Annotated in this window: 50 protein-coding genes and 3 pseudogenes (1 of these 53 cut by a window edge); 21 read left to right on the top strand and 32 right to left on the bottom strand. The window is 70.3% G+C overall.

Annotation, left to right across the window (positions count from 1 at the left end; genetic code table 11):
* Positions 1–88: 88 nt before the first annotated feature.
* Positions 89–484, bottom strand: coding sequence for a hypothetical protein (locus tag OV079_RS30770; protein ID WP_267772595.1), 396 nt, complete (start codon positions 482–484; stop codon positions 89–91).
* Positions 485–730: 246 nt separating this feature from the next.
* A complete protein-coding gene (locus tag OV079_RS30765) occupies positions 731–2,167 on the bottom strand; it encodes an IgGFc-binding protein (RefSeq protein ID WP_267772594.1) in 1,437 nt (478 codons plus the stop codon).
* A gap of 28 nt (positions 2,168–2,195) precedes the next feature.
* Between OV079_RS30765 and OV079_RS30760 the strand changes: the two genes are divergently transcribed.
* On the top strand, positions 2,196–2,465 hold the full coding sequence (locus OV079_RS30760) for a hypothetical protein (protein WP_267772592.1): 270 nt from the start codon (positions 2,196–2,198) through the stop codon (positions 2,463–2,465).
* An 822-nt stretch (positions 2,466–3,287) separates the two neighbouring features.
* Here the strand turns inward: OV079_RS30760 and OV079_RS30755 are convergent.
* The gene (locus OV079_RS30755; protein ID WP_267772591.1) at positions 3,288–4,055 is read right to left on the bottom strand and encodes a hypothetical protein; all 768 of its coding nucleotides are present in this window, start codon (positions 4,053–4,055) and stop codon (positions 3,288–3,290) included.
* Positions 4,056–4,336: 281 nt separating this feature from the next.
* On the opposite strand from OV079_RS30755, the gene OV079_RS30750 reads away from it, so the two are divergent.
* Together OV079_RS30750 and OV079_RS30745 are read left to right on the top strand one after the other, a co-directional pair.
* Positions 4,337–5,122: a DUF4331 family protein gene (locus tag OV079_RS30750; RefSeq protein ID WP_267778685.1), complete on the top strand. Its 786-nt coding sequence runs from the start codon at positions 4,337–4,339 to the stop codon at positions 5,120–5,122.
* A gap of 9 nt (positions 5,123–5,131) precedes the next feature.
* Positions 5,132–7,306, top strand: a complete 2,175-nt coding sequence (locus OV079_RS30745) for a tetratricopeptide repeat protein (protein ID WP_267772590.1) — start codon at positions 5,132–5,134, stop codon at positions 7,304–7,306.
* Positions 7,307–7,642: 336 nt separating this feature from the next.
* Here OV079_RS30745 and OV079_RS30740 read toward each other — a convergent pair whose 3' ends face one another.
* The 5 genes and pseudogenes from OV079_RS30740 to OV079_RS30725 all read right to left on the bottom strand — a co-directional run bounded on the left by OV079_RS30740 (position 7,643) and on the right by OV079_RS30725 (position 14,875).
* Positions 7,643–8,674, bottom strand: coding sequence for an SRPBCC family protein (locus tag OV079_RS30740; RefSeq protein WP_267772589.1), 1,032 nt, complete (start codon positions 8,672–8,674; stop codon positions 7,643–7,645).
* A 187-nt stretch (positions 8,675–8,861) separates the two neighbouring features.
* Positions 8,862–9,002, bottom strand: a pseudogene (locus OV079_RS58900) (ArsR/SmtB family transcription factor); the annotation flags it as partial.
* 160 nt (positions 9,003–9,162) lie between these two features.
* Positions 9,163–10,155: a M1 family aminopeptidase gene (locus OV079_RS30735; protein WP_267772588.1), complete on the bottom strand. Its 993-nt coding sequence runs from the start codon at positions 10,153–10,155 to the stop codon at positions 9,163–9,165.
* A gap of 2,587 nt (positions 10,156–12,742) precedes the next feature.
* Positions 12,743–13,627 carry an ABC transporter ATP-binding protein gene (locus tag OV079_RS30730; RefSeq protein WP_267772587.1) on the bottom strand — a complete coding sequence of 295 codons (885 nt, stop codon included), beginning with the start codon at positions 13,625–13,627 and terminating at the stop codon, positions 12,743–12,745.
* 216 nt (positions 13,628–13,843) lie between these two features.
* A complete protein-coding gene (locus OV079_RS30725) occupies positions 13,844–14,875 on the bottom strand; it encodes an AraC family transcriptional regulator (protein WP_267772585.1) in 1,032 nt (343 codons plus the stop codon).
* 52 nt (positions 14,876–14,927) lie between these two features.
* On the opposite strand from OV079_RS30725, the gene OV079_RS30720 reads away from it, so the two are divergent.
* The 5 genes from OV079_RS30720 (at position 14,928) to OV079_RS30700 (ending at position 18,043) form a co-directional block, all read left to right on the top strand.
* The gene (locus tag OV079_RS30720; RefSeq protein WP_267772584.1) at positions 14,928–15,347 is read left to right on the top strand and encodes a DUF6640 family protein; all 420 of its coding nucleotides are present in this window, start codon (positions 14,928–14,930) and stop codon (positions 15,345–15,347) included.
* Between the two features lie 167 nt (positions 15,348–15,514).
* The gene (locus OV079_RS30715) at positions 15,515–15,919 is read left to right on the top strand and encodes an ester cyclase (RefSeq protein WP_267772583.1); all 405 of its coding nucleotides are present in this window, start codon (positions 15,515–15,517) and stop codon (positions 15,917–15,919) included.
* A complete protein-coding gene (locus OV079_RS30710; protein ID WP_267772582.1) occupies positions 15,919–16,554 on the top strand; it encodes an NAD(P)-dependent oxidoreductase in 636 nt (211 codons plus the stop codon). The genes OV079_RS30715 and OV079_RS30710 overlap by 1 nt, the downstream gene beginning before the upstream one ends.
* A 40-nt stretch (positions 16,555–16,594) precedes the next feature.
* Positions 16,595–17,260, top strand: a complete 666-nt coding sequence (locus tag OV079_RS30705; RefSeq protein ID WP_267772581.1) for a TetR/AcrR family transcriptional regulator — start codon at positions 16,595–16,597, stop codon at positions 17,258–17,260.
* A 162-nt stretch (positions 17,261–17,422) separates the two neighbouring features.
* Complete coding sequence (locus OV079_RS30700; RefSeq protein WP_267772580.1) at positions 17,423–18,043, top strand: putative Ig domain-containing protein; 621 nt, start codon at positions 17,423–17,425, stop codon at positions 18,041–18,043.
* A gap of 74 nt (positions 18,044–18,117) precedes the next feature.
* Here the strand turns inward: OV079_RS30700 and OV079_RS30695 are convergent, their stop codons facing one another.
* The 17 genes and pseudogenes from OV079_RS30695 to OV079_RS30625 form a co-directional block, all read right to left on the bottom strand.
* Entirely contained in the window at positions 18,118–19,323 is a 1,206-nt protein-coding gene (locus OV079_RS30695) for a cytochrome P450 (RefSeq protein ID WP_267772578.1), read from the bottom strand.
* On the bottom strand, positions 19,320–20,012 hold the full coding sequence (locus OV079_RS30690) for a TetR/AcrR family transcriptional regulator (RefSeq protein WP_267772577.1): 693 nt from the start codon (positions 20,010–20,012) through the stop codon (positions 19,320–19,322). Before OV079_RS30690 ends, OV079_RS30695 begins: the two co-directional genes overlap by 4 nt.
* A 310-nt stretch (positions 20,013–20,322) precedes the next feature.
* Entirely contained in the window at positions 20,323–21,450 is a 1,128-nt protein-coding gene (locus tag OV079_RS30685; RefSeq protein ID WP_420829550.1) for a ribosomal protein L7/L12, read from the bottom strand.
* Between the two features lie 294 nt (positions 21,451–21,744).
* On the bottom strand, positions 21,745–22,575 hold the full coding sequence (locus OV079_RS30680) for a hypothetical protein (RefSeq protein ID WP_267772574.1): 831 nt from the start codon (positions 22,573–22,575) through the stop codon (positions 21,745–21,747).
* Entirely contained in the window at positions 22,533–23,054 is a 522-nt protein-coding gene (locus OV079_RS58895) for an SIR2 family NAD-dependent protein deacylase (protein WP_420829436.1), read from the bottom strand. Before OV079_RS58895 ends, OV079_RS30680 begins: the two co-directional genes overlap by 43 nt.
* 438 nt (positions 23,055–23,492) lie before the next feature.
* Positions 23,493–23,795 carry a cytochrome C oxidase subunit IV family protein gene (locus OV079_RS30675; RefSeq protein ID WP_267772572.1) on the bottom strand — a complete coding sequence of 101 codons (303 nt, stop codon included), beginning with the start codon at positions 23,793–23,795 and terminating at the stop codon, positions 23,493–23,495.
* Positions 23,792–24,430, bottom strand: a complete 639-nt coding sequence (locus tag OV079_RS58890; RefSeq protein ID WP_420829435.1) for a cytochrome c oxidase subunit 3 — start codon at positions 24,428–24,430, stop codon at positions 23,792–23,794. Before OV079_RS58890 ends, OV079_RS30675 begins: the two co-directional genes overlap by 4 nt.
* Positions 24,423–26,002, bottom strand: a pseudogene (locus OV079_RS30670) (cytochrome c oxidase subunit I). Before OV079_RS30670 ends, OV079_RS58890 begins: the two are co-directional and overlap by 8 nt.
* A gap of 4 nt (positions 26,003–26,006) precedes the next feature.
* A complete protein-coding gene (gene coxB, locus OV079_RS30665; protein WP_267772569.1) occupies positions 26,007–26,957 on the bottom strand; it encodes a cytochrome c oxidase subunit II in 951 nt (316 codons plus the stop codon).
* 11 nt (positions 26,958–26,968) lie between these two features.
* Complete coding sequence (locus OV079_RS30660) at positions 26,969–27,334, bottom strand: hypothetical protein (RefSeq protein ID WP_267772568.1); 366 nt, start codon at positions 27,332–27,334, stop codon at positions 26,969–26,971.
* Positions 27,327–28,394 carry a hypothetical protein gene (locus OV079_RS30655; protein ID WP_267772566.1) on the bottom strand — a complete coding sequence of 356 codons (1,068 nt, stop codon included), beginning with the start codon at positions 28,392–28,394 and terminating at the stop codon, positions 27,327–27,329. Before OV079_RS30655 ends, OV079_RS30660 begins: the two co-directional genes overlap by 8 nt.
* Positions 28,391–28,957 carry a c-type cytochrome gene (locus OV079_RS30650; RefSeq protein WP_267772565.1) on the bottom strand — a complete coding sequence of 189 codons (567 nt, stop codon included), beginning with the start codon at positions 28,955–28,957 and terminating at the stop codon, positions 28,391–28,393. Before OV079_RS30650 ends, OV079_RS30655 begins: the two co-directional genes overlap by 4 nt.
* Positions 28,944–29,471 (bottom strand): DUF3341 domain-containing protein, encoded by a 528-nt coding sequence (locus tag OV079_RS30645; protein WP_267772564.1) that lies wholly within the window; start codon positions 29,469–29,471, stop codon positions 28,944–28,946. Before OV079_RS30645 ends, OV079_RS30650 begins: the two co-directional genes overlap by 14 nt.
* Positions 29,468–30,823, bottom strand: a complete 1,356-nt coding sequence (nrfD, locus tag OV079_RS30640) for an NrfD/PsrC family molybdoenzyme membrane anchor subunit (RefSeq protein WP_267772563.1) — start codon at positions 30,821–30,823, stop codon at positions 29,468–29,470. The genes OV079_RS30645 and nrfD overlap by 4 nt, the downstream gene beginning before the upstream one ends.
* A 1-nt stretch (position 30,824) precedes the next feature.
* Complete coding sequence (locus tag OV079_RS30635) at positions 30,825–33,614, bottom strand: 4Fe-4S dicluster domain-containing protein (protein WP_267772562.1); 2,790 nt, start codon at positions 33,612–33,614, stop codon at positions 30,825–30,827.
* The gene (locus tag OV079_RS56350) at positions 33,611–34,243 is read right to left on the bottom strand and encodes a cytochrome c3 family protein (RefSeq protein WP_267772561.1); all 633 of its coding nucleotides are present in this window, start codon (positions 34,241–34,243) and stop codon (positions 33,611–33,613) included. The genes OV079_RS30635 and OV079_RS56350 overlap by 4 nt, the downstream gene beginning before the upstream one ends.
* Positions 34,244–34,690: 447 nt before the next feature.
* Positions 34,691–34,894 (bottom strand): hypothetical protein, encoded by a 204-nt coding sequence (locus OV079_RS30625; protein ID WP_267772560.1) that lies wholly within the window; start codon positions 34,892–34,894, stop codon positions 34,691–34,693.
* Between OV079_RS30625 and OV079_RS30620 the strand changes: the two genes are divergently transcribed.
* Complete coding sequence (locus OV079_RS30620; RefSeq protein ID WP_267772558.1) at positions 34,894–35,289, top strand: hypothetical protein; 396 nt, start codon at positions 34,894–34,896, stop codon at positions 35,287–35,289. The two genes, OV079_RS30625 and OV079_RS30620, sit on opposite strands and share 1 nt — an antisense overlap.
* A 5-nt stretch (positions 35,290–35,294) precedes the next feature.
* Here OV079_RS30620 and OV079_RS30615 read toward each other — a convergent pair whose 3' ends face one another.
* Positions 35,295–35,786, bottom strand: a complete 492-nt coding sequence (locus OV079_RS30615; RefSeq protein WP_267772556.1) for a hypothetical protein — start codon at positions 35,784–35,786, stop codon at positions 35,295–35,297.
* A gap of 179 nt (positions 35,787–35,965) precedes the next feature.
* Complete coding sequence (locus OV079_RS30610) at positions 35,966–36,958, bottom strand: hypothetical protein (RefSeq protein ID WP_267772554.1); 993 nt, start codon at positions 36,956–36,958, stop codon at positions 35,966–35,968.
* 75 nt (positions 36,959–37,033) lie between these two features.
* Between OV079_RS30610 and OV079_RS30605 the strand changes: the two genes are divergently transcribed.
* Entirely contained in the window at positions 37,034–37,600 is a 567-nt protein-coding gene (locus tag OV079_RS30605; RefSeq protein WP_267772552.1) for a prolyl hydroxylase family protein, read from the top strand.
* A 209-nt stretch (positions 37,601–37,809) separates the two neighbouring features.
* Positions 37,810–39,360: an FUSC family protein gene (locus OV079_RS30600; RefSeq protein WP_267772551.1), complete on the top strand. Its 1,551-nt coding sequence runs from the start codon at positions 37,810–37,812 to the stop codon at positions 39,358–39,360.
* 543 nt (positions 39,361–39,903) lie between these two features.
* Here the strand turns inward: OV079_RS30600 and OV079_RS30595 are convergent.
* From OV079_RS30595 to OV079_RS30580, 4 genes and pseudogenes are all read right to left on the bottom strand, one after another.
* Positions 39,904–40,479: a Rieske 2Fe-2S domain-containing protein gene (locus OV079_RS30595; RefSeq protein ID WP_267772550.1), complete on the bottom strand. Its 576-nt coding sequence runs from the start codon at positions 40,477–40,479 to the stop codon at positions 39,904–39,906.
* An 84-nt stretch (positions 40,480–40,563) separates the two neighbouring features.
* Entirely contained in the window at positions 40,564–41,439 is an 876-nt protein-coding gene (locus tag OV079_RS30590) for an NAD(P)/FAD-dependent oxidoreductase (RefSeq protein ID WP_267772548.1), read from the bottom strand.
* Positions 41,440–41,505: 66 nt separating this feature from the next.
* Entirely contained in the window at positions 41,506–41,976 is a 471-nt protein-coding gene (locus OV079_RS30585; protein ID WP_267772547.1) for a hemerythrin domain-containing protein, read from the bottom strand.
* 20 nt (positions 41,977–41,996) lie between these two features.
* Positions 41,997–42,895 (bottom strand): annotated as a pseudogene (locus OV079_RS30580) (superoxide dismutase family protein).
* 316 nt (positions 42,896–43,211) lie between these two features.
* On the opposite strand from OV079_RS30580, the gene OV079_RS30575 reads away from it, so the two are divergent.
* From OV079_RS30575 to OV079_RS30565, 3 genes are all read left to right on the top strand, one after another.
* Positions 43,212–43,790, top strand: coding sequence for a TetR/AcrR family transcriptional regulator (locus tag OV079_RS30575; protein WP_267772545.1), 579 nt, complete (start codon positions 43,212–43,214; stop codon positions 43,788–43,790).
* A gap of 347 nt (positions 43,791–44,137) precedes the next feature.
* Complete coding sequence (locus OV079_RS30570; RefSeq protein ID WP_267772542.1) at positions 44,138–45,694, top strand: c-type cytochrome; 1,557 nt, start codon at positions 44,138–44,140, stop codon at positions 45,692–45,694.
* A 311-nt stretch (positions 45,695–46,005) separates the two neighbouring features.
* A complete protein-coding gene (locus OV079_RS30565) occupies positions 46,006–47,097 on the top strand; it encodes an STAS domain-containing protein (RefSeq protein WP_267778684.1) in 1,092 nt (363 codons plus the stop codon).
* Here the strand turns inward: OV079_RS30565 and OV079_RS30560 are convergent.
* Entirely contained in the window at positions 47,094–48,776 is a 1,683-nt protein-coding gene (locus tag OV079_RS30560; RefSeq protein ID WP_267772541.1) for a DUF3556 domain-containing protein, read from the bottom strand. The genes OV079_RS30565 and OV079_RS30560 overlap by 4 nt on opposite strands.
* Positions 48,777–49,233: 457 nt before the next feature.
* On the opposite strand from OV079_RS30560, the gene OV079_RS30555 reads away from it, so the two are divergent.
* The 7 genes in view from OV079_RS30555 to OV079_RS30525 are tightly spaced (at most 11 nt apart) and all read left to right on the top strand, a layout consistent with a single transcriptional unit that may run on beyond the window.
* A complete protein-coding gene (locus tag OV079_RS30555) occupies positions 49,234–50,109 on the top strand; it encodes a hypothetical protein (protein WP_267772540.1) in 876 nt (291 codons plus the stop codon).
* Between the two features lie 11 nt (positions 50,110–50,120).
* Positions 50,121–51,179 carry a c-type cytochrome gene (locus tag OV079_RS30550; RefSeq protein WP_267772539.1) on the top strand — a complete coding sequence of 353 codons (1,059 nt, stop codon included), beginning with the start codon at positions 50,121–50,123 and terminating at the stop codon, positions 51,177–51,179.
* Positions 51,180–51,189: 10 nt separating this feature from the next.
* Complete coding sequence (locus OV079_RS30545) at positions 51,190–52,353, top strand: acyl-CoA dehydrogenase family protein (protein WP_267772538.1); 1,164 nt, start codon at positions 51,190–51,192, stop codon at positions 52,351–52,353.
* Positions 52,350–53,588, top strand: coding sequence for an acyl-CoA dehydrogenase family protein (locus OV079_RS30540; protein WP_267772537.1), 1,239 nt, complete (start codon positions 52,350–52,352; stop codon positions 53,586–53,588). Before OV079_RS30545 ends, OV079_RS30540 begins: the two co-directional genes overlap by 4 nt.
* A gap of 11 nt (positions 53,589–53,599) precedes the next feature.
* The gene (locus OV079_RS30535; protein WP_267772536.1) at positions 53,600–54,751 is read left to right on the top strand and encodes an acyl-CoA dehydrogenase family protein; all 1,152 of its coding nucleotides are present in this window, start codon (positions 53,600–53,602) and stop codon (positions 54,749–54,751) included.
* Entirely contained in the window at positions 54,748–55,842 is a 1,095-nt protein-coding gene (locus OV079_RS30530) for an NAD(P)-dependent alcohol dehydrogenase (RefSeq protein WP_267772535.1), read from the top strand. Before OV079_RS30535 ends, OV079_RS30530 begins: the two co-directional genes overlap by 4 nt.
* On the top strand, positions 55,839–56,081 hold the 5' portion of the coding sequence (locus OV079_RS30525; RefSeq protein WP_267772534.1) for a DUF4334 domain-containing protein. Its footprint extends 228 nt past the window's final position; only the first 243 of its 471 coding nucleotides appear in the window; its start codon is at positions 55,839–55,841; its stop codon lies off the right edge, out of view. The genes OV079_RS30530 and OV079_RS30525 overlap by 4 nt, the downstream gene beginning before the upstream one ends.

Raw genomic sequence — 56,081 nt, 5'->3', positions numbered from 1 at the left:
TTGCTTCGGTCGGGTGAGCACGCCACGACGGCCGCCAGGATCGAGCTTCGGAGCGTCGGTCGATCTCTGTTGCTCACGGATCTCACTCTCAGCCGGCCGACCGGCGCTTGCCGACGAACCAGCGAATGATGTCGATCAGCGTCCCCACGCCGAGGCCGATCGCGCCGAGCATCAGGAAGGTGGCGACGGCCGCCAGGTCTTCGAAGCCGCCGGTGTTGGGCCCGGCGAAGGCGCGGAGCAGCAACAAGTAGCCGATGATCAGCCCGACCTGCGCCAGCAGGAAGCCGAGGCGGGCGCCGAGGAAGCCGAACACGACCGGCACCGCGGCGATCAAGGACAGCGACAGCGCCGCCCCGCGCAGGGTCTCGAGCGTGGGGCCCTGGCCGGTGTTGAGATAGGCGGCGAGCATCGCCAGGCCGGTCCACAGCGCCGCGGTGACGAGGAGGACGACGAGCCAGCGCGGACTGAGGGCGGGCGGGACCATGATTCGCAGTGTAGCGCCGGCGCATCGGCGCGCGAGCGGAACCTCGTGGCCGCGGCGCGGGCGGAGCGTGGCGCCCACGAGCGGGCCCCGCGATTGCGAGCAAGCCGATGCGCCGGCGAGCGGACCCGGGCTGTTACGCACGTCGGCGTCGGGTCGCGCGGCGCAGGAGCGGCGCTCGTCGACGGCGTGACGAACGTCGTCGAGCGCCCCTCGACGTCGAGCGGGCCGGGTCGGCGCGCTCCGTCGTCAACCCGGTGGTTGGTTGATCTCGCCGAGGCTGAGGCCGCCGGGGTAGGCGTAGCTGATCCGGCAATCGTAACCGTAGACCTCGATGCCGAACTTGACCGACTGACTGCGGATGTCGTGCGGGCCGTCGGGGATCAGGAAGCGCGCGTAGGCGAGGTCGCCGACGCCGAGCGGGGTGGGCGAGGGCAACGCCGCGCCGTCGAGCTCGATCGTGTTCCAGCCGGACTCGGGGGCGACCACGGTGAGCATGTCCCAGCCGTAGGTCTCGGGGGTCAGGAAGGTGTAGTTGTTGCGGTGCTGGGCGGTCGGCGGGATGAAGGTGATCGCGGGGTCGCCGAGCTCGGTGGTGTCTCCCGAGGGGATGTCGCTAGTCTTGGAGATGAAGGCGCCGGGGTACTCGGCGTCGTCCTTGGGCCCGTGCGACTGGTCCTGGCTCAGCATGTAGTGGGCGACCATGAAGGCCTCGGTGCCCTCGACGCGGAACGATGCGGCGGTGAGGAGCTCGTGGAACTGGCCCTCGTCGAGCGTGACCTCGCCCTGATGCTCGCCGGTGAAGGTGAGGACGGTGCCGTCCTTGTCGGCGATGAAGCGGTAGAGGTCGGGCTCGTCGCTGCGCGGGCGGAACTTGACGACCGCGTAGTCCTTGCCCCACGCGGTGCGCGGCGGGACCTGCTCCTCGAGGTAGTCTTTATAATAGTTCATGCCGGGGCCGGGCAGGCTCATCGCCGGCGAGCCGGTCATGACGGCGACCGGGGCGGTGCTGCTGACGCGCATGCCGGTGAAGTCGGCGACGCTGCCGCTCGGCGAGACGATCCGCAGCGCCTGCTGGGCGTCGACGGTGTGCGTGGTGGTGCTGCCGCCTCCGAGGCCCGGGACGCCGCCGCCGGCCTCCGTACCACCCTGCATCCCGGCGGGCATGTCCACGGTCACCTCGTTTCCGTCGACCATGCTGATGATGCTGACCCAGCTGGCCGAGAAGTCGCTGTTGTGATAGCTCGGCACCAGGTAATCCTGGCCCCACGCGTGCGCGGGGAGCAGCAGCGAGGCGTCGGCGGTCGCCACCTGCGACGACGAGTACGGGCTGAACTGATAGGCCACCACCGGCACGTCGCTCTCGAGCCGCAGGACCTGCTTGAGGACGCCGGTCTGCACCGGCATGGCGTGCTGCGTCAGGGCGGCCGAGAGGGCCGGGAGGATGAAGGTGTGAAGCTGCTTGGGCGCGACCACGGCGGCCTCGATCACCTCGCCGGCCGCGCCGTAGAGGGTGACGTTGGCGTCGACGTTGCCGCTGGTGTTGGCGGCGACGACGGCCCACGGCAGGTCGGTGCCGCTGTCGCCGACGGTCGGCGCGAATACACAGCCGGCGCTGGTCAGGTTCATCGCCGCGAGCTCGCAGGTGCTCTCGTCGACCGGGCCGGTGTCGTTGATGTCGGGCATCGCCCCCAGGTCGAACTTGGCGCCCCCGGTGGTGCTCGTGCCGGTCGGGCTCGCGGTGGTCGAGGTGGTGGGCAGGGCCGAGGTCGAGGTCGAGGTCGACGACTCGGTGGTGCCGGGGCCGGTGGTCGTCTCGGTGGCGGCGGGGAGCGAGGTCGTGCCGGTCGTCGCGCCGCCCTCGGTGGTGGCGGCGGGCCCAGCGGCGCAGGCGCAGACGAGGATAGGGAGGCCAAGGGGTAGCTGCGGCGCATGTGCAGATGGTAGGCCGAACGCCGTCTCGAGGCGATCGCCCCGCGGGTGATTTCGTACCTGACCGAAAGTTCATGCGCGCAGTCGAGCGCGGGCCTGGCCGCTGCGAGTGGACGAGTTCATGCGGCGCCCTGCGAGCCGGCGATGAACGGGAGCGTCCCCACGCGGGCGACGGAGGCTGCGCCCGGCTCGGCGGCTGCGATGGCGCGAGGGGCCGGGGGCGGCTGCGCCGAGGACAATTCGAGCGGGAGCGCCGCGCGGCTCGTCGACGCGTGCTTCGTGCGAGGCGGCGCGCGCAAGGCGTGCTGCGTGCCGCCGCGATCACGCGGGAGTTCGAGCGGGAGGGAGGCGAGACGACGCGCGTGGGAGTGCGCGCCGGCCGACGCCGAAGCGGCGACGGCTCTGCCGGGCGATCCGCGCCGACCCGCGTCACGATCGCCGGCGGCCAGGCGGTCGCCCTCGCTGCTGTGCTCGCTGTCGCTGGCGTCGAGCTGCTCGGGGGCGACGGGCGAGTACTATTATAGGGATGGGGCGGCGGCCGTCGGCCGCTGCAGACGCTACCGACATTCCTCGCCGTGGGCGCGGAAAGAACGTGATCCGCGCCGCAGTGCCCGATCTACCGCGGCCCCGAGCACGCGCCGGCAGACCGAAGCTGGTGCTGTGGTCGGCCGCAACGCTGCGGTCGCGCGGGCGTCGTCCTCGTCGCGGGGGCGTGGACCCGCGGCGGGGCGCGGCGGGCGTCGCAGTCGATTGCCCACATCCGTCATTGTCGTGAGGCCGGGCGGCCCCGCAAAAAGCACACGAGCGCGACGACATCGTCGTCGCGCTCGCGTCATTCGTCAGCTTCGCGCGGACGGGTCCGCGCGGGTGAGGATCACTGGATGACGCACACGCCGGCGCCGCCGGGGCCGGCGTGCGGGCAGTGCGTCTCGTCGTCGGTCGCCGCGACGCCCGCGTGGTACAGGCGGCAGCCGACGGTGTCGCCGGCGGTGTCGGCGGAGGTGCCGGGGTACCAGTGGCTGCACTGATCGAGGCAGTCGGCCTCGTCGTTGTAGAGGTTGAGGTCGGCGGTGCAGTTGGCGAAGTAGTCGGTGCAGTAGTCGTCGCAGGTCGGCGCGCCCGCGTCGACGCACACGCCGGCGCCGTTCGGGCTGGCGTGCGGGCAGTGCTCGTTGGCGTCGACGGTGCTGGCGACCGTCACGTGGTAGAGGCGGCAGCCGAGCGTGTCGCCGGCGGTGTCGGCGGGCGTGCCGACGGGCCACTGGCCGCACTGGTCGAGGCAGGCCTGCATGTTGTCGTACTCGGCGAAGTCGGTGCACGCGTCGAGGTAGATCCCGCAGTACGCCTCGCAGGTGAGCTCACCGCCGTTGGTGGTCGTGTCGGTCGTCGTGTCGTCGGTCGTCGAGGTCGTCGTCGTCGGCGACGTCGTCGTCGTCGTGCCCGGGCCGGTCGTCGGATTCTCGGTATCCGTCCCGGTGGTGGTCGTCGTGGTCCCGTCCGTCGTCGTGTCCGTCGTCGCGTCGGTGGTGGCCGGCTGCGTCGTACCGTCGGTGGTGGACTCGGTGGTCGTGTTCCCGCTGTCGCCGCAGGCGACGAGGCCGAGAATCAGCGGGGAGATGAAAATCCAAGCTGCCTTTCGCATCAGGAGCATCCTTCGCAGGTGTGGTCCGCGAGGATATCGTAACGGCGCCGCGGAAGTTACACGCTCCGAACCGGCCCGTCGGCCGCGCGCTTGCGCTTCGCAAGGTTTATGAATGTGCGATCGAATGCTCGTATTCGGCCGGTGAGTCCCGGCAAAAAATTTGTCGCGCCTGCTGCCGATCCGTTCGGCCATCTCGTTCGTACGGACCTGTTGGCCCTCATCGGCCGAAGTGCGGCGTGCCCGGCGCGAGCGCGGCCGATTTCGCCGCCCGCGTCGCGCGAATGAGCGGAGGCGCGTCGTCGCCCGAGAGAATTTCGTGTTCGTCGTGTCGGCCGCAGATCCAAAGCACCCGCGGAGGAGTAGGATGCTTTCGACTTGACGACGGTCGCGGCTCTGGCGGGCTCGACCGGACGAGGAGGCTCGATGTACAAGAACTTGAGAGCGAAAACTGGGCTGGTGATCGTGGCGGCTGCCGCGATCTGCGGGGGAACTGGTGGACATCGAACGTCCGCGCGTCCGACCACGACGAGTCTCCGCTCGTGAAGATGGACGCCGCGCAGGACATCACCGATGTCTACGTCTTCAACAGCGGCGACAACAAGACCACGATCATCGTCTGTTGGGCCGGCTTCAACGACAGCCGCCCGCAGCCGGACGACTCGGCGCTGTACGACGGCAACGCCCTGTACGCCATCAAGGTCGACAACGACGGCGACAACACGGCGGACCTGACGTTCTACTGGCGCTACGGGACCAACGCGAAGGACGAGATCGGCGTCCAGTGGACGGGCATCCCCGGCACGGACCAGCCGGCGGTCGGGGCGGTGGAGACGGTCTTCGACGCCGGGCAGTTCGCGCGCGTGTGGACGGGCCACGCCGACGACCCGTTCTTCTTCGACGCGCAGGGCTACCTCGAGGGGCTCGACACCGAGACGGTGAGCTTCATGAACAACCGCGACTTCCTGGCCGGGTTCAACGTGACCGCGGCGGCGATCGAGATCGACACGGACGTGCTCACCGGCGGGAACCCGATCCAGGTGTGGGCGACCTCCGCGAGGAAGGAGTAGGAGGCCACCATGAAGACTTACGTGACCATCCACGCAGTTCTCGCGGCGGCGCTGCTGTTCGCGCCGGCGTGCGGCGACGACAAGGGCACCAGCGACACCGACGCGACGACGACCACCGCGTCGACGACCGACACCACCGCGTCGACGACCGACACGACGGGGCCGACGACGGGCACCGTGACGACGGAGGACGAGACGGCGACGACGACGACGTCGCCGACGACGACGACGTCGCCGACGACCACCAACGGCACGACCGACACCGGCGGCGAAGAGGGCTTCGTGTTCCCGACCGAGCCGTTCGACGCGTACGTGCAGATCGACCGCCACGGCGCGGTCGAGGCGGGGACGGCCGGCATCGCCGCGGCGCTGGGCCTCGGCCTCGGCGGCCAGGATCTCTCGATCCGCGACGACTACAACGCCAGCAACCCGGCCGAGGACGCCGCGGGCATGTGGCTGCCCGAGATCGGCGCGAGCATTACGTTCTTCCACGACGCGTTCGACGACGACCTGATGATGCTGAACCTCGTGCCCGCGACCATCGACGAGACGGTCGCACAGGCGGGGCCGGTCATCATCCCGGACACGATCAAGTACGATCCGAGCAAGCCGACCGGCTACCCGAACGGCCGCGCCCTCACCGACCCGGTCGTCGACATCACGCTCGCGGCCGTGCTGCTCAAGCTCGGCCCCGATCAGCCGCTGACGCTGTTCGCCGACCTGCCGCTGAACCCGCCGGAGAACGACGTGCCGTTCAAGGCGGAGTTCCCGTTCCTGGCGCCGCCGCACCCGCGCCGTAGGCCGCGTTTGCCGACGGCTCCCCGGTCGTGCCAACCTCCGGGGAGCCGAACTCGAGGCCTCGCAGCGACAGTCATGGACCGCAAAACGATCCTCGTCTCGGCCGTCCTGGCGTTCGGTGCGTCGGCCCTCCTGTCGCGATTCTTCTTTCGTGGCGAGACGTCTGCGCCGTCGATCGTCGCGCCCGAGGCGCGGGCCGCGAGCGCAGGTCCGAGCTATGCGGCGCTGCTCGACGAGCTCGATCGCCGTATCGACAGCCTGCAGAAGCGCGCGGACGGTCGCCCCGGCGACTGGCTGACGCGGATGCACCTCGCCTCGGCGCTGCTCGAGCGCGCGGGGCTGACGAATCAGATCCACGACTTCGCCCGCGTCGAGGCTGTCTTGGACGACGCGTTCTCGATGGCGCCCGCGGGCAGCGGCCCGCTGCTGGTGGCCGCGCGCTTCAACTACTCGATTCACCGGCTCGCCGAGGCCGAGAAGCACCTCGACATGATGGACCGCCGCGCGGTGCCCCGGCGCGACGAGCAGACCATCGCGCGAGTGCTGCGCGCGGAGATCGCGGTGCAGCGCGGGCAGTACGAGGCCGCGTTCGCGGAGCTCACGGCGGTCGCCGCGGCCGCGCCGGTGGCAGCGACCGCCGAGCTCGCGCTGTATCACGCGAAGACCGGCGACCCGGCCCAGGCCGAGGCGCTGCTGGATGCCGCGTTTCAGGCCACCGGTCCCAAAGATCCGCGCCGCAGGGCGTGGATGAAGCTGCAGCTCGGCGTGGTGGCGATGGAGCGCGGCGATCTGCGGCTCGCGCTGAAGCACCTGCAGGAGGCCGACGGCGAGCTGTCCGGCTGGTGGCTGGTGCAGGAGCACATCGCGGAGATCCACAACCGTCGCGACGACCACGCGCGGGCGATCGAGATCTACGAGGCGCTGGTCCGCACCGCCGATCTGCCGCAGCACATGGACGCGCTCGCGGGCCTGTATCGCCACACGGGCGAATCACAGCGGGCCGAGGAGCTGATCGCGCGAGCGGCCGCGCGCTGGGAGGAGCAGCTGGCGCGCTTCCCCGAGTCGGCCATGGGCCACGCGCTGCAGCACTACCTGCAATTCGGACCGCCGGCGCGGGCGCTCGAGCTGGCGCAGGCCAACCACGCGGTGCGCCCGGGCGGCGACGCGCAGGTGGCCCTGGCGCAGGCGTATCTGCAGACGGGTCAGCCGGCCGAGGCGCTGGCGGTCGCGGAGCAGGCGCTCGGCTCGCCGTATCGCACGCCCCGGCTGCACGACGTGGCCGCGAAGGCCCACGCCGCGCTGGGTCACACGCAGGGGGCCGAGGAGCAGACGGCGCTGCTGCTGGCGATGAACCCGCGGTATTCGAGCGACGACCACGCTCACTGACCGCGGTTCTTTCCTCTTTCAGAAAAAAGAAATCTGGAGATCTCCCGCACCACTCGCCCGACGCCGGGGGGCGCTGGCGAGGGCGGAGGTTGATCCGCATCACGCGCGTGCACCTCGAGGTCGCGCTTCGAGCGGAGGATCGCTGTCCGATCGGACATGTCCTGAGGTTGTCCGCCGCGTGCGCCGCCGAAGCGGACGCGCCCTCGGGACGTCGCTGCGGCGGCGGCACTCGACCTGCGCTCGTCGACTCGCTGTCCGGTGTCGGCGATCGCATGTCCTATGAGACATGTCATGGCATTGCTCAGGGCGAGGCCGCTGCTCGCCGTAACATGTCCTTCAGGACATCACGCCGGACCACGCGTGATCCATCGCCGGGAAGGTGATGTCGCTGGGCGGGGGCAGGCCGCGGAGGAAATTGTCGAGGCTGAGGATGGCGACCTCCCAGCCGCCGCCGGTGCCGCGGGCCTCGTCGGCGGTGCGGCAGGCGAAGTGCTCGAGCTCGAGCGCGGTGCCGTCGCCGTCGCGGGCGAGGCGGAGCTCGACCTCGCTCTCGCCGAAGTCGCCGTAGCGCCAGGTGGTGCGCAGGAGGGTGGGCGCCTCGCACGCGACGATCTTGCACGTCGTGAGGTGCGGCTGCGACAGATCGAGGACGATGGTGCCGCCGACCGCGAAGGTGCCGGTCGGCTTGCCGAGCCAATTCGGGAGCACCTCGGGGTCGGTCCACGCCGCCCACACGCGCTCGATCGGCGCGTCCATGCGGCGGCGCAGCAGCGACGACCACGCGCTGCCGTGATCGCGGAGCTCGCGGCCGGTGCTCTTCGACCACCGGAAGGATTCGTCCATGACTTCCATGCGCTGCGCGTAGCCCCGCGCTGCGGCCTCGTGCGTCGACCAGAAGCCGCGCGGCGGCTGCTCGGCCAGCACGTCGCCGAGGATCGCCAGGTGCGCGTGCCAGCCCGAGGCGGTGCCGACGAGGTCGTCGCGGGTGGCCAGGCGCCGGCTCGTCACGACGAGGCGCACCTTGTCATCGACAGGCGTGAGCTCGAAGGACACCTCGGCGGGCTGACCGGCGCCGCCCCAGGTGATCTTGAGCAGCCGCGGCGCCTCGCAGGCGAGCACCGTCTCGACGCCGCGGGCCCCCTCGGCGCTCTTGTATTTCTCGGGGTAGGTCTTCTCCGCCGAGAGCGAGGCGTGGTCGAAGCGGAGCTCGGCGCGACCGCCGGGCCGCAGCTCGAACTCGCCGGCCGCGAGCCAGCGGGCGCGCAGCTCGGACTCGGTGATGTAGCGCCAGACCCGCTCGATGGGGCCGGGGAGCACCCGCTCGATGCGTACGGTGCCGGGGTCGAGGATCTGTCCGTGGTCGTTCATCGTCGCTCCTTGCGTTCGGGGTCGTCTTCGGCGAGCAGGGCCTCGAGCGCGTCCAGCTTTCTGGTCCAGAACGCGCGCGTCTGTTCGACCCATGCCGCCAGCTCGTCGAGGGCCTGCGGTCGGCGGTGAGGAGGTGCTCGCGGCCCGCGACGCGCCGACGCACGAGGCCGGCGCGCTCGAGCACGCGGATGTGTTTTGAAATGCTGTTGAGCGAGATCGGGAACCGCTCCGCGACGTCGGTCACCCGCGCCTCGCCGCCGCTCAGCCGCTGAAAGATGGCCCGGCGCGTCGGGTCGGCCAGGGCCGAGAGGGTGTGGTCGAGGCTCATGCGCGAAGATGTTCACCCAAGTGGGTGAATGTTGCAAGCGCGGGAATGTACGGGCGCCAGGGGTGGCCAGGGGCCCGTATGGTCGAGAATGAGCGGAAACGAGCGAGGTCCGGCGAGCCCGAGGATGTCCTTTAAGACATGGCCTTCGGGACCTCCGGTCTCACAGGGCCGCGGTGTTGTCCTTCGGGTTGCGGTCGATCAGGAGGTTGCGCGCGTCGATGCCGACGCGGTGCGGCGGCCCGTCGACGACGACGTCGAGCTCCATCTCGCCGGCGGTGAACTTCCGGCGCTCTTGCCACAACGTCGCGCCGACCTCGTAGTCGCCCGGACCGGGGGCCGCGAACACGCCGACGTCGATATAGTCGGCCAGCGGGGCCTCGGTCTCGACGCCGAGGCCGTCGGCCTTCAGCTTGCGGGCGGCGACCTTGAAGCGGACGCGGTGCTTGCCGTCGGCGAGCGGCTCGCTGGTGGCCTCGAGGACCTTGTTGTCGTACAGCGTGATCGTCTCGAACATGTCCTCGATCAGGTACGCATATTCGGGCGGCGTCACTTCGCGGAGGCGGGCGACCAGGTCGCGCGAGGTCGGGAGCGGCGGCGGCTTGTAGGCGAACTCGTCGCGGAAGGCGGCCAGGGCGGCGTTGACCCGGTCCTCGCCGATGTACTCGCGCAGCGCGTAGAACACCAGCGAGCCCTTGTGGTAATGGATGTACATCTGGAGCTCGTTGAGGGCGAGCGGCAGCTCGGCCTTGGGCTCGGCGGCGCGGCCCGTGAGGTAGTCGCGCAGCTCGTGGGCGAGGAACCGCTTCATCGCCTGCGGGCCGTAGCGCTTCTCCATGACCATCAGGGCGGTGTACTCGGCCAGCGACTCGGTCAGCATCGTCATGCCCTGGGCGTGGCCGCCGGCGACCTGGTAGGCCCACCACTGGTGAGCGACCTCGTGGGCGGTGACGAAGTACGGATAGTCGAGGTCCTCGGGGTCGTCGGGGCGGACGCGGGCGATGAAGCCGATGTTCTCGGAGTACGGGATGGTGCCCGGGGTGGCCAGGGCGAATTTCTCGTAGCGCGGGAACTCGAGGATCCGGAAGTGGCGGTGCGGGTAGGGGCCGAAGTTCTGCTTGCAATAGTCGAGCGAGCGCTTGGCCGACTCGACCATGGCGGCGAGGTTGAACTCGTGGCCTTTTTGATAGTAGACCTCGATCGCCACGCCGTCGTGGGCGTCGCGCAGGACCTCGTAGCGGGCCGAGAGGAACGGCAGGGAGGCGCGGATCTTGCCCACCGGGGCGTAGGTGAAGCAGCGCCGATCGCCCTCGGTCCACTCGCGCTGCAGCTCGCCCGCGGTGACAGCGATCTGGTCGCCGGCGGTACACACGGTCCCGGTGTACTCGATCCAGTCGGTGGCAGGCTCGCCGGGGAAGCGGTCGCGCGCGCGGGGTCGTCGATCGACGGCAGCCGCGGGCGCTCGGGCAGGCCCTGCTCCTTGCGCCGGTCGTCGTCGACGAGCTCCAGCGATCTCTGGTAGCCGAGGCTCGGCATCATGGAGAATTGGGACAGGAAGCTGCCGTTGGCGACGAGGCCGGCGTTGCGGCCGAGGTTGCCGAAGCCCTCGCGCACGTCGGCCAGGTCGAAGCGCAGGGTCATCTCGCCGCCCGGCGCCAGCGGCTCGGCGAGGCGGTAGATGCGGTAGCGGATGCGCTCGTCCGCCTCCACGAGGGTCGCGGGGCGGTCGAACTCGATCGTCCGGATCTCGATCTCGTGGGGGAGCAACATGTGAATGCTCTCGATCGGGGCGGTGTGGCGGTTGACGAGATCGAAGCGGCCGACGGTGATCGCATGACCGCGCTCGGGGAAGATGTCGACGCGGACGTCGACGGCCTCGACGTGCGGCTGGGGCAGGTCCTGGTACTGGCCGTACTTGCGCTCGTAATCGGCCGACAGGGCGTCCTCGTCCTCGCTGCTGCGATAGATGTTGCGGACGTTGGTGTTCCAATAGACGTAGCCGCCGACGCCGAGCCAGGCGGCGAGGGCGAGGGCGAGGGCGGCGGTCCAGCGGCGAGTCATCCGGGCGCGCGCCAGGCGGAGGCGGTCGCGCAGGCCGGTCGGGGTGCCGTGCATGAGCCACGGGCGCGCCAGGACCAGCAGCAGCACGGCGGTGGCGAAGTGATAGAGGTTGAACCACATCGCCGCGGCGACGTGCGGGCCGTAGCCGTTCATCGCCGAGTACTCGACCTGCGGGCTGAAGGCGAAGCGCAGGAGGTTGTGGTCGAGGCCCCAGGTGCCGAAGGCCTGGACCAGGACCCAGTAGACGAACGCCAGCAGCACGCCGAGGTACTTGTGGTCGGCGACGATCTGGAAGAACACCCCGATCATGCTGAGCAGCACCAGCTCGGGCCAGTAGAAGCCGTAGAGGACGCCGAGGTAGACGTCCAGCTCGTAATGATGATAGCCCTTGATCGTCTGGACCAGGACGCCGCCGGCGATCATCGCCGCGATCAGGGTGGCGTACACGAGGGCGAGGCAGACGAGCCTTGCGATCATGACCGCCACCGGCGAGGTCGGGGTGACGTCGAGCAATTGGTCGCCGCGCAGCGCTCGCTCGCGCCACATCAGCTCGCCGGCGTAGAGCGGGACGAGGATGATGAAGAACAGGCGGGCGTGGTTGCGGATCACGTCGGTCATCGCGTACGTGACCGGCCAGGTGGGGGTGCCCCACAGGACGTCGGAGTAGCTCGAGCCGTGGACGGTGAACAGCAAGCCGACCGCGACGAAGGCGAGGAAGGTTCGGTCGCGCACGAGGCCGAGGTAGTAGAAGTGGACCTGCGCGAGCAGGCGCGTGAGGTCGACCGCGAGGCCCCGGCGCGGCGTGACGACCGGCAGCGGCGCGGGCGGGCGCGCGGCGCCTTCGAGCTCCAGCCAGCGCCGCGGCTTGCGGCCGCGGATGCCGCGAGCGGCGTCCATGCGGAACAGGGCGTGGGCCGCGAACAGCACCAGCAGGGCGAGGCCGATCCACAGCAGGCGGTTGTAGAGGAGGAGGCCCTCGAGCGCGGTGACGAGGGTGTTCTTCTCGACGATGGTCCAGTAGCGCTCGGCGAGGTCGGTGGGGACGAGGCCGAAGGGGTCGAGCAGGCCGGCGAAGCGCTCGTTGTCGAGCTTGCTCAGCGACTCGCCGGCGATCGAGTAGCCGAGGAAGAACACCACGCCTTGCACGTACACGGCCATGTAGCTGCGGGTCAGCACGCCGACGGCGAAGAACAGCGCGGACAGCACGAAGGTGTTGGGCACGACGTAGAAGACGAGCGGGACGAGGTAGGCGCCCGGGACGTACGGGCCGAGCTTGTCGGGGTCGAGCCACGGCATGTGCGCGCCGAGCCACAGGCCGATCACGCTGCAGGCGAACACCAGGAGGGTGACGGCGTAGGCGCCGAGGAAGCGGCCGAACACGAAGCTCGACTTGCGCAGTCGCGTGGTGAAGAGCAGCTCGTGGGTCTTGAACTCGAAGTCGCGGAGGACGGCGGTGCCGGCGATCGCGGACACGAGGACCGAGCCGATCAGGGTGACGTGCGCGACGCTGCGGTTCAGCAGCCACGGCGCGTCGAGGTTCACGGCGCCGCCGAACACCATGTTGGCGAAGCCGGTGGCCGTGTACAGGAACGACAGCAGCAGCAGGGCGAACATGTAGAGGTAGGTGACCGGCCGCTGCAGGTGATACGCCAGCTCGTGGCGGGCGAAGCTCAGGAGCTGGGTCACGGGGTCCTCCGCGTCCGGCCGGTGATGTGGAAGAAGTACACGTCCTCGAGGTCGGGCTCGACCGGCTCGAAGCCGGGCCCGGGCGACTCGGGGTGGTGCACGTGGACGAGCGGGCGACCGGCGACGAAGCGGGTGGCGATCACGTGCAGCGCGCGCTGCAGCTCGGGCAGCTCCGCCCGCGTCACCATGCGGCGCCAGATCTGCCCGCGCAGCCCGGCCACCGCCGCGGTCGGCGAGCCGCTGTACAGCACCTCGCCGTGGCTGATGATCGCGAAGTTCTCGCACAGCTCGTGCACGTCCTCGACGATGTGCGTGCTGAGGATGACGACGATGTCCTGGCCGATCTCGGCGAGCAGGTCGAGGAAGCGGTGGCGCTCGGTCGGGTCGAGGCCGGCGGTCGGCTCGTCGACGATCACGAGGCGCGGGCGGCCGAGCAGGGCGATGGCGATGCCCAGGCGCTGCTTCATGCCGCCGGAGTAGCCGCCCACGGCCTGCCTGGCGGCCGGGGCGAGGTTGGTCTGCTCGAGCAGGGCGCGGACCTGGGCGGCGCGCTCGCGGCGGTCGGTCACGCCCTTCAGCACCGCGAAGTGGTCGAGGATCGTCTCGGCCGAGAGGTTCGGATAGAGCCCGAACTCCTGCGGCAGGTAGCCGAGGACTTCGCGCAGGCGCTCCTTGTGGGCCAGGACGTCGAAGGCGTCGAACTCGACGGAGCCGCTGTCGGGATCCTGGAGCGTGGCGAGCGTGCGCATCAGGGTCGACTTGCCGGCGCCGTTGGGCCCGAGCAGGCCGAACATGCCGGTCGAGATCTGCAGGCTCACGCGCTTCAGCGCGCGGACGCCGTTGGGATAGGTTTTACAGAGGTCGCGGACTGTCAATTGCATGGGAACCACCGGAGAGTCATCGCGGTCCGGACAGCGCGCATTGGCGGTGGTTCCCGGGCGCGACGAAATGTGCCCTGAGTCGCGTCTTGGCGGCGGGGATCCCGAAAACGGACGGTCTGGTCCCATTTGCGAACGCCGGGCTTCATGACCGGACGGTCCGGAACATCGCCGCGGTGGCGACATTCGGAATGGCGACACTGCGGCGGCGAGAATGTCTTATGAATGTCCCGAGGGACAGGTAGGTATCAACGGTGCGGTTCGTCGGGGCCGAGGCCGCGGTGGTGCGGGCGGGCCTCGGTCCTGGCCTCGCGCGCGGTGCGGCGGTACTGGCCCGGGGGCGCGCCGGCCCAATCTAAAGGCGCGGCTGAAGGCTTCGTCGGAGCCGTAGCCGACGCGGGCGGCCAGCTCCTTGAGGCTGACCGCGGCGTCCTGCTCGAGCGCACGGGCGGCGGTGCGCATGCGCCAGGTGGTGACGTAGGCCAGCGGAGGTTCGCCGACGAGGCGGTGGAACGCGGGGGCGAAGGCCGAGCGCGACATGCCGGCGCGGGCGGCCAGGGCGGCGACGGTCCAGTCGGCGCCGGGGTCGGCGTGGACTGCCGCGAGCGCGCGGGCGATGGCCGGATCGGCGAGGGCGCGCAGCCAGCCGTGCTCGGCGGTGCCGGCGGCGATGCAGGTGCGCAGCGCCTGGATGAACAGCAGCTCGGCGAGGCGCGTGAGCACCGGCTCGGCGCCGAGGCCCGGGCGAGCGACCTCGCCGGCGAGCGCGTGCACGAGGCCGAGCTGACCGGCGCTCGCGGCCTCGGCGGGCAGGTGGACCACGGGCGGCAGCGCGGCGGTGAGGAGGTCACGGCCGGCGGCGTCGAGCTCGAGGCAGCCGACGACCAGAGTGGTGCGCGGGCCGTCGCCGCCCCAGCGCACGGTGCGGCTGTCGACCCGCGGCGCGCGGCGGAGGCGGCGGAACGAGACCACGCCGCTGCGCGGGGCGTCGCGGATCGCGTGGACCTGGCCGGCGGCGACGAGGGCGACGTCGCCGGCGCGCAGGGCCAGGCTCTGGCGGCGCCGGGCGAGCTCGAGGTGAGCGCTGCCCCGCACGACGATGTGGACGGCGAGGTCCTCGAAGCCGGGCGATCGCAGGCCCCACGGCGCGCCGAGCTCGGCGACCCCGAGCACGGTGCCGCGCAGGCGCACGAGGTCGAGCACGCCGGCGAGCGGATCGGCGGGCGGATGGCTGGACGCTGCATCAACCATGGCGCACAGAGTATCATGGAGCGTCCAGGCGGGCCGCGCTAAGGCTCAACGCATGGAAGACTCGACGAGGCGAGCGAGGGGGCCGCGCGTGCTGGCCAGCGTGGTCGCGCTGCTGACGAGCGTGCTGCCGTTCGCGGCCGACTGGAACGCGACCCATCTCTACAACCCTCAGTGGAGCGGCCACGCGAAGTTCCACAGCGCGCACACGATGGCGCTCGGCGGGGCGCTCGGGCTGCTCGGGCTGGTGTGGTTGTGGCGACCCGGAAGGTTTGTCTCGGGGCTCTGGGTGCTGGCGATCTACTGGCTCACGCAGGCGTCGGCGCTGTTGTTTCCCGGGACTGCGGTGATCGATCCGGAGTTTGCGGGGAGGTTGCCGCGGGTCGGCGGGGTGACGCTGAATCAGGCGTGGGGCGACGCGGTGTTCGTCGGGCTGCTGGTGGTGAGCTGGGTGTGGAGTCGGCGCTCGCGCTGAGGGGCGCGGGATGTCTGTGGGGACATGTTCGTAAAGACAGAGAATGTGCCGCGAACGTAGGCACGGTATCGCGCATGAAACGGGCGGAATCGAACATTTGACTTTATGAAACAATATTGAATAGTGTTCGACATGCTCATCTTCAACACGTCCGGCAGGAGGTTGCGATGACCGGGACCGAGGTGGCGGCCGCCAACAAGGCGGCGGTGTTGCGCTTGTTCGACGAGGTCTTGAACGGCGGGCGGGATCAAGTCTTGCCCGAGCTGATCGCGGCGGAGTTCGTCAACACGAACAACGGGATCGGCGGGCCCGCGGGGATGGCCGCGGGGGCGGCATTTCTGCGAAAGACCTTTGAAAAGCCGCGGTTCGTGGTCGAGGACGCGATGGCCGAGGGCGACCGCGTGGCGGTGCGGTGGAAGCTGTTCGGGCGCCACGTCGAGCCGTTCCGCGGCACGCCGCCGAGCGGCGCGGCGGTGGTGGTGCCGGCGATGTCGATGTACCGCATGGCGGGCGGCAAGATCGCCGAGTCGTGGGTGCAGAGCGGGCCGCCGCAGCCGCACGGAGGGTCGTGATGCGACTCGTGGTATTCGGCGCGACGGGCGGGACCGGCGAGCGGCTGGTCGAGCAGGCGCTGCAGGCCGGGCACACCGTGACGGCGGTGGCGCGCCGGCCCGAGGCGATCGCGCTGCGGCACGCGCGGCTCACGGTGCGTCGCGGCGACGTGGCCAACGCGGATGATGTCGCGGCGGCGATCGCGGGGCACGACGCGGTGGTGTCGGCGCTCGGCGCCGGCAGCTCGCGCGCGCCGACGACGATCTGCCGCGACGGCGTCGGTCACATGCTGGCGGCGATGGAGCGCTGCGGGGTGCGGCGGATCAGCTGCGTCTCGGCGCTCGGGCTCGGCGACGGCGCGCTGCAGTCGTGGCCGCTGCGGCTGTTCATGCGCCACGTGCTGCAGCCGCTGCTGCGCCACCCGTTCGACGATCTGCGGGCGATGGAGGCGAGGCTGCGCTCCAGCTCGCTCGAGTGGACGATCGTGCGGCCGCCGCGGCTGACGAACGGACGGCGGCTCGGCCGCTACCGTTACGCGATCGACACGCCGCTCGCGCGAGCGACGACGATCTCTCGCGCGGACCTCGCGGACTACATGCTGGCGCACCTCGACGACCGGGCGACCGTCGGCGCGCTGGTCGAGGTCGCATACTGACGCCGCGGCTGCGGTATGGTGGCCGCGCCGAGACGACGCGATGGCGAAGCCCGAAGCCCGTCCGTATCACTCGCCCGCGCGCCGCCGCCAGGCCGACGCGACGCGGCAGCAGATCCTCGCGGCCGCGCGCACGCTGCTGGCGGCGCACGGCTACGAGGACACGACGATCGACGCGATCGCCCGCGCCGCCGGCGTGGCCGCGCCGACGGTGTACGCGGCGTTCGGCTCGAAGCGCGGGATCGTGGCGGAGCTCATCAATCAGGGGCGGTTCGGGCCGGCGTACGAGACGGCGGTGACGGCCGCGCTGACGACCGAGGAGCCGGCAGAGCGGCTGGCGTTCGCGGCGAAGATCGCCCGCACCGTCTACGAGGGCGAGCGCGCGGAGCTCGAGCTGCTGCGCGGGGTCGGCGTGGTGGCGCCCGAGCTGGCGGCGCTCGAGCGCGAGGGCGAGCTCGATCGTCGCGAGGCCCAGCGCGGGGTCATCGAGGCGCTGGCAGAGGCGGGACAGCTGCGCGAGGACCTCGACGTCGAGGCGGCGCGCGACGTGTTCTGGGCGCTGACGAACCGCGAGCTGTTCCGGCTGTTGGTGCTCGAGCGCGGCTGGTCGGCCGATCGCTGGCAGGAGTGGCTGGCCGGGATGCTGACGTCGGCGCTGCTGCAGGGCGGCGGCGCCGGGCGCAAGGCTTCGAAGAAGAAGCGCGGTTGACCGCGGCGAAAAGGGCGGTGAGGCGCTCACCGAGGTGGGCGAGGCGAGTCCGCGGATCACGGAAAACGTCGCCCGGACGCGGCGCCGAAGTGGAGATTGCTCGCAGGCCGCCAGCGGGCGCGCGCCTCGACGCTCCGTGGCGCGCGTGCTAGACGCCCTCGCATGAATCGCTTTTTCTTACTCGAGAACATCACGACGACTTCGCGCAAGTGCGCATGGATGCTGGGCCTGGCGCTCGTCGCTTGCGGACCCGACACCGAGAAGAGCACCGACGCGGACACGAGCACGACCACCGGCACCGCCACCGAAGATCCGACGGCCGGCACGAGCGAGCCCACGAGCACGAGCGAGCCCACGACCGCGGGCGAGACCACGGACGGGAGCGAGACCGCGACCACCAGCGACGCGACCTCGGACCCGACCGTCGGCGAGACCGAGACCGCGACGACGACGACCGAGACGACGACCGGTCCGCTGACCACCAGCCAGGGCTGCGAGAACTTCTTGCCGCCGATCCAGCCGGAGAGCATCGAGCCGCTGACCGTGGGCGTGGCGGTCGAGATCGCCTTCACGGTGCCGGGGCTCGAAGACAACACGACCTGGACGCCGGAGGGCGAGCTGCCCGCGGGGCTCGAGTTCACCGTCGAGACCGGCGTCCTCGCCGGTACGCCGACGATGGCGGGGTCGTTCGACTTCTCGCTGTCGGCGGCGCCGACGATGGACATCCCCGAGTGCCCGACGCTGCCGGCGTTCACTCAGTACGAGATCATCGTCAACGAGTGACGCCCCGCGTCCCGCTGCCGAACCTTCGCGGGTCCGGCAGCGCTCACATCATTGTATGAAGTACGCGCTGCGGCTCAAGACGCGAGCAGCAGCGGCAGCTTGCGCACGCCGGTCATGTTCGGGCTGGGGATGAACTCCGGGCGCGCGTCGGGGTCGGTGCGCAGATGGGGGAAGCGATCGAGCAAGATGCCGAGCGCGACGCGACCCTCGAGCCGGGCCAGCGGGGCGCCGAGGCAGAAGTGGATCCCGCGGCCGAAGGCGACGTGCGGGTTGGGATCGCGGGTCGGGTCATACTCGTCGGGGCGAGCGAACTGCCGCTCGTCGCGGTTGGCCGCGGCGATCCACACCATCAGCAGCTTGTCGGCGGGGATCCGCTCGCCGGCGAGCTCGGTCTCGCCATGGGTGGCGCGACCGACCGCGGCGAACGGGCTGAGGAAGCGCAGCGACTCCTCGATCGCGCCCGGCAAGGCCCGACGGTCGGTGCGGACGCGGGCCAGATGCTCGGGGTGAGCGTCGAGGCACAGGACGGTGTTGCCGAGCAGCATCGTCGTCGTGATGTGCCCGGCGACCAGCAGGATGTTGGCGAAGTTGACGACCTCGTTGGTGGTGAGGCGCTCGCCGTCGACCTCGGCGTGGACCAACTTCGTCAGCAGGTCCTCGCGCGGCCGCTGCAGCCGCTCCCTGGCGTGGCCCGCGAGGTAGTCGAGGAGGTGGCGCCGATTCTCCAGCACGATCTCCATCGCCCGGTCCTGCTCCGCGCTCTGCTTCACCAGCGAGAACTGACCGGAGTACTCGAGCATCTTGTCGACCCACTGCTTGAACAGGTGACGGTCGCTGCTCGGCACCCCGAGCAGCTCGGCGATCACGATCACCGGCAGCGGGTAGGCGAGGTCGGCCACCAGCTCCATGCGCCCGCGCTGCGCGGCGGCGTCGAGCAGCTCGTGCGTGAGCGCGGCGACCCGCGGCTCGAGGTCGGCGACGACCTTCGGCGTGAAGGCCTCGCTGACGAGCCGGCGCAGCTTCTTGTGGTCCGGCTCGTCCATCTGGACCAGGTTGCCCTCGCGCATCTCCTTGCTCCCGCGGATGACGCCCGGAGGCAGGACCCGCAAAGTGTCGGAGGAGAAGATGGCCGGATTGCCGAGGATGTGGACGGTCTCGGCGTAGCCGTACACGTTCCACATGCCGGTGGCCGGATCGTAGCTCACGGGCTTGTCCGGTCGTTGCCCGCGCAGCCAAAACTGCTGCGGATGGATGTCCCACGTATCAGCGACGTTCGTCATGGTGCCCTTCCTTCGTAGATCCACGCGCGCGCGCGCGAGATGAAGCCCTCGAGCAGCGCGGCGAGCTCCGCCGCCGCGTCGGCGACTTTCGACGGATCTGGCACCCCGGCCGGCTCGAAGCCGTGCCGGACGACGTGCGCGATCGCGTCGGCCTTGGCCTCCGCGGCGAAGTTGGTGGCCTCTCGGTCGAGGTGCTCGAGCAGGTAGAAGCCGAGGATCGAGGCCCGCATCGTGTAATCGACGTGCGGGATGTCGCCGCGCAAGAGGCCGCGCGCGATCATCATCCGCGAGTAGTGAGCCCCGGATTGCAGCTTGATCTGGCGCAGCGGGCCCTGGCTCAGCTTGCCGAGCAGCTCGGTGTCGCCGGTGAGCAGCGCGAACATCACCGGCCGCCGCACCGCCGCGAGGAACGAGGAGCGGACGAATCGGTGCGGCAACACCTCAAACGGATCGGCGCGCACCTGCGCGAGCAATTCCTCGGTCAGCTCGATGGAGGCCCGCATCACCAGGGCGGTGAAGAGCGCCTCCTTGCTTTTCCAGTGCAGGTAGACGGTGCCCTTGCCGACATCGGCCTGCTTCGCGACGTCCTCGATGGTGACCTTGCGGTAGCCGAGCCGCGAAAGCAGCACGCCGGCGGCGTCGAGAATACGGTCTGCGCGATTGGCGCTATCCTGCGGGCGTTCGGCCACTCCGAGGGTCTCCTTGACCTCGTGACCAGATTTGAAATCCGGTCATCGGGTCAAAGAACCATGGCAGGGCGTTTAAGAAGGCGCAAGGAGTCTTTCGGAATTTTCGTCTCGCCGGGGATGGGAAAATGCGCGCGGGGCGAGGGTGCGCGTGAGGGCGAAATCGCACCCGCGGCCAGGGTCCGAGCGGGCTCGATATCGAGCCGTGAGGCGAGCTGGCGAATCACGAGAGTACGGGCGGCTCGCGACGATTGCCGGCGACCGCGTATTACGAATCGTCGCCGGCTCGCATGCTCACAACATTCGAGGATCGTCAGTGCACCACCCCGAGGTGCTTCTCGGCGCAGGACGAGCAGACGTCAGGCTCGAATCGCCACTCCGGGGGCGTGAGGCGGTGGCAGAAGCGGCAGGCGGCGAAGGACGCGCGCCGCTCGGCTGCGACGGCTTCGATGACCGGGCGCACCGCTTCGATCCGCTCTGCGGGATCGACGGGCAGGTCGCGCCAGGACCAGCGCGACCGCAGGACGTGGGCTCGCTCGTTCTCGTGGGCGCCGGTCCAGCGGATGGCGAACTTCCGCACCTCGAGGTGGTCCGCGTCCGCCCGCAAGACCACCTCGGTCGGGTCGCCGCCCTCGAGCAGCGACGCCCCTTCGGAGAGGAGCGCGGCTTCTCCGGTAGCGTCGGGGTCGCCACGCACGGCCGCGAGGCCGCCCGCGGCGGCGACTCGCGCGAGCATGGCTTCGACCTGGCTGTCGTCGTACGTCTCGAGGAGCACGCACGGGAGCTGGTCGAGCCGGTCCCTGGCGGTGATCAGGTTGCAACCGGTGAGCTCGCGGATCAGGCGAATCGCGCGCACCCGGTCGGGCGGCGGTACGCGCAATTCGACGACGTGTTCGATGTCCCACCGACGACGCCGAGGGTGTTGCGTACACCAGTACAATGGCGGCACCCAGGCGTTCCATTCGTCGCCGGCGCCGTGAACCGAGATCTCCGTCACCGGGCCGGGGAGCGCCCAGCGCAGGGCCTGCAGCCGCGTGGCAGCGAGGTTGTCGAGGACCACGCCCGCAGGCAGCGGGCCCAGGTCGGTCTCCCGCAGCGCCCCGGGGAGCAGGACGGGCGGATCGCTCGCGGGTTTCGACGCCGTCCAGGGGTGCAAGCGGCGGTGGCTGAGGGCGCCCACGCGGGCGAGCCAGGCGGGATCGAGGGTGCGCGCGAGCTCGTCCAAAGCGGCCTGGCGAGGGCCGAACTCCGTCTGAGGTGCCGGGCTCGTCGGGCGGTAGACGAGCGGGCGAGGCGGGCGCGTCGGCGTGGCGGCGAGCTCGGCGTCCAGAGCAAGGAAGCGGCCGCGGGGGTCGCCGCGCGCGATGAGAGCCTCCGCGCAAGCGGATCGCACGCGCGGGTCGAGCGGCGTGCGCTCCAGAGCGAGCAGTTCGTCGAACATCACGCTGCGAGCGTAGCGGAGGTCGCTGCGGGAGAGAAGGCCGTCATCGACGCGCACTCGCGGTCTGCTGCAGGAAACGGCCGCGAGGTGTGCACTCCTTGGCGGTTTCAGCGTCGCTGAGGTCTCGCGGCCGCCCGATTGAGCGTTGGAGTGCTCGTCGCTTTCCGGAGGCGACGGGCCCTGCCAGGCCTCGCCCGAAGCGGCGATGTGACAAGTCCGAATGATATGCCGATATTATTCCGCCGGTCATGGCAGAAACAGCCGACATATAACGCGGGAAATGATGTCCGATTATCAGCGGCCGAATTCTAGAAAATCGAGCAATGAAACAAGTTTCATGTACTGTGAATGAATTCCATTCTGGCCTGGATCATCAAGAATGGCACGATGTCGAGTGAGGTATGCCCGTAAATCTTCAGGGATGAGCGCGCTGTCGCGTAATTGCGGAATTAAATAGAGAGCCTTGGCCATCGTTTCTCCTGAACTCGAAATCTCAGATATTGTTGCGTAGGGGATAGACTTTCTTGGTCTGTTGGCGTGGCTGACCCTGGGCCTAAAATCGTCCAACGTTTTCTCCGCGTACTTCATGAGCGGAGCTGAAACGTCTATTCCGGCATCAATGCCCGCTTTTACGTACCTCCATACGGGAACCCATGTGCTTTTGGTGACGATGCGCGGCAAGACTCTCTTCACGATTTGCATTTGGTCGAGCTGACCGGTTCCCTTTAAAACATCGTCCACCAGATCTACCCGAGAGATTGCGTCATAGCCCTTCTGGCCCAGTGGGTTGGCAATGCCCACGCCTACTACGACCTCCAGATCCTGCAGGAGCGTGTCGTTGTTCAAGTCCACAACCTTCAGTGCTCCCCTTGGGTTTGCCGTTCGTACCAACTCATAAATTCTTTCCTTGACTCTTCGCAAGACTGAGACCGGAATGGTTCGCTCGATGGCGCCGAGAGCTTCGTAGATCTCAATGAATGATTCGGCTTGGACCCGCGTGACAGGCAAGATTACATGGCCCAGCCCCATCGTATGTTGATCCACCTGTCCTCCTCCCGTGCCTGGCACGTATTCAATGAATATTAGCCGATTCTGAAGAAGCTCAAATTGCTGGCTGGCAAACATGCAGTCACCGCTTGGAGGATTGACCGGATGTTGGGGTCCGAGATTGAGTATCCTAGGAAAACGAACGGATGCTCCAAAAATAGGGTCGTCAGTTTTGCTGCCAGATAAGCATTTTTGTCGCTGAAGGCCCGATAATCTTGTTCTGTGAGAACGAGAGTGTTCGGCCTAGTTGCGCAGCCATGAATCTTAAAGATTTCACCCACTCCGTGAGATACTTGAAATAGAGTGTCGTCTTGGCTGGAATAGACTTTATAATCGGGAAAAACATTCTCGAGGATTGTATCGTAGTTGGTTGTGATAATTCCATCGAATTTCGCGGAGCGAAGTAAGTGTAGCTCGTTTGCTAGGGGTGTTTCCCTGAGTTTCTCGCATTGCGCTCTAAGAAAATTGGAGACTTCAACCTTGAGGGGCTTGAAAAATCGGTCATTTCTGACAGTAATTCCGGCGGCGCTCCTGTTTCTCTTCGCGAGGTCCACCATACTTCACGAAAAGCCTCTGCAATGACAGAGCCTAATCTGGGGAAATTTTCTCGCCCTGCGATCGTGACATAATATTCGTATGGCCTGCTGGTTTCTGAAGCAAACTTTCGTAGTAGGCCTTCCCAAGTGGGCAGGTTCAAGTACCGCCGCCCGAGTCCAGCCCCCGCAAAGAGAAACGGAGATGCCCCAGATCGCTTGATGAGTTCTAAGAGAAGGTCCCGGACCATGCCACGTTATAGTGTACGCCAGTCGCAAATCAGTGAGCAAGAGGTCAAGAAGAGGTCGGACTCGCGCATGGCGTGTCGCCTACATCGTCACCTTAGGCGCTCTTTAGCCTTCACGTTCGCTCTCCAGGTGGGGCGCTGCGATCGGCTGGCTTTGGATCATCGCGCGAGAGGTGAGCAGAGGTCCTCGTGACGTACGTCCGAGCTCGGCAAATCACCCGCCGCCCAAATGGCGGATGTCGACCGTCACCATGAGCATGAAGATGGCCAGCAGGATCGCCGCCATGAGCGCGACCAGGCGGGTCGCCGGGGCTTCGCGCAGCAGGTGCATGAACACGGCGGCGACCAGGGCTGCCTTGATCGCGGCGATCGTCATCGCCAGGGTGACGTGGACCGCCGGCGGGAGCTCGAGGAAGGCCAGGCCGACGGTGGTGGCCGTCAAGATCAACAGCGCCAGCAGGACGACGAGGGCGGCGCCGACGGTCGGGGCGGGGGTGGTCTCGTCGTGAGGGTTCATGTGAGCCTCGCTGCGAGGTACAGGGCCGGGAACAGGAACAGCCACACGATGTCGACGAAGTGCCAGTAGAGGCCCACCGCCATCACCGGCGAGCCGCGCAGGTCCATCGCCGGGGTGCGCCAGGCGGCGATCGCCAGGCACGCGAGCGCGACCAGGCCGCCGATGACGTGCAGGGCGTGGAAGCCGGTCAGGACGAAGTAGAGGCCGAAGAACGTCGGCAGGCCGGGGCCGGGGCCGAGCTCGTCGGCGAGGTCGACGAACGGGGTCTCGCCGCGGGCGAAGTGGTGGGCGTACTCCCAGCCCTTCATCGCCAGGAACGCGGCCCCGAGGGCCAGCGTCGCCAGCAATGACAACAGCAGCTTCAGGCGCATGCGCGTGAACGCGAAGCGGACGGCGAGCGCCATCGTGAAGCTGCTGAGCAGCAGGGCCACGGTCATCGCGGTGGCCAGGCGCCAGTCGAGGCGCGGGGCGAAGGTCGCGAACAGCTCGGGGTGGCGCAGGCGCAGGCTGATGTAGAACAGGAACAGGACGCCGAAGAACAGCACCTCCTGGCCGAGGAAGGCCCACATGCCGAGCGCGACGGCGTCGCGTTGATGGGGGAGGTCGGCGAACGGCTCGCGCACGGCTTCAGACATCGCGGGCTCCGATCGCGGTGGGCTGGGGCGCGCGCGGGTAATCGTAGGGGTCGTCGGTGATGATGGGAGGGACCGCGAACTGTGCGGCGGCGGGGGCGAGGTGGTGTGCCACTCGAGGCCGGTCGCGCCCCACGGGTTGTCGCCGGCGGGGCGGCCGCGGACCAGGGACGCGAGCAGGTAGATGCCGGGGAGGACGTAGCCGACGGCGAGGATGGTCGCGCCGGCGGACGACAGCACGTGCAACAATTGGTACTCGGGCGGGTACGAGGCGGTGCGGCGCGGCAAGCCCTGGGTGCCGAGCAGGAATTGGGGCAGGAAGGTCAGCAAGAAGCCGATGAGCAGGACGTAGGCGGCGATCCGGCCCCAGCGCTCGGAGTACATGCGGCCGCTGATCTTGGGCCACCAGAAGTGGAGGCCGCCGAGGTAGGCCATGAGCATGCCGCCGACCATGATCGTATGAAAGTGGGCGACGACGAAGTAGGTGTCGTGGAGGTGGACGTCGACGGCGAGCATCGCCAGCGCGAGGCCGGTGCCGCCGCCGATCGTGAACAGGGCGACGAAGCCGAGGGCGTAGATCATCGGCGTGGTCAGCCAGACCGAGCCGCGGTGCATGGTGCCCAGCCAGCTGAACACCTTGACGCCGCTCGGTACGGCGACGGCGAACGAGAGGAACGAGAACACGACGCTGGCGAAGTACGACTGGCCGGCGACGAACATGTGGTGGCCCCACACGAGGAAGCCGAACACCGCGATCGCTAGGCTGGACGCGGCCACGAACTCGTAGCCGAACGGGCGGTTGCGCGAGAAGCAGGGGATGAGCTCGCTGACGACGCCCATGCCCGGCAAGATCATGATGTAGACGGCCGGGTGCGAGTAGAACCAGAAGAAGTGCTGGAACAGCAGCGGGCTGCCGCCGAACTCGGGGTCGAAGATGCCGACCTGCAGGCCGCGCTCGATGGCGACGAGCAGCAGGGTCATCGCCAGCACGGGGGTCGCCAGCACGAGGATCAGCGAGGTCGCGTAGAGCGACCACACGAACAGCGGCAGGCGCATCCACGTCAGGCCGGGCGCGCGCAGGCGGTGGGTGGTGACGAGGAAGTTGATGCCGGTGAACACGGAGGACAGGCCGGCGAGGAACACCCCGAGCACCGCGAGGACCACGTGCGAGTCGCTGAAGGTGGTCGAATAGGGGGTGTAGAAGGTCCAGCCGGTGTCGAGGCCGCCGGCGATCATGGCGGTCAAGGTGAGCAGACCGCCGGCGACGAAGACGTACCAGCTGGCGAGGTTGAGCCGCGGGAACGCGAGGTCGGAGGCGCCGAGCATCAGCGGCAAAAGGTAGTTGCCGAGGAAGGTCGGGATCGAGGGGATTAGAAAGAAGAACACCATGATCACGCCGTGCAGCGTGAACAGGCGGTTGTACGTCTCGGCGGTGACGAGGTCGGAGGCGGGGGTGGCGAGCTCGACGCGGATGACCGTGGCGAGCAGGCCGCCGAGGGTGAAGAAGAGCGTCATCGTCCCGAGGTAGAGCAGGGCGATCCGCTTGTGATCGGTGGTGGTCAGCCAGGACTTCATGGGCTCACCCCCTCGACGTCGGCGAGCGAACGGATGTAGGCGACGAGGAGGAGCAGCTCGTCGTCGTCGACGAGGCCGGCGTAGGTCGGCATGACGCCGCCCTGGTAGTCGGCGACGACGTCGGCGTCGGGGCGCAGGATGCTGCGACGAATGTAGTCGTCGTCGGCGAGGACGCTGCTGCCGTCGCGCAGGGCCACGGGGCGGCCGTAGAGGCCCTCGAGCGGGGGGCGCGGCGGCGCAGGTGGGTCTCGTGGCAGGCGCCGCAGTCGAGCCTCTGAAACAGGGCCCGGCCGGCGGCGGCCAGCGGCGGGCGCGGGTCGTCGCCCTGCGCGAGCCAATGATCGTAGTTGTGCGGCTCCATCACGACGAGGTCGGCGCGCATGAGCGCGTGCTCGGTGCCGCAGTACTCGGCGCAGGCGAGGGCGTAGGTGCCCGGAGCGGTGGCGCGGAACCAGGCGGTGCGCAGCCAGCCGGGCACGACGTCCTGCTTGAGGCGGAAGGCGGGGACGTAGAAGCTGTGAATGACGTCCTCGCTGGTGAGGTGGAGGCGGACAACGCGGCCGGCGGGGACGTGCAGCTGCGACAGCTCGCGGCGGCCGTTCGGGTGCTGGAAGGACCACATCCACCGCTTGGCGGTGACGGCGACGTCGAGGATGTCGGGGCTCGTGGGCACGCGCTGGACGCGATCGAAGGTGACCGCGCCGAGCGTGAAGAGGCAGAGGAAGACGACCGCCGTGACCGCGCACCAGCCGAGCTCGGTCCGCCAAATGGTGGCAGGATCGTGGCCGCGGCCGGTGAGGTTGCCGGGCCGCCGACGGTTGCGGACGACGATCACGACCATCGCCACGATGACGCCGAGGCTGACGAGGCCGATCGCCGCGAACACGAGGAAGACCACGAGGTCGACCGCGTCGCTGGTGGCGCTGGCGGCCGCGGGCAGGATCTCGAAGGGCATGGCGAGGCGCGTCATCTTGGTAAAACCCTCGCGGTGACGGGTCGCGGCGGGTCGCGGCGGGTCGGGAAGCCGCGCGCGAGCGAGATCTCGGCGGCGCGCGCGACGGGGATCCGCGCGACCCCGTGGCCGCGATCGAGCCACTCCCAGGCGTCGGCGCGGGCGGCCCACTCGGCCTCGAGGTCGGCGCGCAATTGCCGGAGGACGTCCGTGGGGATGGCGCCCTCGAGGCCCTCGCTCGGGGCGGGGCCGAACACGCGGACGGCAGCGCCGGCGACCAGGAAGCCCGCGAACAACAATCCGCCGACGATCAGGCCGGCGTCCCGCACGCCGCGGCGGTGGTCGGGCAGATCTTCGCGCTCATAGGAATGATCAGACACGGTCGATGTCCTCCTCCGGCAGGCCGATGAGCGGGCCGCCCCCGAGCAACACCACGACCGCGAGCACCCACAAGGCGCCGAGGCCGAGCGGCACGGCGAGGTCGAGCCAGCCGAGCGGCAGGCCGCGCGACGGCACGACGAGCCACAGCAATTCGACGTAGTGCATCGACAACAGCAATGCGGCGACCGCGGCCAGACGCGCGGGGCTGCGCTTGATCGGCCGCTGCAGCAGGAGGACGAACGGGGCGGCGAAGTGCAGGCCGACCAGCGACCAGGCGACGCGGCCCCAGTCGCCGCGGATCCGCGGCAAGAACCACCCGACCTCGCGCGGGAGGTCGGCGCCCCACACCAGGAGGTATTGGGTGAAGGCGATGTAGGCCCACAGCATCAACGCGGCGAACAGCAGGGTGCCGAGCTGCTGCGCGCGCTCGGGGACGACCAGCGGGGCGTGAGCGCTGCGGCCGTGGAGCAGGGCGACCGCGATCACGACGGCGCTCCAGCCGGCCACCGCGTCGCCGGTGGCGAGGGCGAGGCCGAAGGCGCTGGTGCTCATGTCGGGGTCGAGCGAGAGGACCCAGTCGACCGCGGCGATCGTGACCGTGGCGAAGAAGACGACCAGCGTCAGCGCGGCGAGGCCGGGCCGCCGCCCCGGTCGCGCGAGCCGCGAGGCGAGGACGCTCCAGACGACGAGGATGACCGCGGCGCGGGCGAGGAAGAAGTCGGCGTCGAGGTAGGCGGCCTTGGCGGCGCGCAGCGGGCCGGCCTGCAGCCACTCGAGATCGGTCCACCGGTAGAGGACGTCGAGGTCGAGGGCGATCGGCAGGAACAGGAGCGCGAGCAGGGGCAGGGTGCGCGTCATCGCGGCGAGCACGGGGCGGACGGTGGCGCCCCAGCGGCCGCGCACGAGGTGGTGGATGCAGAGGAAGACGAGCGCGCCGAGGACGACGCCGAGCCACAGCAGCCAGGCGAGCAGCCACGCGTGAAGGAAGGCCGGCGAGGCGCGGCCGGCCGCGGCGGCGAGGGCGGCGAGGACGAGGGTGGCGCCGAGGACGAGGGTCATCGCCGGGCCTCCACGAGGTGCATGCGGTCGTCGGCGCCGAGCACCGCGGCCGGGGCGTGCTGGCTCAATTGCAGCACCTGGACCCAGGCGACGATCCGCCAGCGGTCGTACACGTCGATATGATCATAGTCGGGCATGGTGGCCCGGCCGTGCGTGACGACGTCGAACAAATGACCCACCGGGGCGCCCTGCAGCCGGGCGGCGGTGAAGGGGAGCGGGGCCGGGTAGCCGCGCTGGACCGCGACGCCGTCGCCCGCGCCGAGGCGGCCGTGGCACGGGGTGCAATGAATGGCGAAGCGCTGCTCGCCGCGGGCGAGGTCGGCGCGGGTGATGGCGAACGGATAGGTGGCGACGAACAGGCCGTCGGCGCCGCGGCCCTGCCACAGGTGGCGGTCGAGGCGCGCCTGGCCGCGCGGGACCACGCCGGCGGGCGAGTTGCGGGCCTCCATGTCGTCGGCGAAGAAGGGGGCCGGCTCGAGCGGGTCGAGGCGCGCCTGGTCGCGCATCTTCTGCTCGCAGGCGGCGAGCGCGAAGAGCAGGGCGACGGCGTCAGCGCGGGACATCGTGGACCTCCAGCGGGGCGAGCGACTCGAGGAAGGCGCGCGCCGCCGATTCGGCGAAGCGCGGATCGTCGGCGCCGATGAACAAAAAGAAGCGGTCCTGGCTGGCGCGCTCGAAGGCGGGGATTGCGAACAGCGGGTGGTGCAGGCGCGGCAGGCCGTTCTTCACGAACATGGCGAACACCGTGGCGAGCGCGGCGGAGAGGATGGTGATCTCGAAGGTCGGGACGATGAACGCGGGGGCGGCGAAGGACCGCCGCCCGCCGATGTCGAGGTGCCAGTCGATGGCGTGGACCCACCCCTGGAACAGGAAGATCGTCGCGCCGCCGAGCAGGCCGGCGATGAAGGTGACCCACGCGAGCCGCGAGCGGAAGGCGAGCGCCTCGGCCACGCCCTCGACGGGGTAGGGCGAGAACACCTCGAGCGCGACGTAGCCGGCGCGTCGGGCCGCGCGCGCGGCGGCGAGGACGTCGTCCGCGCCGGCGAACTCGGCCAAAAGGCCCCGCAGGCCGCTCATGCGCCCCTCCGCCGCCGCTCGGCGACGAGCTCGCGCAGCTCCGACATGGCGATCGCCGGGACGAAGCGGAGGAACAGCAGCATGAAGAAGGTGAAGAAGCCGAGGGTGCCGGCCAGCGTGAGCCAGTCCCAGAAGGTCGGCCAATATGCGCCGCGGGTGGTCGGCAGAAAGCCGTGCTCGAGCGAGCTGATGACGATGAGCCAGCGCTCGAGCCACATGCCGAGGTTGATGGCGATCGACAGGACGAACAGCCAGACGGTGCTGCGCCGCGCGGCCCGCCACCACAAGGACTGCGGGAGGACGACGTTGAGGCCGACGATCAGCCAGAACAGCGGGGCGGAGCGGCCGTGGAGGTGGCTGGCGAGGAGGTCGCGCTCGTGGGGGTCGCCGCTGTACCAGGCGAAGAACAGCTCGGCGGCGTAGCCGTAGGCGACGACGAGGCCGGCGGTGAGCATGAGGCGGGCGCAGTAGTCGAGGTGCCGCGCGGTGACGAGCGCCCGCAGGCCGAGCCACGCGCGCACGGGGATCAGCAATGTCAACACCATGGCGAAGCCGCTGAAGATCGCGCCGGCCACGAAGTAGGGCGGGAACACCGTGACGTGCCAGCCGGGCAATTGCGCGACGGCGAAGTCGAAGCTGACGATGGTGTGGACGGAGACGACGAGCGTGGTGGCGAGGCCGGCGAGCAGCAGATAGGCGATCTGGTGGCGCTCCCAGTGGCGCGCCGAGCCGCGCCAGCCGAGCGCGAACAGGCCGTAGACGCGCGCGCGCAGGCCGGTGGAGCGGTCGCGCATGGTGGCGAGGTCGGGGACCAGGCCGATGTACCAGAACACGAGAGAGACGGTGCCGTAGGTGGCGACCGCGAAGAAGTCCCACACCAGCGGGCTGAGGAATTGCGGCCAGTAGCCGTAGGTGTTGGGGTACGGGAGGAGCCAATAGAAGAACTCGGGCCGGCCGAGGTGCAGCAAGGGGAACATGCCGGCGCAGGCGATCGCGAACAGGGTCATCGCCTCGGCGAAGCGGTTGATCGAGCGCCGCCACGGCTGCTCGGCGAGCAGGAGGATCGCGCTGATCAAGGTGCCGGCGTGGGCGATGCCGACCCACCAGACGAAGTTGGTGATGGCGATGCCCCAATAGACGGGCGTGTCGATGCCCCAGATCCCGACGTACCACCAGAACACGCCGAACACGGCGAGGGCGAGGGCGAGGACGCCGAAGCCGGCCAGAGTCAGCGCGACGAGCCAGCTCCGCCGGGTCCGCGGCGATTGCACGGTGCCGACGACGAGGTCGTTGACCTCGGCGAGGTCGGGCTCGCCCTCGGTCCAGCGCTCGGAGTCGACGCCGCGGGTCACGTCATTCCTCCTCGGGCGGCGCCGCGGCGCGCAGGGCAGGGTTGGGGTGGACGAGGCGCGCGAGGTAGCTGGTGCGCGGGCGGGTGCCGAGCTCGGCCAAGAGCGCGTAGGCGCGGTCGTCCTGGCGCAGGACGAGCACCGGATCGTCGGGCCGCGCGAGGTCGCCGAACTCGATCGCGCGGGCCGGACAGGCGCCCTGACAGGCGGTGACGACGGGGCCGACGGCCCGGCCCTCACGGTGCGCGGCGATCTCGGCGCCGCGGATCCGCTGCACGCAATACGTACACTTCTCCATGACCCCGCGGGTGCGCACGGTGACGTCGGGGTTGCGCTGGAGATCGAGGGGGACGAGCTCGCGGCCGGCGTAGTCGAAGAAGTTGAAGCGCCGGACCTTGTAGGGGCAATTGTTGGCGCAATAGCGCGTGCCGAAGCAGCGGTTGTAGGTCATGTCGTTGAGGCCGTCGTGGCTGTGCTGGGTGGCGCCGGTCGGGCACACGACCTCGCACGGGGCGTGCTCGCACTGCATGCACGGCACCGGCTGGAACCGCCAGCGCGGGCCCTCGCCGCGCGCGTCGGCGTAGGTGTCGATGCGGATCCAGTGCAGCGCCCGGTCGCGCGCGGCCTCGGCGGGGCCGACCGTGGGGATGTTGTTCTCGGCCTGACAGGCGATCACGCAGGCGTTGCAGCCGATGCAGGCGTTGAGGTCGATCGCCATGGCCCAGGCGTGCTCGCCGAAGGGGCGGGTCGGGTGCATCGAGGCGGGCAGCAGGCCGGGCGGGACGAGGTGGGCCGGCTCGCCGCGGGGCAACCAGCGGGCGTGCTCGTCGCCGTGCTCGTGCTCGTCGCCGCGGTGGCGATCGACGATCAGCGGGTCGCCGGCCGCGAGGGGCTCGGCGACGACGGCGACCGTCCAGGGGGCGCCGGCGGAGCGCAGGCGATAGGCGTCGAAGCCGACGCCGGCCGCGGGGGCGCGCCGGCCGTAGCCGAGGTGGACGGTGAGCTGATCGGGCGGATGGCCGGCGAGGACGTAGACCGGGGCGTCGACGCTGCGATCGCCGACGCTCAGGCGCACGCCGCCGCCGTGCTGCAGGCCGCGGGCGCGGGCGGTCTCGGGGGCGACGAAGGCGGCGTTGCCCCACATGAGCCGGGTGATCGGCCGCGGCAGCTCCTGCAGCCACGGGTCGAGCGCGTAGCGCCCGTCCCAGGCGGCGGGGTCGGGGCGGAAGGCGAGCGCGAGGTCGGGGGATGATATGTCCGATGGGACATGTTCGGTGAGCAATGACGAGAGGACCTCGCCGCGGATCGCGGTGGTCACCGCGGTGGTCGGCGAGGGCAGGCGGCCGTCGTGGATCGCGGCCCGCCACCACTGGGCGAGGTCGGCGTCGGCGGGGGCGCGGTCGCTCCATGTCCTTTCGAGCAGGTCGCGCCCGCGCGCGGGGTCGTCGGTCAGAGCGGCGAGCAGCTCGGGCGCGCTGAGGCCGTCGTAAAGCGGGCGGATGGTCGGCTGCGACAGGGTGACCTCGCCGTCGTCGGCGGCGGCGTCGGCCCAGGCCTCGAGCGGGTGCGCGAGCGGCAGGTGCCAGCGACAGCGCTCGCCGGTCTCGTCGCGGTACAGGCCGAGGTGGGCGGTGAACGGCACGCCGGCCAGGGCGTCGGCGAAGCCGAGGTCGGCCGGGGCGGTGTAGACGGGGTTTTCGTCGAGGACGAGCAGGACGTCGAGCTCGCGCCGCGCGATCGCGGTGACGAGGGCCGGCAAGGCGTGCTCGGGGCCCTCGGGCTGACGCTCGAGCCGCTCGGTGTAGACGACGGTGCGGCCGGCGGCGCCGAGCAATTGATTGGCCGCGTGGACCATGGCGTGGACCTGCGGCGGCTGATGCGGGCCGGCGACGACGAGGCCGGTCGGACCGGCGGACTTGAGGTCGGCGATCGCGGCGGCGAGCCAGGGGTCGTCGAGAGGATCGCCGAGGACGCCGCGCAGGACGTCGCGGGCGAGGCCGGGGACGTCGCCGACGCGCACCGCGAGGCGGTGATCGGCGGCGGCGCCGGTGAGGCCGGGGAAGCTCTCGAGCGCGTACAGCCGCAGCGCCTCGGCGGGGTCGAGCTCGGCCCGCCGTCGCAGGGCGAGCGCGCGAGCGTGGCGCAGGCGGCCGGGATCGACGAACAGGAGATCGTCGTCGAGGCTGAGGACGACGCGGGCGCGATCGAGCCGGTAGTGACAGGCGAAGGCGCCGCCGAACAGCCGCCGCAGGCCGGCGTGGAGGTTGTCGCGGCCGACCGGGCTCGACACGAACCATCGCAGGCCGGGACAGCGCGCGGCGAGGCGCGCGAGGCCGTCAGTGAGCATGCGCGAGGTGGTGGGCCCGGTCAGCACGCCGACGCGGCGCCCCTTGGCGAACCAGCCCCGAGCCTCGCGCAGGAACGCGGGCCAGCTGCTCGGCTCGTGACCGCGGCGCACGCCGGTCGAGCGCCGCGGGTCGTACAGCTCGCGCACCGAGGCCTGTCCGAACGGACAGGTTGCGCCGAGGCTGGCGCGGTGCTCGGGGTGGCCCTCGATCTTGGTCGGGCGGCCCTCGTGGGTCTCGACCAGGATCCCGTAGGCGTAGGCGTCGCGGACGAAGGCCGAGGCGAAGAACAGCGGCACGCCGGGGACGATGTATTCGGGCTGGCGGGCGTAGGGGACGATCCGCTCCGGGGGGTCGCGCTCCAGACAGCCGCCGAGGCCGGCGGCGGCCAGGCCGGCGCTCATGCGCTGCAAAAAGGCGCGGCGGCCGAGCGGGTCGTGGTCGCTCATCGATGGCACTCCGAGCAGCTGACGTGGGGCGCGTCCGCGAGGGCGACGGGCGGGGCGTCCGGGTCGGGCCGCCAGCCCATGACGAACACGGCGTCGGGCGGTCGCAGGTGCGGGGTCGGGTCACGGTGACATTCGAGGCACCACTTCATCGAAAGATCGGCGAATCGGCGGATCCGCGGCATCCGGTCGACGCGGCCGTGGCAGGTCTCGCAGCCGACGCCGGCGTGGACGTGGATGCTGTGATCGAAGTAGACGAAGTCGGGCAGGTCGTGGACGCGCTGCCAGCGGATCGGCCGGTCGTCGTTCCAGCTGTCGCGGACCGTCGCGAGCAGCGGGGCGTCGGCGAACAGGTGGGCGTGGCAATGCATGCAGGTCTCGGTCGGGGGGACGCCGGCGAAGGCGGCTCGCTCGACGGTCTCGTGGCAATAGCGGCAGTCGAGGCCGAGGCCGCCGACGTGGTGGTCGTGGCTGAACGGGACCGGCTGCGCGAGCGGGTTGCCGACGCCGGTGCTCCAGTCGGAGCTCGACAGGTAGTAGCCGACGACGCCCGCGAGGGTGAGGCCGAGCGGGAGGCCCCACAGGACCAGACGGACGCGGCGGTCCGCGGATGGGCGAAAGAGCTGGGCCACGGTTCTCCGGCGCTGCGGTGCTCGTTTGCGAGCGGTGTCTGCTATGCCGGCGATCGCCTGCGCCGCAAGCGATCGCGGGGCGCGACCGGAGAGCGCCCGCCGGCGTGGGTCGATCTCGACGGTCCCGCCCGCCAATCGCATGACCCACGTCACCGCGGTGCCACGGGCCGCGGGGCAGCCGCCGCCGAGAGTCACTCGCTCGATCGCCGTGCGGGCGGGCGGCAAAAGGCGTAGGCTCGACCGGCGATGCACAGCGACCAGGGGCCGTACCGCGAGCTGTACCGGGCGATCCTCGACTACGACGGCGCGGGCCTGGCCGAGGACGTGGTGCTGCCGTGGGCGCGGGCGCACGAGGCGGAGCGGCGGTGGTTCGGCGCGCTGGCGGCGGCGCGGGTCACGGAGGTGCCGGCGCTGACGATCGAGGATTGCTGGCGCCTCTACGCGATGTCACGCGTGTGCGACCTGCTGCGCCTGGGCTTCGCGCGCCGGCCGGGCTACGACGGGGGCTGGACGATCGCGGTGCCGCCGGCGGCCTATGACGAATTCACGGCGGCGTTCGAGATGCAGCCGATCGGCGAGCCGCGCTTTCACCCGTTCTTTCACGAGGTCGTGCTCGTCGAGCAGGACGCTGACGACGAGGCGCCGCCGCATTGCTGGCCGAGCAGTGGCCGGGGCACATGCTCGGGCCGCTGCTGTTCGCGCGCGCCGGGGTCCGCGTGGCGGCAGGGCGCCGGCACCTTTTTAATGAGATCGCGGAGGGGTCGACGATGTACTGGGCGTACGCTCGCAACAATCGGCCGGCGCAGGATCTGTCGCACGGCTGGGGCGGCAATTCGCAGTGGCGCACCCGCTTCCGCCGCGACTACACGATCGCCGGCGAGTTTTTTTATAACGTCGACGCGACGCCGGGGCCGCCCGATCCGGAGGACGACCTGACTGCGGACGAGTGGCGCGAGCTGGTGCGCCACCGCTGCTTCGTCCGCTGCGCCAAGCCGCACGGCGATCGCTTTCCGTACGATCGCTCGCACCGCGAGCCGCGGTCGTGAGGGGGTCAGCCGGTCGAGCGGCGGCGGGATTCGGGGCGGATGCGCTCGTCGACGTCGACGGCGCCGCAGGCGGACAGCAGGCGGGCGACGTTGTCGGCGTCGATCTCCCGCGTGCGCACGGTGACGACGGCGCCGCCGCGGTTGAACGCGTCGCTGAACTTGCGCGCCTCGACGTCGGGGATGCCGATCTTCACCAGCGCGGGGGCGAGCCAGCCGGGGTTGTCGATCTCCTCGGCGCCGACGGCACCGAGGGCGCCGAGGATCGGGCCGGCCGCGAGCACGGGGCCGGCGTAGGGCACGGCGAACGCGGCCAGGCCGACGACCGTGCTGAGCGCGCCGGCGGCGATCTGGCCGGCGTGCGGCGGGGCCTCGTGCAAGGTGGCGAGGTCGTTGGCGACCACGCTGATGTCGGTGCGGTCGTACTTGCGCAGGAGCAGGGCGTCGACCGCGTACTTCGCGTCAGCCGCCGTGTCGAACAGCGCGATCACCGTCTTCATGCCTAGGGGGGTCATCCGCCGGCCTTTCGTGGGAGTGCGAACAATGTATGCAGCAAATCGGCGGGGCGGGCGAACTCGACGCGCGGAGCCGCCGCTGCGGGCCGAATCGTGGCGTCCATGGCGAGCTCGACGGTGATGGCCCCGCGGTCCGCGCTGCTCGTGATGCGCGGTCGAGGTCGCTATTCGTCGGACTCAGCCGTATCGCGGAGAGCGTCCGGATCGGGCTCGTCCGTATCGGAATAATTGAGGTAGGGCTGGTCCTTCTCGGCGTCCGAGAGCAGGGCGTCGAGGCGGGCGAGCTGCGGCAGGGCGTAGTGCGGGAACATGTCCTCTACGTCGTTCAGGGCCGCGATCCGGGCCTCGGCCGCGGCCATGGATGCGTGCAGGGAGTCGAACCTGCGGATGACCTGCCCGAAGCCCTCCGCGTAGTCGCTGACGACGACGACCTCGGTCGCTTCGGCGGGGCCGGAGAAGCATCGAACCTCGAGGTCGTCCGCGACGAGGCCGTCGTCCTTGTAGGCCTGCTCGTGCCACGGGTCGCTGGCCGGATCGGCGGTGTAGCGCGCGAGGTAGGCCGCTCGCGCGGCGTCGGCGAGCGCGGCCGTGGTGAAGACGCCGAGGAGCACGTCGGCGCTGGTGTACGCGGACATCCGGCGGATCAACAGGAACCTGTCGAGGGTCGGTCCCGTCGGCGGCGCGAGGTCGGGCGTGAAGCCGTTGGCGTAAGGTTCGGCCTCGATCCCCCGCCAGAGTTCGACCCCGGTGTCTTCGTTGCGATCGAACACAAGGCGAGCCCCGCCTCGGACTTGCAACAGGCGCCGGTCGTCATAATCGCGGCCGGAGACGAAGGGAACCTGCTCGGCGACGAGGCGGGCGATGACCGCATCCCGATCGAGCGCCGCCGGCCCGCCGAGGATCCACGCGTCGAGCTCGCGCCCGGGACCGGCTTGGAGGTGGCCCAGGTCGTGGTGGGAGAGCTTGGACGCCTTCTCGCCCGAGAAGAGGATCTCGAAGTTGCCGTAGCGCCAGATCTCCGTGTCCTCCTCGGCGTCCGCCACCTGCTCGTCGGGTGGGCCCAGGCGCGCGCGGACGGATTCGCGGTCGTCGCGGGTGCGCACGCCTGCGAGCTGACCTTCGACGACGAGGGCGCGGATCGAGAACACGATCGACATCGGGCGCGACGGTACCACGGCAGAGGCGCGATCGAGCCCGTCGCGATCGTCGGGCGGCTGCTAGGATCGCGGCCGATGTACGCCGGCTTCCTCGACCTGACCTGCCCGCTCCACTGGACCGTCGACGGGGCGCTGTCGGCCGAAGAATGCGCGTGGTACGTGGCGAAGATGCGCGCGGGCCAGGCCGAGGTGGCGCCGATCGTCGGGCCCGGCGGCGGGCCGGTGGTCGAGCCGGAGACGCGCAACAACACGCGGGTGATGTGGGACGACGCCGACGAGGCGAACGCGCTGCTCGGGCGGGTGCGGGCGCACGTGCCGGCGCGCCTGTCCGGGCAGGTGCTGGTGGGCGCCAACCCGCGTCTGCGGCTGTACCGCTACGGCCCGGGCGAGCGCCACGGGGCCCACTGGGACACGATCGTGGAGCTGGCCGACGGGGTGCGCAGCCTACTGACTCTGGTGTTTTATTTGAACGAGGGCTTCGAGGGCGGGGCGACCGACTTCGTCGAGCTCGGCGCCTGCGTGACGCCGCAGCTCGGCCGGGCGCTGCTGTTCCAGCACCGCGTGCTGCACCAGGCCTGCGAGGTGACGCGCGGCGAGAAGTTCGTGCTGCGGACCGATGTGCTGTACCGTCCGGTCGATTGAAGGCTTTCTGGTGTCTTAAAAAACATGTCGAAAAGCACATGCTCTTTGGGTCATGTTGTGAAGGATATGTCCTGACAGCCAGATGCCGGTCGCGGCCTGCGCCGCGGCGAGGCTGGGGCCGCTCGGCCGCGGCCGCGACCGCGCGCGGCGACCGGCGCCCGGCAAGCGAGTTGCGCGCCGCTCGCTTCGGGCCATAGATCGGCCCGGCCATGGCGCAGGCGAACAGCGGGCGCGGGTTCGATGCGGCCCACCTCGCGGACGTCGTGGTCATCGCCGACGCCGAGCTCGTGCGGCTGCGGCAGGCCGCGCGCGTGACCCTCACTGCGATCGCCGCGGCCGCGCTGCTGCACGGGCTCGCCCAGGCGCTCGGCGAGCCGACCAGCGTCGCGCTCGTCGGCATCAACGTGGCGATGATGGGCGTGGCGACCGTCAACGACCCGACGCCGCGGGCCCAGCGGATCACCACGGCCCTGGTGCCGCCGGTGGCCTGCGCGGCGCTGCTGCTCGGCACGCTGGTCCACGGCGTCCCGTGGCTGCGCGACGGGCTGTTTTTGGCCAACGCGTTCGTCGCAGTGCTCGTCCGCCGGTTCGGTCCGCGCGGTCTGGCGCTCGGGATGATCGGCTTCCTCGCCTACTTCTTCGCCCTCTACTTCCGCGCCGACCTGGCCCGCCTGCCGCTGATGCTGACGAGCGTGTGCATCGCCACCGCGCTGGCCTACGCGGCCCGCTTCTGGGTCGTGCGCGAGCGGCCCGAGACGCGGCTGCGGCTGCGCCTGGCGGCGCTGCGGCGGACGGTGGCGGTGGCGCTGCACCAGCTGGCGGCGCTGGTGGCCGAGGGGCGCGAGACGCCGCGGCGGGTGCTGGCGCTGCGGCGCACGCTGGGGGCGATCAACGAGTCGGCGCTGGCGATCGACGAGCAGATCGATCGCGTCGATCCGGCGAGCGCGAGGTCGGCGGCGCTGCGCGAGCAGGTGTTCGCGCTCGAGCTGGCGCTGCAGGAGGTCGCGGCGGCGGCGGTGCCGACGATCGCGCTCGCACCGCCCGCGCGGCAGGCGATCGCGGCGGCGCTGCAGGCCGCTCGCAGCGCGGTGCGCTCCGGCGACGAGGCGGCGGCCGCGGAGGCGATCGCGGCGCTGACGAAGGCGACCCGCAGCGCCTGCCTGCTCGAGCGAGCGCTGCGCTCGCTCCTGGCGGCGCTCAAGCTCGACGCGCAGCTGCCGACGGTCCGCAGCGAGGGGCGCGAGCCGGAGCCGGCCGCTGCCCGCAATACGCCGACGTGGACGTGGTCGCTGCGCCTGGCGGCCCAGGCGACGCTGGCGACCGGCCTGGCGCTGGCGGCCGGGCACGCGGTCGCCAGCTCGCGCGCCTACTGGGCGGTGATGGCGGCGTTCATGGTGTTCAACCGCGCCAACACCCGCGGGGCGATGCTGGCGCGCGCGTGGCAACGAATGACGGGCACCCTGGTCGGCGTGATCGTCGGCCTGCTGGTGGCCCACGCGATCCAGGGCCGGGTGTCGCTCGAATTGGTGGTGCTGTTCACGTGCATGTTCATCGCCTATTACACGCTGCAGTTCGCCTACGCGTGGATGGTGGCGGCGTTCACGACGCTGATCGCGGTGCTGTACAATTGCTGGGGATGTTCTCGGACGAGCTGCTGTACCTGCGCGTGCTCGAGACGCTGGTCGGGGTATTGGTCGGCGCAGGGGTGGCGATGCTGGTGTTCCCGGTGTCGACGCGCGCGACGATCCGCGCCCACATGATCGACGCGCTGCGCCTGCTCGCCGACGACCTCGCGGTCACGTACACGCTGCCGGGCCCCGAGCGCGCCGACCGTCGCGCGGCCGCGCGGGCGCTCGACCGCAAGCTGCGCGACGTGCGGAGCGAGGTCCAGGGCGCCGCGGGCGGGGTGCCGCTGCCCTCGACCCGCGAGATGCGGCGGCTGTTCTTCGCGTTCGCGGCGGTGTGCTTCCACGCGCGACCGCTGTTGATGTTCGACCCACGCGCGCTCGACGAGGCCGCGGTGCAGCGCGCCCACGCGGTCGCGCTCCGCCTGGCCGACCGCGCCCGCGAGCTCGCCGAGTCACTCGCCGCCCGCAAGACGCCTTGCTCACCGCGGGTGGTCGATCGCCCCGATTCGTCGGACCCGGCCCTGCGCGGCCTGGCCCGCCTCGACCGCGCGCTGTCGACGTTCGCCCGCGTGGCCCGCGAGACGCGAGCGCCGCGGGCCGGCGACGTGCGAGCGAATTGAGGCAGGGCCGCGCCTCATGCGAATGGTCGGCGCGAGCCGACGCGAGCGCAACGGATCAACGCAGCGTGCGCGGGTCGAGCACGCGCAGGCCGGAGCGCGCGGGCCCGGCGATCACCTCGCCGAGGCGATCGAAGCGCGAGCCGTGGCACGGGCAGTCCCACGTCTTTTCCAGGTGATTCCACGTGACCGAGCCGAGGAGGTGCGGGCAGGCGGCGGAGCAGGCGTGGATCTCGCCGCTCTCCTCGCGGTAGACGGCGACGCGGTGCAGGCCGGAGCGGAGGATCGCGCCGCTGCCCGGCGCGACCTCGTCGATCGAGCCGACCTCGCCCGGCCGCAGCCAATCGGCGTACTGCGCGGCGACGTTGGCGTTCTCGCGCAAGAACTCGCCGCTGGCCTTCAGCGGCTTGCGCCGCGGGTCGTAGAGCTGCGACCACTCGCTCTCGCCGTCGCAGATCTGCGCGCTCAGCATCATCGCCGCGATCGTGCTGTGGGTCATGCCCATGCCCGAATCACCGGTCGCGATGTAGACATTGGCGGCGCCCTCGGGGTCGGGGCCGATGTGCGCGAGGCCGTCGAGGGTCTCGAACACCTGGCCCGACCACTGGTACAGCCGCTCCTGCGCCGCGGGCACGCGCGCGCGTCCAGGCCTCGAGGGCGGCGAAGCGGCGCTCGCCGTCGTCGGCCTGGCCGGTCTTGTGATCCTCGCCGCCGACGATCAGGACGTCGCCCTCGCCGTCGCTGCCCGGCTGGAGGCGGACGTAATGATAAGGGTCGATGGTGTCCCAGTAGAGGCCCGTGGGCACGACGCCGGCGGGGACCCGCAGGCCGAGCGCGTAGGTGGTGTAGGAGGCCTGCTTGCTGTGGATGGCGAAGCGGTCGCAGATCGGCGAGCAGGTGGCGATGATCGCGGCCTTGCTGCGCACGCGGCGGCCCCCTCGGTGGTGACGACGACGACCTCGCCGCCCTCGACGTTCTCGACCCGGGTGTCGCCGAAGATCGCGGCGCCCTTGCGCTTCAGCGCGGCGCACAGGCCGGCCAGGTACTTCAGCGGGTGGAACTGGGCCTGATCGGGGAAACGCAGGCAGGGCCGGCGGAACACCGGGTCCTCGTCCATCGCCTGCACCCCGTGCCAGCCGAACGCGTGGACCGTGTCGAGCTCCTGGCGCAGGATGTCCGGGTCCTGATCGGGGGCCAGCCACAGGTAACCGTCGCAGCGCTCGAAGTCGCAGGCGATGTCCTCGTCGCGGGCGATCGCCTCGATGCAATCGATGGCGGTCGCGTGGCTCTCCCACGCCTTGCGCGCGGCGTCGAGGCCGCGCACGCGGGCGAGCTCGCTGAAGCGATCGTCGATCGCGCTGGCCAGGTGCGCGGTGGTCCGGCCGGTGTTGCCGCGGCCCGGCTGCTGACTGTCGAGCACGACGACGCGCTTGCCGGCGCGGACCAGCCGCAGCGCCGCGGTCAAGCCGACCAGCCCCGCGCCGACGATGCACACGTCGGTCTCGATGTCCTGAGCCAGCGGGGCGAAGCTCGGCATGTCGCAGGTGGCCTGCCACAGCGAGCTCGTACCTTCTACGGGGTGTCGGGGCGCCATGCCGACAATGTTGACGATGGCGCGCGAACGTCAAGCGCGATTCGCCGCGCTGCTACTACGCCGCGCCTACGCCGCGCCGCGCTGCTCGCCGAGGATGTACTCCCATACGCGGTCGCGCTCGGTCTCGAAGGCGACCGCGAGCCGCTGCGCTTCTTGCGGGTCGAGCACGCGCTTCGCCAGCGGGAACAGCTCGCCCTCCTCCTCGTCGACGTGACGCCCGACCATGTCGGCCAGCACGTGCGCCCGGGCGCTCCAATTGTCGTCGCGCGGCGACATTGCCAGCAGCTCGTCGAGCAGCGCCTCGACCTGCCGGTGCTCCGCCAGGCTGACCCGCACCTTCTCGGCGGTCCGCTCGTCGTCCTGCAGGCGCAGGTAGAACACGGCCTCCTCGGCGCGCGAGTGCGGCACCAGCTTGAGCCGCACCCGCGTCAGCAGCCCGGCGGCGAGCTTGCCCTTCGCCGCCAGGAGCTCGTGGAACAGCTCGTCCAGCTCCTCGTGCTCACGAGCCAGGAGCTCGTAGATCTCGGGCCGATGCATGGTGCGGTCCTCCGCGAGAATCACTTCGGCGCGGTGATCGGCTGGGTGTCGCCGCCGCGCAGGCGAATGACGCCGCAGGCGATCCGCGCGCCCGAGTTGCCGGCCGGCTGCGAGGTGTAATCGTCGGGGGCCGCGTGGACCACGACCGAGCGGCCGATGATGCCCCGCGGCCCGGTGTCGAGGGTGAAGCCCTCGAGCTTCATGTCGAGGGTGGTCTGCTTGCCGCTGCCGGCGCCGGCCAGGTTGCCGAGGTCGCCGGCGTGGTGGCGAGGGCCTTCGGCGCGCCGTGGTCGGTGGTGTCGGGGTTGAAGTGCTCGCCGGCCGACTTGCCGTCGGGCGCCGAGCAGTCGCCGAACTCGTGGATGTGGAAGCCGTGGTCGCCGGTCTGGAGGCCGTTGACCCGCGCCTCGACGTGGACCTCGCCGTTCTTCTTGGTGAACGTGACGGTCCCGTCGACGGCGCTGGCGCCCAGCGGAGCGAGCTCGGCGACGGCGACGACCTCGTCGGACTTCGACGAGCCGCAGGCCGTCGGACCGGCGAGGATGAGCGAGACGATGGAGAGGAGCGAGGCTCGCGAAATCGTGAGACATGATTCACCTGAGGCCGAGGCGGGGAGGAATCGTCGGCCGTCGCGGCCGGACGGCCCCGACGGCGGCGGGTGACGCCGGCAACTATGATCACGCGCCCGGCCGCGGCTCGCGGCGGGCCACCGACCCGAGGCACCGAGGCCGCGTTTTTCGCCGCATCGCCGGCAAGAGGCGGAAAGTGGGCCCTCCGCCCGGGACTCGCAATTCCGCCGGCCTCGTCGGGCGTTGCGCAACTCGCGTCGCCGCGGCCCCCGCCCGCGCCGAGCGGGCTCATCGCTCCATGCGAAGACCGGCGCCCTCCCTGCCCATTCGCAAGCGACGGGCTCAGCCATTGTCGAGACTTCGCAAACCCGGGTATTCACCAGTCTCGCCGCGATTTCGCCCCTCGGCTCGCCGCTCTGCGATCGCCGCCCTGTCCGCGCCGAGCACCAGGCGCCGCCGGGCGGCCGCGCACCTTGTCGCACCCGAAAACCGGCGAAAAGCGCCGCGCAGAGGCCTTGACGCGAGCGGCGCCTTTTATAACTTGCTTGTCGCCAGCAAGTAAGGCGTGATGGGCACCGAAGGCTTTGACAACTGCGAGCTTTGACAAGAAAAAAACGCTCGATGATTTCCGAGGCAAGACGGCGGACCCAGGAGGAGCGGACGGCGATGTCGGAGCAGATGATGACCGAGGCGGCCGTGAGCCTGCTGGTGGAGCGAGGGATCGCCGGCACCACGCTCGCGGGCATCGGCGAGCGCTCCGGTTATTCGCGCGGCCTGGTCACGCACCGCTTCGGCTCCAAGGCGGGGCTTTTGGCCCACGTGCACGACAGCATCGCCGCGGAGTGGCTGCGGCGGGTGCAGGCGGTCGTCGGCCGCGCCACCGGGGTGGCGGCGCTGCAGCGGGTCACCGACGCGCTCTACAAATTCATCGTCGACGAGCCGAAGGGGCTGCGGGCGATGTACCTGCTGCGTTATGCCAGCATCGATCCGAGCGCCGAGTACCGCGCCAACGTGGCCAAGCTGAACAAGGCCCACGTCCGCGCGCTGACGCGGTGGATCGAGGAGGGCAAAGAACACGGCGAGATCGCGGCCGGGGTCGACGCCGGGCTCGCGGCCGAGCTGTTCGCCAGCGTCGTCGACGGCCTCCTCTATCGCTGGCTCGTCAACCCTGACATCCCCGTCAAGGAGCTGCACGGGCTGATGCGGGCCCACATCGCCCGCGCGCTGCGGGCGGCCCAGGCCTGAGGTTCACGCGTGCGCCGGGTCCGTCGTCCTCCCGTCCGAATCGTCGCTCGCCCGGGGGCGACGCCCGGGGTGCGAACCCCCCACTGAGCATTCCGGCCTGAGCCGGAATGGCGCCACATCGACAATGTTCAGTCTCCCGATGCATCCGCCGCAGTCGTGCCAGAGCGCTCCGCGTCGGCCGCTGCGTGGATCGTCGGCGGGGCGCGAAGAGGTCCAGACCGAGGTCGTCATGAGCGGGGCCGCGAGGGGGTGTGGCGATTCGCCCGTCGTCGCTCCGAGAGGGGGCGCGACGGTCCGGGAGAAGGAGTGACGCGATGGGATCGATGACGCAGAGAACATGGATTGGAGTGGCTTGTCTGGCCCTGGCCTGCGGCGAGAGTGCGCCGGGCCAGGGCACCGACGGCGTCGGCAGCGACAGCACCGGCAGCGGCGGCCCCGGCACCACGATGGAGCCCGGCAGCCCGACGACCAGCGAGGCCAGCGATTCGGGGGTGGACCCGCCGACGACCGGATCGTCGCACGGCGACTCGACCACGGGCGACGACCCGCCGGCGCCGCTCGCCTGCGGCAAGGGCTACCCGATCCCCGGCATCGAGCAGGTCCAGGGCGACGCCCAGGCCGGCTATCACGCCTTGCTCAACGAGGGCTACGTGTCGTGCGGGATCCCCTTCGCGTTGTTCCCGATCGCCGCGCCGCTCCTCGGCTCCTTCGGCGAGGGCGAGCCGCTCCCCGGCCGCACCGGCAAGAACGCCCAGGTGCCTTACAACTGGACCGTCCACACCTCGAAGAGCAGCGGCGCCGAGATCGTCTCGCTCAACTGCCTCGAATGTCACGCCGGGCACTTCAACGGCGACCTCGTCATCGGCCTCGGCAAGGCGGACGCCGATTACACCGAGCAGATCGGCGGGTTCCTGGCCGAGATCCCGATCCCCGGCATCCCGATCCCGGGGCTCGAGGAGATGACGCGCATGGCCCAGCGCTACCAGGCGGTCGGCGACTACACGCGCATGATCGTGGTCGGCACCAACCCGGCCGACTCGCTGGCCGCGGTGCTGTCCACGCGCCACGACGCCAAGACGCTCGAGTGGCTCGACGAGCCCAACACCGTGGTGCCCGACGTCATCTTGCCGGTCGACACGCCGCCGTGGTGGCACACCAAGAAGAAGCACGGCCTGTTCTGGAACGGCATGTCGCGCGGCGACCACCGGGCGACCATGATCTACGCCAGCGCCCTGTGCACCGATTCGGTCGAGGAGGCGGAGGGCATCTTCTCGTACTTCAACAACATCCGCGCATTCATCGAGTCGGTCGAGGCGCCGAAGTACCCGTTCGTGATCGACGCCGAGCTGGCTGACCAGGGCCGGGAGATCTTCACGCGCGACTGCTCCTGCTGCCACGGGACCTACTCCGACGATCCTGCGCTCGAGACCTACCCGAACATGCTGCTGCCGCTCGACACGATCGGCACCGACCCGCTGCTGGCCTTCGAGGCCGACGCGCGCCCGTTCGCCGACTGGTTCAATTCTTCGTGGTACGGCGACGTCGGCCAGCTCACCACCGGCGACCCGTTCGTCGGCTACGTGGCGCCGCCGCTCGACGGCATCTGGGCCAGCGCGCCGTATTTCCACAACGCCTCGGTGCCGACCATCGACCTGGTGCTCGACAGCAAAGCGCGGCCGATGTGGTGGCGCCGCGTCGACTACGACAGCACCAACTACGACGAGGAGGCCGTCGGCTGGCCGTGGGTCAGATTGCCGTACGGCCAGGACGGCGCCCCCGACGACGAGCGCAAGCACGTCTACGACACGACGATCACCGGCCACTGGAACACCGGCCACCCGTTCGGCGATCACCTCGACGACCAGGAGCGCCGCGCGGTGCTCGAGTACCTCAAGACGCTGTGAGCTGGAGCCTCGCGCGCGCAGACGGCAGGCGCGCGCGAGCGCCGGCGGCATCACCGGCGCGCCGGGTCGATTGCGTCGACCCGGGCGCGAACAATGTTCGGCGGCGATCGATCCACCGGGAGGCCCGCGCCCGCGGGTCGGGGCGAGCGCAGGGTTCATCCCACCCGCGGCGACGTGCGGCGGCGATAGAACAGATTTCAGGCGCGCGGCGACGCGCCGGCGCGGGCGAAGAAGCGGAGGACGGGCGGCAGAACGTCGGATAAACAGTGTCTGTGAGTGAATCGAGCGTTCTGCAAGATGCCCCGTTGATCGTGTTCGAGCTCGACGCCGGCGGCGACGTGGTCGCCTGGAACCGGCAGGCCGAGCTGGTCTTCGGGACAGCTGCGGCCGCGGCCGTGGGCCGCGACCTCGACGAGGTGGTGCCGCTGACGCGCGGCTCGTGGCGCGCGCTGGTCGACGGCGCCGGCGCGAAGCCGAAGGTGTGGGAGGTCCGCCAGGGCGAAGCGACCCTCGCGATCGAGGCGTGGGTCCAGGTCGTCCCGGGGGCTGACGACCGACCCGCGCGCACGATCGTCTATGGCCACGACGTCACCGCCCGCGTGGAGGCCGAGGCTCGCGCCGCGCTCGAGTCGACGATGCTGACGGCGATCAAGGAGAACCTCGAGGTCTCGCTGTGGGCGACCGACGAGCGCGGGACCTTCCTGTTCATGGACGGCAAGTCGATGCGCTCGATCGGCATGCGGAGCGAGCAATTCGTCGGCCAGAACATCTTCGAGATGTACCGCGCGACCGGCAACGGCGACATCGTCGCCGCCGCCATCGCGGGCGAGCCCCAGTTCACCAGGGCGGTCGCGCTGCACGGGAATTTCTACGACACCTGGTACATCCCGGTGGCCGGGGCGAAAAACGACGTGCGCCTGGTCGGCGTGACGATCGACGTCAGCGAGGCCACGCGCACGGAGAACGAGCTGCGCGGCAAGGTCGAGCTGATCGAGCGGCAACAGGAGGTGATCCGCGTGCTGGCCACGCCGATCATCGAGGTGTGGGACGGCGTGTTGACGATGCCGATCGTCGGCCTCATCGACACCGCCCGCACCGCCGAGATCATGGACAGCCTGCTGCAGGCCGTCACCCAGACGCGGGCCCGCCACGCGATCCTCGACCTCACCGGCGTCGAGGTCGTCGACACCGGCACCGCGAGCCACCTGATCAAGATGATCCACGCGCTCCGCCTGCTCGGCGCGGAGGGCATCCTCACCGGCATCCACCCGAGCATCGCCCAGACGGTCGTCGCCCTCGGCGTCGACCTGTCCCACGTCGCGGTGTTCGCCAAGCTGCGCGACGCCCTCAAGCACTGCCTGCGCGCCGCGCGGGCCGGGGCGCGGCCCGCGAGCGCCGGTTAGGCGCCTTCGCGCTGGGCCGCCGTCCCGCCGGGCAGCTCGAACGACCACGGCTGCAGCTGGCGCAGGTCGGCGATGGCGATCTCGCCGCGACCGAGCTCGCCGGTGGCGGCGTCGTGGATCCGCCACAGCATGCTCTGCCGGTGCAGCGGCTGCGACTCGACCATGATGCAGCGCAGCTCGCCGGGCTCGAAGCCGCACTGGGCCTGGACCGCAGTGATCAACTGCTCGTCGTGAAGGTGCCCGTCGCCGAAGTTCCAGCCGAGCACCATGCCCGCGACCAGCTCGCCGTCGACCCATTCGTACTTCGCGGGGTCGTCGACCGCGCGCGGCAGCAATCGACACAGCGCGCGGCCGGCCAGGTGCATCAGGCGGAACGCGATCACCTTGCCGACCAGGCCGACCGACACCTTGCGCTCGTAGAACACGTCGAGCTGGTCGTACAGCCACTTCGAGGACTTGCGCAGGCGCTCGAGCTTTTTGTAGCTGTCGCCGCGGAACAGCCACACCGAATACGGCCAGTTGCCGGCGTAGTAGCGCATCGACAGCAGGAACGACAGGCGGTGCGGCGCCAGGTTGCCCCACAGCGGCAGCGCCACGGTGAACAGGGCCACGAACGCGGCCAGCACGGGCGTGTCCACGAGCCCCGCGAGGCTCACGTCGGCGTGCGCGCCGAACAGGAAGAACCCGCCGTACAGCACGACCACGTTCCACTCGATCGGCACCCCCATCGGCACCGTGCTGAGGATGAAGCCGTGCAGCATCACCATCATCACCAGACCGACCGTGGTGACCACGCCGCCGTCGCCGAAGATCAGCACGATCGGCACCGACAGCTCGAGCAGCGTGCCGACGTGGGCCATCACCGTCGCCAGCGTCGAGGGCCGCAGGTCGTCGGGGTAGCTGCGGTAGACGAGGCGGCGGATCCACGCGAAGCGGGTGACCGGCGAATTGCTGGTCATCACGCACACCACCGCCGGGAAGTGGTGGTTCAGCTTGGACACCCCGGCCCAGAACCATAGCGCCGCCTGCACCGCCTTGGCCCCGGCGAGCCACGGGCTGGCGAACGCGAACACCACGATCGTCACCCAGTAGTGCTCGGCGCGCGCGGCCAGGAACACGGTCTTGTCGAGCAGGCCGCACTGCGGCACCAGCACGACCAGCGGCAGCAGCAGCGCCGCGTCGAGCTGCGCGGCCACCAGCGCGCGCACCAGGCTGATCAGCAAGATCGCGTAGAGCGCGACGTCGATCGGATTGCGGGTGGCGCCGCCGACCAGCGGCAGGCCGCGCAGCAGCGGCAGCTTGGTGGTGCCGGGCCGCAGGAAGTGGAGGAACCCGCCGATCGGCGGGAAGTAGCGCCCGGTCAGCGGCCCGCTGCCGCAGCCGAGGCCGAGCACCTCGAACAGCAGGCTCCACACGATCGCCTTCTGGAACGCGATCGGCTCGAGCCACCATTGCCCGATCTGCCCCGGCGCCCCGAGTCCCGGCGTGAACCCGCAGAAGAAGATCCACCCGCCGACGTAGAGCGCGACCTTCAGCAGATAGACGAAGTAGACCGCGACCGGGGTGCCGTAGCCCTGCAGGGCCCACGAGCGACACACCATGCGGCTCTTCTCCGGCAGGGGCCGGGCGGCCCACTCGAGGGGATCGTACGGCGGCGGGATCGGGTCGAGCAAGCCCATCGAGTCCGGCGATCATAGCCGCGCCCCGGGCGATTGGAAGCCGTCGATTCACCGCATTCGCGGCGGCGTCCGCCGACAGGGGCGGCCTCGCGAACGGGCTCGACAAAGCGGCGAGTCGCGAGCGTTCTCGGCGGGCGAGCGCGCTCCGGCGGGCGCTTGACGGTCTAGAACACGATCTGTATACTTGCTAGTCGCCAGCAAGTAAAGTGGGTCATCGACAGAATTCTCAGTGATTTCAAAACCATGGGTGCATGGAACAGCTCGCTCTTGCGCCCTTTCTTGCTGGAACCACGGAACCATAGTTCGTCCAATTACCCGGCGCGAGGGGGAGCGACTTTCGAGCCAGGGGTGATCCGACGACAGCAGTAGGGAGGGCATCATGAGGACGGGGACATCACGAATGGTCGGCGCGGGCGCGCTGGCGGTCACGACAATGTTGTGTACGGCGGACCTCGCAATGGCGAGTCCGCCGCTGCTGGACACCGCCACCATCCGCTCGCCGTTCGCGGCCGGATGCCAGGGCAAGCCCGACAATACGCCGCTGCCGGTCGACCCGCGCACGCTGGTGGTGCCGGGCATCAACGAGCCGGGGGCGGCGGTGCAGTTCAACGCCTGGTGGGTCGACCTGCACGAGCCGCCGGCGCCGTTCGTGACCACGCTGGCGCCCAATCCGAAGACCTGCGGCGAGTTCCGGGCCAGCGTCGAGCGCGGGCGCAAGAACGTCAGCGAGCGGGCCTACTTCCAGTCGTTCTCGACGGCCAAGAACTACTACGAGATCTACAAGCAATGGGGCTACCTGCTGCGCCCCGCCGACTTCGACGAGCAGGTGATCAAGCGCTACGGCATGGCCAAGGCGCCGTTCAACAACCCGTACCCGTACCCGTGGGAGAACCCGAACCTCACCAACGGCGGCAGCGGGCAATTGCCGCTCGGCCTCGTGCAGGCCAGGGACGCCAACGGCAAGTGGACGGGCCTCATCTCGTCGTCGTGCTCGGGCTGCCACGACTCGCGGCTCGGCACGCCGGCCGAGCAGCCGTTCGTGTGGGGCCGCTCGAACGACGCCAACGACGCCGGCCTGCTGCAGGCCGACTTCTTCCAGGCCAACAAGCTGCTCAACGTGCTGCTGCTGGCGCCGATCCCGTGGAGCGTCGGCCGCGGCTCGTCCGACGCGATCGGCATCGTCGACCTGCTGCCGGCGCTGTTCGACATGGACTCGATGGCGATGGTGCCGAGCCTGCTCGAGTACTTCCCGACCCACGCCGGCGGCATGTCGCGCGCGCCAATTGGTGGTACCGCGCGTTCAAGACCCGCCAGTTCTGGGACGGCGCCCTGACCTCCGACAACGTGCGCTCGGAGATGGCGTTCGGCATCGCCAACCTGCTGCGCAGCGCGCCCGAGCGGCGAGCGCTGACCGCCGAGTTCGAGGACAACGACAACTTCTTCCTGTCGATGTCGCCGCCGCCGTACCCGCACGCGGTCGACGAGGCGCTGGCGGAGTGGGGCGCCGAGCTGTTCCACGAGCGCGACCTGTGGGAAGACGGGCAAAACCCCGACATCCCGGTGCCCGAGGGCAACGGCTCGTGCGCCAGCTGCCACGGCGTGTATTCGCCGCTGTACGCCGCCGACCCGGCCTATCTGCCCGACCCGCGGCTCAAGGGCGTGGCCGGCGTGATCACGCCGATCGAGATCATCGACACCGACCCGGCGCGCTTCGAGCTGATGGCCGACGAGCGCAAGCGGCGGGCCTGGAACACCTCGTTCCTGGCCTACAACGACATGAGCCCCGACCATCCCGGCTTCTTCGACGACCCGATCACCAGCGCCCTGCGCCGGGTCCCGCGGGCCGCCTACGACAACGGCGACGGCCCGGTCTTCTCGCCGCTCGGCCCCAACGAGTGGATCGAGCCGTTCGGCTACATGGCGCCGCCGCTGTACGGCGCGTGGGGCAACGCGCCGTTCCTCCACAACGGCAGCGTGCCCGACCTGTGGGGCGTGCTCGACCCCGACGCGCGCCCGGCGGTGTGGAAGCGCCAGTACACCGCGGCCAACATCCTCGGCACCAACGCCGGCTACGACCCGAGCTTCGCCGCCTACGACTTCGCCAAGCTCGGCTGGAAGTACACCGAGGTGCAGTGCGCCGACACTCCGGCGGCCAGCACGTTCCTGCCGTGCTCGGAGGAGATGGCGACGATCGACATCCTGTTCGCCAACATCGCCAACTCGGTCGCGCAGTACAACTCGCTGGCCTATCAGTCGCCCCCGCCGATCACGCAGAAGCAGATCCGCTCGCGCATGATCTTCAACAGCCACCTCTACGGCATGGGCAACCACGGCCACGAGTTCACGCAGTCGCTGACCGACGACGAGCGCTGGGCGCTGCTCGAGTACATGAAGACGCTGTGAGTGCGGTACGATGACCCCAAGAACGATCTTCGAACCCGATCACGAGATCTTCCGCGCGGCGGTCCGCAAGTTCTTCCGCGCGGAGGTGACCCCTCACGTCGACCGCTGGCGGCACCAGGGGGTGGTCGACCGCGAGATCTTTCTAAAGGCCGGCGAACACGGGTACTTGCTCATGTGGGCGCCCGAGCAGTACGGCGGCCTCGGGGTCGACGACATGCGCTACGAGCAGATCGTGCAGGAAGAGAACTTCCGCCACGGCGATCCGGGGCTGTGCCTCACGCTGCACTCGCGCGTGGTGGCGCCGTACATCGGCCAGCACGGCACCGAGGAGCAGAAGCAGCGCTGGTTGCCGGCGGCGGTCCGCGGCGAGAAGATCCTCGCGGTGGCGATGTCGGAGCCGGCCGCCGGCTCCGACCTCGCAGGCATGCGGGCGCGCGCCGAGGAGCACGACGACCACTGGGTGCTGCACGGCTCGAAGACTTACATCTCGAACGGGCTGCTCGCCGACCTCGTGGTCGTGGCCGCCAGGACCGGCCGCGGGGCGGACCGCGCGATCGGCCTGTTCGTGGTAGAAGAAGGGATGGCGGGCTTCAGGCGCGGTCGCAAGCTCGACAAGCTGGGCCTCGACGCGCAGGACACCGCCGAGATGTTCTTCGACGGCGTCGTCGTGCCGAAGCACAACGTGCTCGGCGACCCGACCCACGGCTTCCGCTATCTGACGCACGCGCTGGCGGTCGAGCGGCTGCAGATCGCGATCGGGGCGATCGCCCACGCCCAGGTCGCGTTCGATGTCACGCTCGAGTTCGTCAAGCAACGCACCGCCTTCGGCCGGCCGGTCGGCACGTTCCAGGACCCACGCTTCCGCATGGCCCGCATGCGCGCCGAGCTCGACGCGATGCAGAGCCACGTCGACCACTGCGTGATGCTGGCGAACGCCGGCGCGCTGTCGGCCGAGGTCGCCAGCGGGGCCAAGATGCTGGCCACCGAGCTCGAGGGCCGGGTGATCGACGACTGCCTGCAATTGCACGGCGGCGCCGGCTACATGGAAGAATACCGCATCAGTCGCATGTACCGCGACGCGCGGGTGACCCGCATCTTCGGCGGCACCAGCGAGATCATGGCCGAGATCATCGGCCGGCGATTGGGACTCGACGAACGCAGGCTGACCCGATGACGACATCCGCGCAGAGCGACAGCAACGAACAGGCGGCCTTCCGCGCCCACTGCAAGGCGTGGCTGGCCGGCAACCTGCCGCCGCGCCCGAGCTTCCGCCTGCCGCTCGGGCCGCTCGAGATCGCCACCGTCGAGCAGCTCGAGTACCTGTGCGACTGGCAAAAGGCCGCGCACGCGGCGGGCCTGGTCGGCTGCGATTATCCGCGCGAGTACGGCGGCGGCGGCCTGCGCGACTGTCAGTGGATCGCCAATCACGAGCTCAAGGCCGCCGGCGCGCCGTTCTTCCCCAACATCGTCGGGCTCGGGATGGCGGCGCCGACGATCTTTCATCACGGCACCGAGGCGCAGAAGCGGCGGCTCCTGCCGCCATTGTTCAGCGCCGAGGAGATCTGGTGTCAGGGCTTCAGCGAGCCGGGCGCGGGCTCCGACCTGGCCAACGTGCAGGCGTACGCGCAGCGCGACGGGGAGCGGTGGATCGTCAACGGCCACAAGGTGTGGACCACTCTGGCGCACTTCGCCACGTGGATGATCCTGCTGTGCCGCACCGACCGCGCCCGCAAGTACGAGGGCATGACCTACTTCGTCGCGCCGATCCGCGACGGCGTCGGCCACGGGGTGGCGATTCGCCCGCTGGTCAAGATGACCGGCGAGCTCGGCTTCAACGAGGTGTTCTTCGAGGATTACCCGATCGCCGACGACCTGCGCCTCGACGAGCCAGGGCGCGGCTGGGCGGTGGCGATGACGACGCTGCTTCACGAGCGCGGCGCCGGTCCGCTGGTCACGCCGTCGTCGGGCGGCGGGGTCGGCGACGACGGCGAGACGACGCTGGGGGCCGCGGGTCTCGTCGAATTGGCGAAGCGCTCGTATCGCCACGGCAAGCCGGCGAGCGACGATCCGCGGCTGCGCGACGCGATCGTGCAGCTGCTGATCCGCCAGCGAGCGTTCGCGCAGAACGAGCGGCGCGCGGCGGTGCCGGCCCTGGTCGACCACCCGCTGCGCCTGCCGCTGCAGCACAAGCTGACGCTCTCGGAATTGCTGCAAGACACCGCGCGGCTGGCCTGCGAGATCGAGGGGATGGCGGCGACCCTGCACCAGACCGATCCCAATGCGCCGGCCGGCGGGCGCTGGCCGCACGCCTACATGAACTCGTACGGCTTCACGATCGCCGCCGGCTCCAACGAGGTCCAGCGCAACATCCTCGGCGAGCGCGTGCTCAATCTCGCCAAGTCGAAGTGAACGGAGCCCCCATGACTCGACCGCACGACTTCGGCTTCGACGAGACGGCGCAGATTTTGAAGGACACCGCGCGCCGACTGCTGCAAGACCACTGCGCGCCCGAGGCCCTGCACCGGCTCGTGGCCGTCAGCTCCGAGCCGGCGCGTGCGACCGAGGGCGTGTGGGACCCTTCGCTGTGGCGGAAGATGGTCGACCTCGGCTGGACCGCGGTGGCGGTGCCCGAGCACGCCGGCGGCTTCGGCATGGGCCTCGTGGCGATCGCCGGCCTGGCCGAGGAGCTCGGGCGGGCGGCGGTGCCATCGCCGCTGATCGCCACCCTGTGCGCCACCTATGTCGCGGCCGCCTGTGACTCCGAGGCCGCGCGGCAGCTGCTGCGGCGGATCGCGTCTGGCCTTTCGGTCAGCCTCGCCGGGATCGACCGGCGCGGCTCGTGGGAGCCCGAGGACACCGACGTCGTCGTCGACGAGGCCGGCGCGCTGCAGGGGACCGCGTGGTTCGTGCAGGACGCGGGCAAGGTCGGGGCGCTGCTCGTCAAGGCGAAGTCGCCGCGCGGGGTCGGGCTCTACCTCGTCGAGGTCGACGCGCCCGGCGTGACGATGGTGCCGGACGCGATCCTCGACCTCACGCGCGACCAGGCCCACGTCGAGCTGCGCGACGTCAGAGACGCACAGGTGCTCGCGGAGCCCGGCGACGGTGCGCGGGTCCTCGTCGCGGCCGAGCCGGCGCTGCTGACGATCGTCGCCGCCGACATGGTCGGCGCTGCGGAGTGGCAGCTGCAGACCACCGCCGAGTACGCGCGCACGCGGGTGCAGTTCGAGCGGCCGATCGGGTTCTTCCAGGCGGTCAAGCACCCGCTCGTCGACATGATGGTGCAGATCGACGCGGCCCGCTCGCTGGTCTACGACGCGGCCTGCGCGTTCGACCACGAGCCCGCGGCCGCGGAGATGTGCGCGCGCATGGCCAAGGCCGCGGCCAGCGACGCGGCCGCCGATGTCTCGGGGCGATCGGTGCAGCTGCACGGCGGGATCGGCTTCACCTGGGAGTGTTTTATTCATATCTGGTTCAAGCGGCAGAAGCACAACGAGGTGCTCTTCGGCGACGCGGCCTATCAGCGGGCCAGGTTGGCCGATCGATTGATCGGGCGCATCGGGGAGACCGCATGAAGATCCGCGCCGCCGTCGCCCACGCGCGCGAGCCGTTTCGCGTCGAAGAGGTCGAGCTCGATGATCCGCGCGCCGGCGAAGTCCTTGTCGAAGTCGAGGCTTGCGGGATCTGCCACACCGACCTCTCGGCCAAGGACCACGACTACGGCACCCCCCTGCCGGCGGTGCTCGGCCACGAGGGCGTCGGCCGGATCGTCGCGCTCGGCGAGGGCGTCACCGGCCTCGTCGTCGGCGCGCGGGTGGTGATGAGCTTCGGCGCGTGCGGCCGCTGCCCGAGCTGCGCGGCCGAGCTGCCGGCCTACTGCCGCCACGCCCGCGACTTCAACCTGTTCGGGCGCCGCCTCGACGGCTCGTCGCCGATCTCGCAGGCCGGCCGCCCGCTGACGGGGCACTTCTTCGGCCAGTCGGCGTTCGCCAGCCACGCGATCGCGTCGGCGCACAACCTCGTGCCGCTCGGCGAGGACCTCCCGGGCCCGCTCATGACCTCGCTCGCGTGCGGCGTGCAGACCGGCGCGGGCGCGGTCGTCAACGTGCTGCGGCCCGAGCCGCACGACGCGATCGGCGTGTTCGGCTGCGGCACCGTCGGTCTCGCCGCGATCATGGCGGCGAAGATCGCCGGCTGCGCGCGGATCGTCGCAATCGATGTCCGCGCCGAGCGGCTCGACAAGGCGCGCGCGCTCGGAGCCACCGAGGTCGTCGACAACGCGCAGGCCGAGCTCGGCGCCGCGCTGAAGCGCCTCGGCGGTCTGACGCTCGCGTTCGACAACACCGGGCGGCCGGAGGTGATCGAGGCCGCCTACAACGCTCTGCACCCGCGCGGGCGGATCGTGCTCGCCGGCCTCAGCGCGCGCGGGGCCAGCCTGACGCTCGACCTCAACCGCTTGATGGCGAGCGGCCGCAGCCTGCGCGGCACCATCGAGGGCGACGCCGACCCGCGCACCTTCATCCCGCGGCTCGTCGACTGGTACCGGCGCGGCGAGCTGCCGCTCGAGCAGATCGTCACCACCTATCTCTTCGAGCAGATCAACGAGGCCGCGGCCGACATGCTGGCCGGGCGAGTCATCAAGCCGGTCCTGAGGATGATGTCATGACGAGCGACCATGCCACGATTGCCACGCGCGCGCTGTACGACCTGATCGCTGGCGGCGGCGAGACGACCGCCGAGGCCCTGCACGCGCTGTACGACGCGCTGCCGCCGATCGACACCGCGTTCATGCGCGGCGAGTGGGAGGGCGGGGTGTTTCGCACCGGCCACCCGGGCGAGCAGCAGCTGACGGCGATCGGGTGGGTCGGCAAGTCGTTCCACCACGACAACGACGTCGACCCGATC

This window comes from Nannocystis pusilla (assembly GCF_026626665.1).
GTDB lineage: Bacteria > Myxococcota_A > Polyangia > Nannocystales > Nannocystaceae > Nannocystis > Nannocystis pusilla.
The sequence above is the reverse complement of the archived record's forward strand: the minus strand, read 5'-3'. Positions and strand labels throughout refer to the sequence as shown.

Excerpts from the sequence above, each read along its gene's own strand:
- OV079_RS58895 (WP_420829436.1), bottom strand. The coding sequence starts at position 23,054 with ATGGTGGACCTCGCGAAGAGAAACAGGAGCGCCGCCGGAATTACTGTC.
- OV079_RS30625 (WP_267772560.1), bottom strand. The coding sequence starts at position 34,894 with ATGCGGCGGCGCCTCGTCGTCAGCGTCCTGCTCGACGAGCACGACCTC.
- OV079_RS30715 (WP_267772583.1), top strand. The coding sequence starts at position 15,515 with ATGACCGGGACCGAGGTGGCGGCCGCCAACAAGGCGGCGGTGTTGCGC.
- OV079_RS30645 (WP_267772564.1), bottom strand. The coding sequence starts at position 29,471 with ATGAGCGGCCTGCGGGGCCTTTTGGCCGAGTTCGCCGGCGCGGACGAC.
- OV079_RS30615 (WP_267772556.1), bottom strand. The coding sequence starts at position 35,786 with ATGAAGACGGTGATCGCGCTGTTCGACACGGCGGCTGACGCGAAGTAC.
- OV079_RS30705 (WP_267772581.1), top strand. The coding sequence starts at position 16,595 with ATGGCGAAGCCCGAAGCCCGTCCGTATCACTCGCCCGCGCGCCGCCGC.
- OV079_RS30655 (WP_267772566.1), bottom strand. The coding sequence starts at position 28,394 with ATGACCCTCGTCCTCGGCGCCACCCTCGTCCTCGCCGCCCTCGCCGCC.
- OV079_RS30545 (WP_267772538.1), top strand. The coding sequence starts at position 51,190 with ATGACCCCAAGAACGATCTTCGAACCCGATCACGAGATCTTCCGCGCG.
- OV079_RS30710 (WP_267772582.1), top strand. The coding sequence starts at position 15,919 with ATGCGACTCGTGGTATTCGGCGCGACGGGCGGGACCGGCGAGCGGCTG.
- OV079_RS30605 (WP_267772552.1), top strand. The coding sequence starts at position 37,034 with ATGTACGCCGGCTTCCTCGACCTGACCTGCCCGCTCCACTGGACCGTC.
- OV079_RS30765 (WP_267772594.1), bottom strand. The coding sequence starts at position 2,167 with ATGCCCGACATCAACGACACCGGCCCGGTCGACGAGAGCACCTGCGAG.
- OV079_RS30730 (WP_267772587.1), bottom strand. The coding sequence starts at position 13,627 with ATGCAATTGACAGTCCGCGACCTCTGTAAAACCTATCCCAACGGCGTC.
- OV079_RS30535 (WP_267772536.1), top strand. The coding sequence starts at position 53,600 with ATGACTCGACCGCACGACTTCGGCTTCGACGAGACGGCGCAGATTTTG.
- OV079_RS30735 (WP_267772588.1), bottom strand. The coding sequence starts at position 10,155 with ATGGTCGAGTCGGCCAAGCGCTCGCTCGACTATTGCAAGCAGAACTTC.
- OV079_RS30650 (WP_267772565.1), bottom strand. The coding sequence starts at position 28,957 with ATGTCCCGCGCTGACGCCGTCGCCCTGCTCTTCGCGCTCGCCGCCTGC.
- OV079_RS30560 (WP_267772541.1), bottom strand. The coding sequence starts at position 48,776 with ATGGGCTTGCTCGACCCGATCCCGCCGCCGTACGATCCCCTCGAGTGG.
- OV079_RS30530 (WP_267772535.1), top strand. The coding sequence starts at position 54,748 with ATGAAGATCCGCGCCGCCGTCGCCCACGCGCGCGAGCCGTTTCGCGTC.
- OV079_RS30720 (WP_267772584.1), top strand. The coding sequence starts at position 14,928 with ATGGAAGACTCGACGAGGCGAGCGAGGGGGCCGCGCGTGCTGGCCAGC.
- OV079_RS30590 (WP_267772548.1), bottom strand. The coding sequence starts at position 41,439 with ATGGCGCCCCGACACCCCGTAGAAGGTACGAGCTCGCTGTGGCAGGCC.
- OV079_RS30685 (WP_420829550.1), bottom strand. The coding sequence starts at position 21,450 with ATGTTCGACGAACTGCTCGCTCTGGAGCGCACGCCGCTCGACCCGCGC.
- OV079_RS30600 (WP_267772551.1), top strand. The coding sequence starts at position 37,810 with ATGGCGCAGGCGAACAGCGGGCGCGGGTTCGATGCGGCCCACCTCGCG.
- OV079_RS30750 (WP_267778685.1), top strand. The coding sequence starts at position 4,337 with ATGAGCGGAGGCGCGTCGTCGCCCGAGAGAATTTCGTGTTCGTCGTGT.
- OV079_RS30555 (WP_267772540.1), top strand. The coding sequence starts at position 49,234 with ATGGCGAGTCCGCCGCTGCTGGACACCGCCACCATCCGCTCGCCGTTC.
- OV079_RS30680 (WP_267772574.1), bottom strand. The coding sequence starts at position 22,575 with ATGTTTGCCAGCCAGCAATTTGAGCTTCTTCAGAATCGGCTAATATTC.
- OV079_RS30725 (WP_267772585.1), bottom strand. The coding sequence starts at position 14,875 with ATGGTTGATGCAGCGTCCAGCCATCCGCCCGCCGATCCGCTCGCCGGC.
- OV079_RS58890 (WP_420829435.1), bottom strand. The coding sequence starts at position 24,430 with ATGTCTGAAGCCGTGCGCGAGCCGTTCGCCGACCTCCCCCATCAACGC.
- OV079_RS30770 (WP_267772595.1), bottom strand. The coding sequence starts at position 484 with ATGGTCCCGCCCGCCCTCAGTCCGCGCTGGCTCGTCGTCCTCCTCGTC.
- OV079_RS30635 (WP_267772562.1), bottom strand. The coding sequence starts at position 33,614 with ATGAGCGACCACGACCCGCTCGGCCGCCGCGCCTTTTTGCAGCGCATG.
- OV079_RS30740 (WP_267772589.1), bottom strand. The coding sequence starts at position 8,674 with ATGAACGACCACGGACAGATCCTCGACCCCGGCACCGTACGCATCGAG.
- OV079_RS30575 (WP_267772545.1), top strand. The coding sequence starts at position 43,212 with ATGTCGGAGCAGATGATGACCGAGGCGGCCGTGAGCCTGCTGGTGGAG.
- OV079_RS30755 (WP_267772591.1), bottom strand. The coding sequence starts at position 4,055 with ATGCGAAAGGCAGCTTGGATTTTCATCTCCCCGCTGATTCTCGGCCTC.
- OV079_RS30695 (WP_267772578.1), bottom strand. The coding sequence starts at position 19,323 with ATGACGAACGTCGCTGATACGTGGGACATCCATCCGCAGCAGTTTTGG.
- OV079_RS30540 (WP_267772537.1), top strand. The coding sequence starts at position 52,350 with ATGACGACATCCGCGCAGAGCGACAGCAACGAACAGGCGGCCTTCCGC.
- OV079_RS30745 (WP_267772590.1), top strand. The coding sequence starts at position 5,132 with ATGAAGACTTACGTGACCATCCACGCAGTTCTCGCGGCGGCGCTGCTG.
- OV079_RS30700 (WP_267772580.1), top strand. The coding sequence starts at position 17,423 with ATGAATCGCTTTTTCTTACTCGAGAACATCACGACGACTTCGCGCAAG.
- OV079_RS30610 (WP_267772554.1), bottom strand. The coding sequence starts at position 36,958 with ATGTCGATCGTGTTCTCGATCCGCGCCCTCGTCGTCGAAGGTCAGCTC.
- OV079_RS30675 (WP_267772572.1), bottom strand. The coding sequence starts at position 23,795 with ATGAACCCTCACGACGAGACCACCCCCGCCCCGACCGTCGGCGCCGCC.
- OV079_RS30585 (WP_267772547.1), bottom strand. The coding sequence starts at position 41,976 with ATGCATCGGCCCGAGATCTACGAGCTCCTGGCTCGTGAGCACGAGGAG.
- coxB (WP_267772569.1), bottom strand. The coding sequence starts at position 26,957 with ATGCCCTTCGAGATCCTGCCCGCGGCCGCCAGCGCCACCAGCGACGCG.